The organism is Nostoc sp. ChiQUE01b (assembly GCF_034531255.1).
Taxonomy (GTDB): domain Bacteria; phylum Cyanobacteriota; class Cyanobacteriia; order Cyanobacteriales; family Nostocaceae; genus Nostoc.
This window is the reverse complement of sequence record NZ_JAVRBM010000008.1, coordinates 1-57671: the sequence shown is the minus strand read 5'-3', so window position 1 is coordinate 57671 and position 57671 is coordinate 1. Positions and strand designations below refer to the sequence as shown.

Here is a 57671-nt window from a genome sequence, read left to right as displayed (position 1 = left end):
AGGAAACAAACTGCACTCGCCAATTGATTCTTAACTAGTAAAATCAGAACAATACCGATAATTCCACCTAAAATAGTACCGATGACTCTTTGGACTGTTGTCTCGGACGTTCCGCCAAAGTTAGGTTTAAGTGCAACTAAAGCTGTGAGCGTTATCCAGTAGCCTCTAGGTAGTTGGAATAGCGAGGCAAGTAATTCCGCAAACGTTGTTATTAATGCCAGACGCAACGCATGACGAAAGAGGACTGAATCAAAAGTGAAATTATTTCGCAGCGTATCAATAATTGTAGAAGACTCTGGTTGGGCTGGGGGGGAAATATCTCGCTGGGCAATGCTGTTACGCAGTTTTCCTTGGCTTAAATCTGTAACAATCTCTGCATCAGTATGAATTTGCTCTGCCAGCTTTGTCAGACTGGCTGTAATCTTCCCAAGGTTAACTAGATCAGAATATTCATCTGTCTGAGCAGTGATGGTTTGATTGAGGACTTGAGAACGCAGAACTTGGCTTTGGTGTTCTAGTGCTTCAATACTTCGATCCAGATCCCCTAAGTGAGGTGAGTTTTTTCCTTTAGCGATGGCTTCTGATAACATTTGCAGAGCAATTGCCAACTGTTGCATAACTTGCTGAATTTCTGGCTGTAACCGAGAAAATAATTGATGTTCGGATGCGATCGCTAGCAGTTCGTTCAGTGCTACAACAGAATTGACAATTTGATTTATATCCTCAATTAATACGAGTAACTGATTTCCTCGTAGGTTAGCTCCTTTTTGCCTAGTCCAGATAGTTGTCCAGACGCTACGGGCAGATGTCAAGTTCTGAATAACTGTATCCTGAGCTTGCAAAAATTGCTGTTCCCACTCCTGACGATCTTTTGGATTTAATGCTCTCTGGCCTGCCAAGTCCACAAAATTGCTTAATGAGAAATAACAGTTAGCGACTATCTGCATTGCAGGTACATAAGGACGCACTACCCACAGTCCTAATGACAAGACAGTTGTCCATGTTCCACCAGCTAGACATAGCCCACAGTGTTGAATCAGAGTAGGCAAATTAGAAAATGCAGCGAATCTAGCCAGCGCAATCACAAACATAATCGAAGTAATCAAGCTGACAGATGCAGCCACGCTACCATAGAGATTTGCTAAACCTGTGATAAATATTACCAAGAACGTGGTCGGGACAGCTAACCAGAGATGACTGCTAACCAGACTTGCGATTAGGAACATCAAAGTTACCCCAATCGTAGCTGCGATCATCGCAATCGCTCGCTGACGGTAGGCTCCGTCAACATTTACCATGCCAACGAACCAAGCTGCCATAGTGGCGATCGCACTTTCAGCAGCATGACCTGTAATGATGCCAATTCCAATCGGGACACCCAGTATAAAAAGGCTACGCAATCCAGAGGCAATGGCGGGTTTACCTGGCTGGAGTTGAAACTGCTGCAACAACCAACCCAGAGGACGTTTATCTGTAAATGACATTATGAGACTGGCGACTATAACAAAGCGCGATCGCTTCTTACAGCATTTTAGCCATTCTTGAAATCATTATTTTTTCTGTAAGGGAGGCGATTAAACAATGGCACATTTACTAAGAATGGTTTCCAGCCGATTCTGTACCTGCTCAAGTTCTTGTACTAAGCTTCAACGGGTTGAGAAAAATTTGGGGACAGATCCTAATCTTAGACGACGGTGGTAAAAATTTGCTGTTTCAAAACCGATTTCAGACAACTGGGTCTGCATTACATATTTGAGCCAAAAACGTGGAATTAAAGATAACCTGATGTAATCATTTGTTAGTTTCAAAGCGTCACCCAGATAGACAAAGCAATTTAAGAGCCTGTTCGTCCAGTTTGAACCAACGTGTAACATTGGCAATTAGGTAATCGTTTTAACAACGTTAGCAGTACTATTAATTAAGTTAAGACAATCGAGTGAAACACCAAGGCGCAGTAATTAAGCAAGCAAGATGAAAAACAACCAAGCAAAACCACAAACTAGATTCTTATTGTGGACAAGAAAGCATACAAAGTGGTTTACCTGGATCATAATTTTCGTTGTTTTAATCGCCTTGCTACTGTCTTCAACTCAGTTTGCTGCATGGTTGAAAAAACAAGCATTTATTGAAGTACTTGATTCCCTTAGCAAATTAGGTATTTTGATTGCTGTAATCACTTTTCTATTTGAGATCCCTAAACGTGAAGAGCGAACAAGGCTTGAAGCCGAGAGCAGACAATTTGAATACTGGAAAGCAATTGATGCAGCTCGGTCAATGAGCCAAGGTGATGAAAGACTCTTTAGTAATGCTTTGAGAATGGCACTTCAAAATTTAGCGAAGGAGCGGGACGCATCAGGTCAACCACTCACAATACGTACTGGTGTATTTGATGGAGCAGTTTTACCTGAGATTGATTTAGCTAATTCCAATTTGTGGGTTTGCGGATTCGTGAATACTGATCTTACTAAATCCATCTTTCGTGGAGCCAATCTTTATCGTGTTAATTTTCGCGGAGCAAGACTATTCGGTGCTGATTTTCGTGAGGCAAACCTTGATGGTTGCACTTTTTTTGGCGCGATTTATGATTCAGAAACTTTGTTTCCAGAAAACTTTGTTCTTAACAAAGCAGGGGCACATAAAATTGCTCCTGGAGTCGTGCTAGAAGAAGTTACAGAAATATCTAGAATGTTATGGGATGCCAATCTTGAAAGTGCCAATTTACAAAAGGCTAACCTTGAAAGAGCGATCTTATCAGGAGCAAATCTCCAAAAAGCAAATTTGCAAGCTGCTAACCTCTACAAAGCCAAGGCTGGAGGTCTTGACCTTCGAGGCGCTAACCTATGTAATGCTAATTTTCAAGAAACTCAACTCCACTACGCCAAGTTTGAAAAAGCTAATCTTGAGGGGGCTGATTTGCGTGGTGCGAAACGCATTACCAAGGAGCAAATTCAAGCAGCTAAAAATTGGGAACATGCTACTTACGATGATGAATTTTGGGAAGAACTTGGAGTACTTCCAGACAAGACAGTGCGAGGGTAGAAATTTGAGGGATATTGATCTGCCTAGTAGAAAGACTAACCTTTCGTTAGAATGGATTACTTAATTTTACCCTTCTTCTGTCACTTTCCGGGAGGGCAATCGCGCTTAAGCCTTATGAGGCAATCAATACAAGCTATACTATTAGAAAAAAATTGGTCTTGTATTTGTTATTAGAAAAGAATCGCGCGATGCCTGCGGCGGGCTACGCCTACGCTTGCTATACAAAAGCTCTAGAATTCAGAAATGGTAAATGTTTTCGGAGAGTGACAAAAGAGGGATATTACTATAGACTCAAAAAAAACTCACGCGCTCACAGTGGGATTGTATATTAGAGGTCTAAACACATTGTTTGTCTATTTCTAACCTAGTTCCAAACTTGTCACAGCAAAGACGCGATTAATAGGTAAACTAGGAATTTCTTTAGTGTACATCCGAGCAGTTTGAGAGACTGGCTGTAATTGGTAACGTTGAACTAGGTTAATCGCTTGTACATTTGCATCCGGCACATCAACAAACACTAGAGCATGAGGATTTTCTGCAAGCAATGCTTGAAATAAGGCTTCAGCAATTTCTTCGTCATTAGCAAACAGTGGCCCAATCCGAAAACCTGTATAAGCAGACCGGATAACTCCGTAACCAACAAGATATCCATTTTTGAGAAACCCGAAAGCAGTACTTTCTGGCTGTTCAATCCAATGTCGCAGAAACACTGAACGCTGAGAAGGAAAAAGTTGGCAATCGTAAGCTACCAATTCTTCAAAAGGCACTGTTTTGAGTTCGACAATACTAGCAGGCACAACACCACCACCCACCCCTTGATAACGAATATGGTTATAAGCGATTTGGAAGCCAGACTTTTTGTAGTTATCTTGTTGAGCTACTGCACCATCCAAACCGATGTTACGGTCAGCACCTAGATAGTCAATTGCTGTCTTCCAAATTTTCATACCCAACCCCCGCCCACGAAATTGGGGTTTCACAACGTAAAAACCTATAATACTGAAGTGTTGATCGTAAGCAACAGCAGAAATGCACCCCACTGGCTCACCATTCAACTCGCCCAATAAAAAAGCGTTCTTGTCAGTTTGATAAAAAGATTCAGCATCATACCTTCCTGGATTCCAACCTTCGCTTGCTGCCCAAGTAATCGCCAAATCAATTTCCGACCTGTTCATTTTGCGAACGATGAAGTTGTCAAGGATCATAATATCTTCTTACTATCAGGCTATTAGCTATTTAACTTCGCTTTTGCAAACCCAGCGATAATTCTTAATATTTTTATACTCATATCTCGTACAATTACATTCGTTTGGATATAAAATCACTCGAATACTACTGTTCGATTGCCATATACCAATACACGATTTTGCAAGTGCGATCGCACCGCTCTTGCTAATACAACTCTCTCCAAATCTTTGCCTTTTCTCAGCAAATCATCAACTTCATCACGGTGACTGACTCGCACCACATCCTGTTCAATAATTGGGCCTGCATCTAAATCAGCAGTGGCATAATGAGCAGTTGCACCAATAATTTTTACCCCCCGTTCAAAAGCTCGGTGATAGGGGTTTGCTCCGATAAAAGCTGGTAGAAAGGAGTGATGAATATTAATAATTTGCGGAAATTGACTAATAAAATTTGCACTAACAATCTGCATATATTTCGCCAATACAACTAAATCTATTTTGTACTGACGTAGTAATTCTAGTTGTTGGGCTTCTTGTTCTGATTTATTGTCTTTATTAATAGGAATGTGCTGAAATTCAATATTAAATTGCTCTGCCACTACCTTTAAATTAGTATGGTTACTAATAATTAAAGGAATTTCAGCCACAAATTCTTTAGCACGTTGTCGCCAAATCAAGTCAAATAGACAATGGTCTTGCCGACTTACCCAAATAGCAATGCGTGGTACTGTATCAGAAAAACGTATTTCCCATTTAGCGTCTAAAGGTTGTGCGATCGCATTAAATGCAGGGGCAATAAATTCTCGCGGTAAATTGAACCCATCTAATTGCCATTCAATGCGGGTAAGGAATAATCCAGCAGCAAAATCTGTATGCTGATCTGCATGGATAATATTACCACCATTAGAATAAATGAAATTGGCAAATTTTGCCACTAATCCTCGTTGATCTGGGCAGGAAATCAGCAATGTTGCTGTCGGATTTGTCATAATAATATCGCCAGATTTTGAATTAATTATTTGCTGTTTGTCGGAATCGGCTTAGGAATAGTGAGCGGAGGTAGTTTCTGACTATTATCTACAGGTTGTTTCCACTCTGATAGTTCCCGATTCGCAGCATTTGCAAAATCTGTAGATACCAACAGCACATTTGTATTTCCATCGGGTTTTATAGCAGGGTTAGCTTGAGCATATAAAAAACGACCGTTAAAGTTAGATTTACCCAAAATCAACTGATGGCTTTGTCGGTTTTTTAGGGTGATATTGATGGTAGCTTGGGGTGGATCTAAGGCAAATTCTCCAAGCTGTTTTGCTGGAGTTGATAAAGTGCGTTCGCTATTACCTTTGACCAATAAATCCATTAAATAAGAAACAATAGCATCATTTGCTGGGCCCGATATGGGAGATTTGATTAACCACTTGGGCTTACTAGAAGATTCAGGGTTACGTTCCAGATTCAGGGTGAGTTTTTTTGTTTTGACTGCTAAAGACTGCACATCATCTTCTCCAAAAGAGAAAATTTTCTGCTTTTGCTCCTTGATTTCTTCGCGCACAGTTGCACCCCGAATTTCATGGAAGTAAACAAAACCACCTAAACCTAGCGCTAGCAGTATCAAAATTAAAGTTGTTCGCGGCAATTTCATTTTTTAGTCATTTGTCATTTGTCATTTGTCATTGGAATTGAGGAAGAATTCTTCACTTTACCGTCGTTTCCACCAAATAATAACTGCGATCGCAAACCCAATTAAGGGTAAAACTAACAGAGATGACAATATTAAAAGATTACCTTGTGTGGTTGTCAGGGTTATCCGCCGATTTTTCGGTTCTTTAGGACGAATGGAAAGGGGTTGCTCATCCTGTTGACTTAGCCAAGTAACTGAGTTGAGAAATACATCTCCATTTAATTGCTGTTGAAACAAACCATCGGTGGCAAAATCGGAATTTCCTAAAACTACTAACCGAGACTCAGTGGCTGTTTGAGATGAGGGAGTAGGGGAAGGAGTGGGAGCAGGGGAGGCAGAGGGGGCAGGGGAAGCAGGGGGAGTAGGGGAAGCCTTGCTTTGAGTGCTTGGCGATGGTAAAGGTAAGGCTTGCGGAGTCTTGGGGGAAGGGGAAGGAGTAGGGCTAGTCTTGGTTTGGCTGGTTGGTGATGGCAGGGGTGAAGGTGTCGGTGCAGCTTGGGGTGTGGAAGCAGATTTAGCTGGTTGTTTTCTTGTTAAGGCAACGCCCAAGGTTAGAGGCCCTTTCAGGTCTTTATCTGCATTAAATTCCAATTTTTCGCTTTGGAGGTCGCTTTCTGCCCAACTGTTGGGGTAGGGTTTGGTTCGTAGGAGTGGAGTAGCCTGAACACCAGGCACAGAGGTAATTTCCAGTGGTCGAGCAATCGGATAAAAAGAATTTCCGTTACCGAAATCTTTGGTAATCGGATGTTGACCGTATTCTGTTACTAAGGGCGCAGCAGGGCCAAGTCCTACAACGCTTCCGCCAGAGACATCGACTGCTAAACGATTATCTAGACGAACACCCCACTCTTGTAGCAAGCTGTTAAATTTGGGATCGGTATTAGGATCAATCATCAGCAGTAAGTTACCGCCGCGATTAAGATATTCTTGCAAAGCTTTGACTTCACCCTCAAACAGTCCTCGTTTGGGGCCAGCTACTATCACTACAGCCGCATCTTGAGGAACTTTGGAAGTTTCTCCTAAATTCAGCGGTGATGTTGTGAAATTTTTATCGCCTAATCCCTGAACTGCTTGTGATATTGCACCTTTACCAGCCGAAAGTTGGCGTTCGCCATGACCTTGGAGTAAGTAAACTTTAGCTGTGTTTGAATTTGTTAGTTGTTGCAGGCGACTAGTTAATCTAATTTCTGACAAGCGCTCATTTTCATTTATTGTTTGTACTAATTGCCGTTTATCGCCAGATTCTAAATAAACTTCTCCATAATCTTTGACGCCAAACTTTTCTGCAAGTCCTGGCCTACTTTGGGGGTCGATGTACTCATATTTAAATTTTGAGCTTTGTCGCTGATAATTTTCTAGCAGTTCTCTGTCCTGGGGATTTTGGTTAATATCAAACACCCACACCTTAACTGGCTGTGGTAAAACCCTTACTAATTCACGTGACTGCGGTGCAAGGGTAAATAATTGAGCCTCTGTTAAGTCTGCTCGTAAGTGGTAGCGAGTCCCCAAAAAGTTAATCAATCCCAAAATTGCTAGTACTGCTAAAGTCGCTACTAGGGCATTAGTCCCAGCTTGGGTAGAACGACGGTTCCACCAATTAGTTTCATAGCTTTGCCATATTATCCCCAACCCACTGATGACAATTCCTGTAATCAGAAATGCTAATGGAATTAATTCCCATTGTTCAGAGACTAATCCAACTGTTAAGCCGACAGTAATTAGGAATGGGCCCAACCAAAACAGATATTTCCACAGTTTCTTTTTTGCAACTATCTTCATAATTTGTCATTTGTCATTGGTCATTTGTCATTTGTCATTGGTCATTTGTCTAAAAATAGTGACAAGTAAAAATATATGGACGAAAATTGAGTAACTAAAAATAAGATAAGCAATATAACTGAATAAATGGCGACAAAGCGTTTCCAAGAATTACAGGTTTATCAATTATCAGAACAATTAGCTGATGACATTTGGAAAATTGTTGAAGGATGAAATTTTTTTGCAAAAGATACGATTGGTAAACAGATTGTACGTTCGGCAGATAGTATCGTTGCCAATATAGCAGAAGGTGTAGGAAGAGGTAGTTTTCAAGAAAATAGACGTTTTATAAAAATAGCAAGAGACTCTTTGAATGAAACTCAACATTGGTTAAGACGAGCTTACACTCGTAACTTATTAACTACCGAGCAGATAAATGCAATCAAAACAATCATTAACGAACTACCACCAAAATTAAACTCCTACCTAAACTCAATTGGCAATGTACCAGATGACTAAGGACAAATGACAAATGACCAATGACCAATGACCAATGACAAATGACTACTGTCTTTGAAAACGCAGGGCATCAATTGATTGAGCTGTAAGAAAGATTCCCAAAAAAATGTAACTGGCGAATAAAATTAAGGCGCTAGTATCAAAAATGCCTTGAATTAAGGTGTTGTAATGTTTCAGCAACGATAGATAACCTAAAGCTTCGCCTACGGGGCCAGGGATAATTCTGGCGATTAAATCAATCAATAACAATAATAAGATTACTGCAAAGGTAAAAACAGCTGATAGAATTGTGCTGTCTGTTAATGAAGAAATAAACATTCCTACAGATAAAATTGCTGCTGCTAGCAAGATTAATCCAAAATGACCCAGTAAGGGAATTGAGATTGCCATTGGTGGATTTGATCCACTAATGGCGATCGCTTCCAACACTAGCATGGGTACAACCATTGTGATAAAAAACGTTATCACACCTAATAATTTACCTACAGCTACCGCCCAATTGGTAATTGGTGACGTGGCTAACAGTTCTAAAGTGCCGCGCTTCCGTTCTTCGGCATAGAGTCCCATCGAGAGTATTGGCAGGATAAACAACAATAGCCACCCCATGCGATCTAAAAATGCCCGGATAAATTCGTAGGGGACATCTATCGGTGGTACTGGCACTCCGAGTTGTTGCCCTTGTGCATCTATTGCCGCGACTCCTACCAAAATGCCATCTGGGCCTAGCAAAATCATCACGAAGAATAATCCCGCGATGAACCAAAATATGCCTGCGATCGCATAAGCCAAAGGTGATACAAAATAACTCTGTAACTCTCGGCGATAAATGGCAATAATATTACTCAGCACTACACCCATTTACGCTGCTTCTCCTTCGTTGTCTGCTGCTAAGTCTACCTCAGTATCGAAATTTTTCTCTTCTGTGGTCAGTTGCAAGAATACATCTTCTAAGGTAGCGTTAACGCGTCGCAGTTCATGTAAACCGAATCCTGTCCGCACTAATGTTGTGGCAATATCCTTTCCTGGTTCTTTTCCCGGTTGCGATATCACCCGCAGGTAAGCACGATTTGCCTGGGGTTGATGACCTCCGGTTGTCAGAATTGATTCTACCAAACTCACACCCGCAACTTTTTGCAATACCTGTTTTGCTAGAGCAGCTTCTCCTTCTATTTCCAATTCATATCCTGAACCACCTGTCAACTGAGTCATTAAGTTTTCTGGTGTATTAGTTGCCACAACTTTACCGCGATTGATGATGGCGACGCGGCTACAAGTCATGCTCACTTCTGGCAGAATGTGTGTGGAAAGAATAATTGTGTGAGTACCAGCAAGGCTTTTAATTAAATTCCGCACCTCAATTATTTGTCGGGGATCGAGTCCAACGGTGGGTTCATCTAAAATGATCGCTGGTGGATCGTGGACGATCGCTTGAGCAATTCCTACTCTTTGACGGTATCCTTTAGAGAGTTTGCGAATAATCACCCGCCGCTTCTCTTCTAAGTTGCAGCGTTCGATGGCGGCTACTACCTTGTTAGGGCGATCGCCTGCTGATACTCCCTTAATTCGGGCGACAAAATGCAAAAATCCTTCCACCGTCATCTCTGGGTATAACGGCGGTGTTTCGGGTAAATAACCAATGCGTTGGCGTACAGCTAGGGAATTTTCATGGACATCATAACCAGCAATTCGGGCATTACCATTAGTTGCCGGTAAATAACCAGCCAGAATCCGCATGGTTGTAGTTTTACCAGCGCCATTGGGGCCCAACAACCCTAAAATTTCCCCAGGTTCGACGCTAAAGGTGACATCAGTAATCGCTGGAGTAGAGCCGTATATTTTACTCAGATGTTCAACTTCAATCATCTGTATAGTGGCGATCGCAAATTTATAGAATACCCAACAATCTTAGATCGCAATCTTAAATATGGGGCAATACTTCTCGGTTAGCGCAATTAGTCGTTTCAGATCCCCCCCAATCCCCCTTAAAAAGGCAGGGCTGTTTCATTCGCTCAGATTAGGATTTTGTCAAGAGTATCAACCAGAAATTTTAGAGAGTTAGCAATCGAAAAATTACTGTTTCAAGAACCTTCCCTTTGCCAAAACTGCCGTAAAATCTCTCCTGGCCTTCTATCCCAGGTGTCGATATGCTCGTATATCAAATTATCTTGATTGAGTTTATACGTTGAATAGCCATTAAAAAGCAACCCTGCTTTCCAGGGAACGCGCAACACTCCCCGCACTGTCCACTTTGCTAAAATCGTGTCTTCAGCTGACTGATAAACTTCATGCACATCAAAGTAAATCTGAGTAAAAAATAGCCGAGCGTGAAATCGTAAAGTCCAAAAAATAATCCGATAGTTAAATTTGTATTTGAATGTATTCACCGGGTCTTTAAAATAGATATCCTGTGTATAAATGTCATAAGAAATATCTTTTTGAAAAAGTGTCGGTAAATCTTCTTTTAAAGTATTAATTACCTTTTCCACTGGCAATTTATATTCCACGCGCCTTTTCCCTTAAAAAATCTTTTTTAACAAATTTTCCACTCCTGACCAAATAGAAGATGTTGTCTTGTAACTCACACCTCCTGCACTCAAATCTAACAGAGTGGGAAATGATGCAGACTTAGCATAAGGCCCATTTCGCAAAACTTTAGCAAGGGTATGGTTATTCTCGCGCAAACCTTCGTAAAAAAAGAATACCTCTCCTTGAATGCCAAGTTGACGATTGTATTCAATTGCCTGCACCAGATATTCTGGACTAATACAGTAAGAGCCAAGCTTCATCAGTATTCCTGGTACTAACTTGGGCAGTGTCGCATCTGTAAACTGCTGGTTTACCAGTTTATCAGCGATCGCAGCATAACTTCTAAAGTCACGGCGATAAATCTGCGGCTGAATCATATCAACTATTCCCCGCTTCAGCCATGCAGGCGAGTCTTGCAGATATTCCTGGAATGCCCAATCATGGATATTGGGTGCGATCGCTACTAATAAATTAGGATTTACCGCTTTCACCTTCCAGTAGAGACGCGCTAAAAACTCAGTGAGAATATCTGCACGCCACTGTAACCATTCCCTATCCTTGTGATTCTGTGGTGGATTGCGATCGAATTCCTGGCGATAGCGGCTGACAGTTCCCCGATCGTACCCACCTTCAGAGGGTAATGCTGGCAAGCGATCGTCTCCTTGAACACCATCCACATCATAATTCTTTACAACTTCCAGCACCAAGTTCAACAAGAATTCTTGCACTTGTGCATCGAGGGCATTCAACCACTCAAAGCCGTTTTTATTCAGTAAGTTACCGTTACAATCACGCGCAGCCCATTCCGGTTTTTTCTGTAAAAGTACACCACCATTCAAATTGTAGGAACTGGCAAAACCGTATTCAAACCAAGGAATAACTTTCAACCCAACTCGCCGCGCTTCAATCACAACTTCTTCTAAAGGGTCGCGGCCTACAAAGATTGGGTCAATTTCGATTCCAAAAGTCTGCTGCATTGTTTGACTGGGATACAAAGTTACTGCCTTATTCCAAACAATGGGAAACACCACATTAAATCCCGTCTCAGCCAGGAAATCCATCGCCTTAGCAATGCGTTCCTTCGTTCTGAGAACTTTACTATCAGTAGTGGTCAGCCAGATACCACGGGTTTCAATTATTGCCATTTCTATAAATTTAAATTCTCGGCACTGCACCATCTAAACATTGACTAGCCGACGATACCACGCCTGTATTTATTGTTGTGTAAATCTTATAAGTAATCAAACTTAGTGCCACAATGCCTAAAAGTTATCCTCGTCCCAATCATAGCGCTGGGCTTTATTTACCAAAGTGAAATTAGAGAACTCCAAAAAATAAATTATCCAATTTATTCCGGTTCTATTTTTCTTACTCTCCCTGCTCTCTGCCCCCTGCCTCCATGACGATGGGATATTTTTTTACTTGGAAGTCCCTTAGTGGAGTGTTGTGACTTAGGAGTTCATTCTTTAGATAGTCGTAAGTCAGTGGTAGAACTTGTTTAAATTAAAAAATATTAAAAATAGCCAACAGTTAGTAAATATAGTTAATGACTGTAATCAAGTTTCAAAATTTACCGAATGCACAGCAGTGTCAAAAAACTGTAATACCCAACTTAGGGCTAGTTTGCATTACCTCTGATAAACAAGTGCGCTTTCGGACAATCACACGCACACGATATTTAAAACTGGACTTTAGTGAACGTGAAAGCGCCCTGAGTGAACTGTATCGACATAACTTACAACGCTTGCATGACGCCCTATTATTTTGTCAGCAAAATAAAATTCAACTGTATCGGATGTCTTCTGCTTTATTTCCCCTAAGTGACTTAGAAGACGACATCGGGGCAAATATATTAAAGACAATGAGCGCTGATTTAGCAACAATCGGTCAACAAGCAAATGCATTGAACATAAGAATGGTGTTGCATCCAGATCAATTTGTAGTCCTGAGTTCTGATTCTCCCTCAGTGGTACAAGCAAGTATCAAGAACCTAGCAGCACATTCCCGTACACTTGATTTACTGGGCTTACCGCGATCGCCTTGGTCATTGATGAATATTCATGGTGGCAAATCTCAACGTCCTGAACAACTAATAAAAGTAATTTCCGAACTACCAGAAAATATCAAAAGCCGCTTAACTTTAGAAAATGACGAATATGCCTATAGTGCCAATGAAATTTTAGCAGTATGTCAGCAAACTGGCGTGCCAATGGTATTTGATGCCCATCACCATATTTGCCACGAAAATTTAGATAGCTACGATCATCCGAGTGTAGCATCCATGTTTTATGCAGCGCGAGAAACTTGGACAAATCCAGATTGGCAATTAGTCCATATTTCCAATGGTGAGCAAGCTTTCAATGACAGAAAACACAGCGACTTGATTACCGAGATGCCCAACGTCTACCATCAAGCACCGTGGATCGAAGTCGAAGCCAAACAAAAAGAAAAAGCGATCGCATATTTGCGCTCTTGGTGGCTGATCAAAACATAATATTGATATTTGATTAATTATGTCTCTCATAAAAAGTTCTTGGAAACACGATTATATAATTACTAATGGGGTGAAACTACACTACGTAACCCAAGGTGAAGGCCCTTTAATGTTGATGTTGCATGGGTTTCCTGAGTTTTGGTACTCTTGGCGGCATCAAATACCAGAATTTGCCCAAAATTTTCAAGTTGTCGCCCTTGACTTGCGTGGTTACAACGATAGTGATAAACCAAATGAGCAATCAGCTTATGTAATGAATGAGTTTATCAAAGATGTTGAGGGAGTAATTAAAGGATTAGGATACCAAAAATGTGTATTAGTTGGACATGATTGGGGAGGTGCGATCGCTTGGAATTTTGCATACACTTACCCTGAAATGTTAGAAAAATTAATTATTCTTAACCTACCTCATCCTGCCAAATTTGCTCAAGGCTTACGCACTCCCCAACAGTTGCTACGTAGCAACTATATATTTCTCTTTCAACTACCGTGGATACCAGAATTACTTTTACAATCTTCCGACTACCAAGCTATTGAAACAGCTTTTAAAGGTACAGCAGTTAACAAGAGTGCTTTTACTAAAGCGGATATTGACGCATATAAAGATGCTGCTGCAAAACGCGGTGCCCTCACAGCAATGTTGAACTATTACCGCAATATTTTTCAGCAGAGAATGCTAAATCCAAGTTGGGGCGTTCTGGAAGTGCCAACGCTGATGATATGGGGAGAAAACGACACTGCACTTGGCAAGGAACTAACCTACGATACCGCAGTTTATGTCAGGGATTTTCAAATCAAGTACATTCCTAATTGTGGCCATTGGGTGCAGCAAGAACAGCCGGAATTGGTTAATCAGTATATGCGAGAATATCTAAGGACTTAAGCTAAACTATTAATTAATAAGTATAAATACTTGTCTCATCAGCTATAGCAAGTAGCGCCAGTTTTTACTTTTAAAAAGATTTAATCGTGATTTAATACTGGCATTTTTGAGGAATTATTGGGTAAAAATCGCCAAAATTTCGGAATTAATGGCATTTGTGACATCACTTTTATTTGTGTTTAAGATCGCAATTAACTTGTCAGGAGATAGATTGTCACAAGATAGATTGACCTCACAAAGTTTAGTGAGATAATAGAGCTGTGAGGGACAGAACGGACGCAACTCGATTATTAAGGGGGAAAATTATGAAACTCCAGCTATTAGCGGCCATGGCCTTAGCAACACCCCTATTTTTCGCTAGCTCGGTTAGAGCCGAGAATCCACAGGATTTACAAAAGCTGCTTTCAACTGGGGAATGTGTTAAGTGCGAACTATCAGGAGCTAATCTTAGTGGTGCTCATTTAATTGGTGCTGACTTGAGAGGCTCGAAGCTCCAAGGAGCTAACCTTGTAGGAGCTAACCTCGAAGGTGCTGACTTAACTGGTGCAAACTTGGCAGGTGCTAACCTAACATCGGCTTATGTAAGTAATGTGAATTTGAAGCAAGTCAATCTCAACGGAGTAAATTTTACTCGTGCTACGATTCACGATTCTAATGTGTATCAAGCATCAATGAACGATCTAAATCTTACTGATGCGGAAATATTTAACACTGGAATCGGGATTGGTGGAGAAGACGCTGTAATTCCCGATTGGAAATAGGTTGAACTGAGTACATAGGTAAAAATCAATACAACACAGGTTTTGGTAGGTTTTAAATCAATAAACTAGTTTTTTGCCAGAATCTATCCTTAAAACCTGCCTCTACAAAAATATTAAGAAAAATGAAACCCCTCTGCGTTGTAATCACTTTACTATGACAAAAGCAGAGGGGGTTTCTTATGGCAATACCGTTCTGTAGAGACGTTGCACTGCAACGTCTCTACATTAGTTACGAAAATATAGCGGTTCTCAGTATCTTTGGCACGATTTTTATATAGCAATCCTATCTGATTTGTGAAAATTCTCGGTGTCCAGCCAGATCCCCGACTTCTTTGAGAAGTCGGGGATCTAACTTTTCACGAATGATTTAGGATTGCTATATAAGGTATTGTTACCTCTCCAAAGCTTACAAAATATCACTAAAGACTTATGCAAAAACAGCGAAGACCAAGTGATGCACTAAAATCCAATGACCAATGACCAATGACTACTTAGTCAAAATAATATAGCAAAATCATGATTGTTTTCAGGTACATCATCATTGGGCTGACTTATATAGGTTTGGGTTTAGGATATCTACCTGGTTTGCGGATGAACCGAGCCAGTATTGCTTTAGTTGGTGCATCTTTGCTGATGGCATTCGGGGTATTAGACCTCAAAGAAGCATGGCTTGCCATAGACTATAAAACGCTGATTTTCCTGTTTAGTATGATGGTAATCAGCACAAACTTAGCTTATGCTGGTTTTTTCCAATTAACCCTTGATACAGTTACACACTTTACTCGCAGCCCTCTGGGTTTGCTAATTGTTTTAACTTTTGGCAGTGGGATTCTCTCCGCTTTTTTTCTGAATGATACCATTGCTCTAATTTTGACTCCTTTAGTTCTTGGTTTAACCCAAACTTTGAACCTCAATCCTATTCCTTACTTACTTGCTTTGGCAGGAGCAACTAATCTAGGTTCAGTAGCTACCTTAAGTGGTAATCCGCAAAATATTCTAATTGGTTCGTTCTCTGGTATCAGCTATCTGGATTTTGCGAAAGCGTTGACTCCCATCGCATTAGTAAGTTTGTTGATCCAAATTGCTTTATTGTGGTGGCTTTATCCTGATGTTCGTTCTACTAAGTCTTGTCCGAGTGTAACCCCTGTGCGTTACCGTATATTTCAACCGTTACTTACTAAAAGCCTATTAATAACAGGAGGACTATTAATTGCATTTTTAATTGGAATACCCCCAGCCCAAGCAACACTTGTAGCTGCCAGTTTACTGTTCATTACTAGGCGAATCAAACCGCAACGAATTTTAAATAAAGTAGATTGGGATTTACTGGTGATGTTTTCTGGACTATTTATTGTTACCAGTGGAGTAGAAAAATTAGGAATATTGAATTTATTTAGCGGTTTAGTTTCTAATCCCCTGAGCATATTAGGAATTACTGCTCTGCTTTCAAATTTAGTTTCCAATGTTCCCGCAGTTTTGTTACTACAACATTTACTTCCCCATCCAGACACAAAAATCTGGTTACTATTAGCAGCAGGATCTACCTTAGCAGGTAATCTAACTTTGTTAGGTTCAGTTGCTAACTTAATTGTTGCTGAGGCTGTTGCAAAACTTGGTTATCAGTTGTCATTCTGGGAACATTTACGTTTTGGTCTACCACTAACTATCCTGACTCTCATCCTGGCTTATTTTTGGATTTAGTCATTAGTCATTGGTCATTTGTCATTTGTCATTTGTCAACAGTACGCTGAAGGAACATGGTTAGAGTATTTAGAATTCTGAATTCTGAATTCTGACTCCTGATACCATTTCACGAAAAACATGATACAGAATCAAACCCTGAAATACATGCTAGGTTTCACTTTCTTAATTTTGAATTTTGTTAGCGCACTGTTAGCGAGTCCGCGTTCGCTTTTAGCGTCTCGTAAAGAGCGTCATTTTGAATTTTGAATTGGTATGACTCCTGTTTTATCCCTCTTCTGTCACTTTCCGAAAACATTTGTCATTTCTGAATTCTAGAGCTTTTGTATAGCAAGCGTAGGCGAGCATTTACCGCAGGCATCGCGCGATTATTCTCTAATAACAAATGCAAGACCCATTTTTTTCTAATAGTATAGCTTGTATTGATTGCCTCATGAGGCTTAAGCGCGATCGCTCTCCTGGAGAGTGACAGAAGAGGGTTATAGCAATAGCCTTGGTGGTTAGGACATTAACAGATGATGAAACCTAGACACAAAGAGACTTTTCACCCAGTCCCCAGTCCCGAATCCCTTGCTATATTTTTCGATATTCAAGTGGTTATTAAAAAATAAAGGTATTGGTAACTTGTCAAGTTGCCAATACCCTCACATAGATAAACTAAGTTTTTACAGTAGCCTATAAGTCTAAGTTACTGCTTAAGCAACTGGTGCCGAAAGTGACTCATTTGCTGCTTGCTTCAACAATTCGGCTTTATCGGTCTGTTCCCAAGGCAAATCTAAATCACTCCGCCCAAAGTGACCGTAAGCCGCGACGTCCTGATAAAAACGTCCGCCTCGTTCACTTGGTAAGTTGCGTAAGTTGAAGGTATGGATAATCCCTGCTGGACGGAGTTCAAAGTGCTGGTTAATTAATTCCAGTAAGGTTTCTTCATCCACTTTGCCAGTGCCAAAGGTATCCACTAGGATACTTGTTGGTCGCGCTACACCAATAGCATAAGATAACTGGATTTCAACTTTTTCTGCTAACCCAGCGGCGACAATATTTTTCGCCACATAACGAGCCGCATAAGCAGCAGAACGGTCAACTTTCGTGGGGTCTTTGCCAGAAAAAGCGCCACCACCATGTCGTGAATAGCCACCGTAGGTATCAACGATTATTTTCCGTCCTGTTAGACCAGAGTCTCCTTGAGGGCCACCAACGACAAATTTGCCAGTGGGGTTGACTAAAAAACGTGTTTCCTGATTAGGCTTAACGTCAATGTCGCCAAAAACAGGTTCGACCACTGCTGACCAGAGGTCTTGTTTAATTTTGGCTTGTACCGCCGCGTCATCCGTAATTTCCCCAATACTGGCTGTATGTTGGGTTGAAATTAGAATCGTATCAATACCGACTGGACGTCCATCTTCGTAGACCACAGTTACTTGGGTTTTACCGTCAGGACGTAGGTATGACAATTCACCTGTTTTACGGACTGCTGCTAATCGGCGAGCAATGCGGTGAGCGAGACTGATGGGTAAGGGCATCAGTTCTGGTGTTTCGTTGCTGGCAAAACCAAACATTATACCTTGATCGCCCGCACCAATTTTATCGAATAGTTCATCACTATCTTGCTGGCGGGTTTCTTGGGCGGTGTTAACGCCTTGGGCAATATCGGGTGATTGTTCGTCTAAAGCCAGCAGAACGCTGGTACTGTTAGCAGAAAAGCCATTGTCAGCATTGGTATAACCAATTTCGGCAATTTTTTTCCGGGCGAGATTGACGAAATTTACATTAGCTTTGGTGGTTATTTCACCAGTGATTAGCACCAAACCAGTATTAACTACGACTTCAGCGGCGACACGACTGCTAGGGTCTTGTGTCAATAGGGCATCCAAAATAGTATCAGAAATCTGATCGCAGATTTTATCTGGATGACCTTCGGTGACTGACTCAGAGGTAAATAGATATCGACGAGACAAAGGAAATTCCTCCATCGAGAGTTTTTTCGTTGACTAAATGTAAGCATTTAGTTCAACTACTAATTTATGAAATCATAACAATATTTATACTTTAGTCGTTACTATCTTCTTGATATTGATAAAAACCACTAACTATAAGGTAAATATCCGTAAGTCAGATAAATGAATCTATGCTAATTATTTTTTAGTTAAAATGTATTTAATAACACAAAAAATGGGGACACCCGGAAGCGCCCCCACAAGCTTTGACACAAACACCGCTGCTTTAAACCTGAACTGCTAACTTTGCTTCCGTAGCTGTCAACCGCTCATAAGCAGCACGCATCTTCAAACCTGTAAGCACTTGGAAGAAACCAGTTCCATTATTGGAACCTGGATACTCGCGGTGCTGGAGTAACAAGTGAGTCAATTCACCCTGATATTTGGTGGATGTATTGCTGAGATGGGTTTCGATGTAAATCACTTCTTCCAAGTTGTCAAATTGACCATCCACCTCTAGTACTGAGACATAGCGGCCGTAGTAAACATCTGAACCGTAGTACAGTTGCATACCAGGGTAAGAACAGGTTAGCTTGCGTCCACAAGGAGTCCAATTGATTGTTGAACCTTCATCAAATAGGTAGGTTGGATTAAAGCCTTCCTTACCTTCCCGTTGGAGCATACGTACCCGTAAGACTCTACGTTCGGTGTCGTTTTTGATCAAGTTTGTGGGCAATACCTGGAGAACCACATCAGCAAATTCTCTTTGTGGTTCGATAAACTTTTCAAAGTCAGGTTTGCGAGAATTTATTTGCGCTAAAACATCTTCGTAGCGATGACCGCGTTCAGCCATATCTCGCTGGATTTTCCAGGCAATTTTGACTTCATCACTAATATCGAAATAAACGCTGAAGTCGATTAGCGATCGCACCCGTTCATCATATAAAGGATGCAGCCCCTCAACTACTATAATGTGATTTGGCTCCACCCGCTCTGGTGGATCGATCAAGCCGGTTTCGTGGTTATAAATCGGCTTATCAATCGCTTGACCACTTTTGAGCGCTTTAATTTGCTCATACATCAGGTCAAAGTTGTTTGCCCTGGGGTCTAGTGCTGTTATCCCTGTTTCTTTGCGCTGTTTGCGATCTAAGGAGTGATAGTCATCCAAGCAGATGACTGTCATTAAATCTTCACCAAACAAATCTATCAAACGACGCAAAAACGTAGATTTACCGCACCCAGAGTCTCCGGCTACTCCAATCAGTACCACGCGTTCTGGCTTTCTTGTCATAAATCTCCTCTAAAATACTAAAGTTGTGTCAATAATTTTTCACACAGCAGATTCTGAAGCCAGGAGTTTACCTCTTTGGTTTATCCTGCGTTCTTGCTACCTAGCACATCTATAAGACACCAAGCAAGTAGGCAACAAAGTAATCAGGAAGCAGGAGGCAGGAGTAACCCACGTTTTAAAGCGTGGGACTTAAGCTGTAGATGTCTTGAATCTCACGGCACTTTTCGCTCAATACAATTCTTATTTTTAAACTGGGCTTTTGACCCAGAAATAAAAAAATTTTCATTCATACTTCTTTCCTCCTGCCTTCTGACCGACGCTCGCGGACTCGCTTGCCGCCGGCGCTATCTCCCTCCTGCCTTCTCTTTATAAGTTGCTACTCGTCGGACTAGCCTGAATGTTGGTGCCGGTAAGTATTTAATCCTAGTGATATATTTGATTTTAACAGAAGGGGGTATCCCATACAAGATTACTGTCAAGAAGAATTAACTGGTTCATGAATCATTTTTTTTGTTAATTTAGTTGTTAATTTAAAAATGGGGATCAGCACCGCCCATCAGCGTTGCACCTTTATCAGTCTGGTACTTGTGACTTTATAGAATCAAGACTATAAGCTAGAATTTATTATTGCTGCAAATTTTATAATGTTCCTAAATTGTAATTCCTGCTCGACAATACTTAATATATTCAAAGCAAAAATCTATCCAACGAATGAGGAAACAACTTGCATTACTCAAATTATTGGCTGTAAATTTATGGATATGCTCATATAAAAGCGTTGACGTTATGGCAAAGTACTGATAAAAGGTTGACAGATTTTTCACATCAAGTGAAACTAATTATAGTTGCTTAGATTACGATTCTCTATCTTCGTTATATTTGTAGCTTGAGTTGTCTTAGTTATATAATTTTCCATAGACAGGTAATGAAGATAACTAACAACATTCCAGAAGAGTAGTAGATTTGGAGAAGTAAAACCAATCGCAAGAAAACCTTCCTCTCTTGGCATTCTCCGATTTAAACCTCTAGAGTAAGCAAGCACAAGGGCAGCTTTTGGAGGTAAACTGAGCGGTAGCTTCCACCGATCAAAGCAGCCCTCTGAAAATATCTGCTATTGTGAGTTGCTCATTGGCTACTAAGGTAAAAAGCTATCTCCCTGATGGGGGTGGTAGTTAACGAAAAAAAGATTAAATTGATTCATTATTAACATTCTCCACAAGACTTATCCTTTACGTTAGAAGGTGAACAGGTGTGTTTTTTGCTATGCCTGCATGTCTTTGGTGAGTGTACTTAGCAAGGCATTAATTTAATGATGCCGTTTTTCCTTCAAGGCCAGTTTTGTGAAACGAAAATCCGGTAAACTAAAGCTGGCAAGGTAGGGGAATAGTTTTTTTTGAAAAACGGTTAAGTAAATTATCGGAGTGGTAGAACGAATGTACAATCAAGGTGCTGTTGAGGGTGCTGCCAACACACAATTAGGTAGCCGCGTCTTCCTCTATGAAGTGGTAGGTCTGCGTCAGAGTGAAGAAACCGATCAAACGAACTACCCGATTCGTAAAAGTGGCAGTGTGTTCATCAGAGTGCCTTACAACCGCATGAATCAAGAAATGCGACGTATCACTCGTCTAGGCGGCACAATTGTTAGCATCCAGCCTGTAACTGCTCTAGAGCCAGTTAATGGGAAAGCCTCAGTTGGGAATGCTACAAGCGTTGTCAGCGAGTTAGCTACAACTGAGGAAACTGCTAACAGTGAAGGGAATGGTAAAGCCACACCTGTAAATGCTGATAGTGAAACCAAAGGTTTCGCTAAACCACCAGCACAAGAACAGCTCAAGAACAAGGACAAGAAAGGCAACACCATGACTCAAGCGAAAGCCAAAAAAGACCACGGTGACGTTCCTGTTAACACTTACCGTCCCAATGCTCCGTTTATTGGCAAGGTAATATCTAATGAGCCGTTAGTCAAAGAAGGCGGAATTGGTATTGTTCAGCACATCAAGTTTGACCTGTCTGGTAGTAATTTGAAGTACATAGAAGGTCAAAGTATTGGTATTATTCCACCAGGATTGGACAAAAACGGCAAGCCCGAAAAGCTCAGACTTTATTCCATTGCCTCAACTCGTCATGGCGATGATGTGGATGATAAGACGGTATCACTGTGTGTCCGCCAGTTGGAGTACAAGCACCCAGAAACTGGCGAAACAGTCTACGGTGTTTGCTCTACCCACTTGTGTTTTCTCAAACCTGGGGAAGATGTGAAAATTACAGGGCCAGTGGGTAAGGAAATGTTGTTACCCGACGATCCCGATGCCAATGTAATCATGATGGCAACCGGAACAGGGATTGCGCCGATGAGGGCTTATCTGTGGCGTCAGTTTAAAGATGCGGAAAGAGCAGCTAATCCAGAATACCAATTTAAGGGCTTTTCTTGGCTAATATTTGGCGTGCCAACAACTCCAAACCTCTTATATAAGGAAGAACTGGAAGAAATTCAACAAAAATATCCTGATAACTTCCGCCTCACTCCTGCCATCAGCCGCGAACAGAAAAATCCCCAAGGCGGTAGAATGTATATCCAAGACCGCGTAGCGGAACACGCAGATGAATTGTGGCAATTGATTAAAAATGAAAAAACCCACACATACATCTGCGGTTTGCGAGGTATGGAAGAAGGTATTGATGCAGCCTTAACTACTGCTGCTGCTAAGGAAGGCGTAACCTGGAGTGATTACCAGAAGCAACTTAAGAAAGCTCATCGCTGGCACGTAGAAACTTACTAAATTGGTCATTGGTCATTAGTCATTAGTCATTAGTTTTAAACGAAGGACGAAGGACAAATGACAAAGGAAGCAGGATAATCAGTAGGTAGGGCAAATGCTCTACCTACAATTGTTATTGGTGAAACTGGGTGCAAAATGGGTGTGAAACTAGGAATACTGGGATTAGGCACCGTGGGAACGGGAACAGTGCAGTTGTTGCAAGATAGCGCTGGACGTCACCCATTGTTGCAAGAGATAGAAATTTATCGCGTGGGAGTCCGATCGCTCGATAAACCCCGTGCAGTAAAATTGTCTACGGAAGTCTTAACAGCAGATTTAGAATCAATTGTCAACGATCCGGCGGTAGATATAGTTGTCGAGGTGATGGGTGGACTGGAGCCGACGCGATCGCTAATCCTCAAAGCTTTAAGTAATGGTAAGCATGTAGTCACAGCCAATAAAGCAGCGATCGCCCGCTTCGGAGCGGAAATTTTCACCACTGCCAATCAAGCTGGCGTATACGTCATGCTAGAAGCCGCTGTGGGTGGTGGTATTCCAGTGATTCAACCCCTAAAGCAATCTTTAAGTGTTAACCGAATTCACACTGTAATAGGCATCGTTAACGGTACAACAAACTACATCCTGACGCGGATGCAAACAGAAGGCAGCAACTTCAATGATGTCTTAGCTGATGCCCAGCGATTAGGTTATGCTGAGGCTGACCCCACTGCTGATGTCGATGGCTTAGACGCAGCAGATAAAATTGCCATCCTCGCATCATTAGGTTTTGGTGGACGCATCAACCTACAAGATGTTTATACTGAGGGGATTAGGCAAGTCAGCAAAACAGATATTGCCTACGCCGAAAAATTGGGATTTGTGATTAAATTGTTAGCGATCGCTAAACGTGATACTTCCTCATCCCCCCTCTCTATCAGAGTTCATCCTACTTTAGTGCCTCAAGCCCACCCTTTGGCTAGCATCAACGGCGTTTACAATGCCATTCTCGTTGAAGGAGAACCCATTGGACAGGTAATGTTTTTTGGCCCCGGTGCTGGTGCTGGTGCAACTGCCAGTGCTGTCACGTCAGATATTTTGAATTTAGTTGCTCTCCTCAAAACTAATACAGCAGTTACAAATCCATTATTAACTTGTGGGCATCAGGAATACTGCCAAATTGCGCCGATGGCAGAACTCATAACTCGGTTTTACGCCCGTTTCCTTACGAATGACCAACCTGGAGTTATCGGCAAATTGGGGACTTGCTTTGGTAACTATGGCGTTAGCTTGGAGTCAGTTGTCCAAACTGGCTTTCAAGGGGAACTAGCAGAGATTGTGGTTGTCACCCATGATGTGCCAGAAGGCAATTTTAGGCAAGCTTTGGCAGAAATTCGGGAGCTGTCAGCGATTGAAAGCATTCCCAGTTTACTGCGTGTACTTTGAGATTAGTTGAAAGTCAATACAGTCATTGACTGTTAGTCTACGGACATTAGATGTTGGGCATGGGCTGTGATCGTCTTGGCGGGCTTGGTTATGGTAGGGCATACAAAACATCTCAGTACTTTGAGGTGGTGCAATCGTCTTTGTGAGCGTGAGGTAGTAGAATGCAAACAAAAAAGTGGGAAAGGTGGTAAAAGTAGGATGTTTCTATGCAGGTATTGCACATCTAGTTGTTTTTTAGTAATAATCAGGTTGTAGGCATTTAAAAAGGGCTTATGAAACTAACAAATAAAACAGTCCATGACATCTTTCAAGCTCCAGAAATCGAAGAGCTCTCCGATGAGGAACTGTGTATGTGTACGGGTGGTGGTGCAAAGGTTGCAGCTATTGGAATAGACTTGGGTACTACGTATAGCGAGGTTGGCATATTTCAGTACGGTAAAGTAGAAATCTTGGCTACACCTCACAGCAGTTTTACTGCTGGTTAGCACGGCTCAACGGGAATCTTTGAACTAAATAAATTATACTTGCAATAAACTTGTTACTAACTATTATTTACCTGGTAACAGGTTTACTGCCAACTGGTAGAATATATTGATCTAAATTTCTTAAATACTCAGTTAGTGAATATTGCTTGCATTCTAAATATTTACCAGTAAAAATAATCTCGCTATCTGCATTTAAAACATGAAATATATCTAGGTTATTTATAACTAAGACAAAAGTCTGATTTTGTCACATCTTAAAGTTTAAGCTTCAAAATTTTAATTCAATGATTTGAGTTAAAATTCCCTTTTGTCAGATTTTAAGCGTTCAGTAGGTAAAGTGAGCGTGTCCGTTGGAATGCTAGCAGGGAAGAGGGTTTTTATTTAAATTAGTCAAAGCCTTATTGGTATTTATCCCCGAAAATAGGGGATTTCAGAGATTGGCACAAGATCCATTTAGGCAAGGGTAAATTCTGAAGAGCTGGAAGTAGTGGGTGACGAGGGATTTGAACCCGCAACCAATAGATTAAGAGTCTACTGCTCTACCGTTGAGCTAGTCACCCACACAAATAATCATTGTAGCATAACTTTTGACAATTTAGCTAGTGCCGCACCCAAAAAACTAATTAAAAGGGGAATTTGACGGTGAAGGTGGTTTGACCTGCTGCACTCTCTACATAAATTGAGCCGCCTAAATGTCTGACCATTTTCTGCACTAATGCCAATTCCAGCCCTGTACCGCTATGTTTCCAAGGATCGTGTTTGGAAAGGTGATAAAAAGGTTCAAAAATCCGTGAGAGTTCATTGCTGGTAAGCTCTATTCCCGAATTGGTAATATTAAGCTCGACTGTATCCCCGATCAACTGAGCAGAGACTGCGATCGCTTCCCCGGGTGGGGTGTATTTGCAGGCATGGTTGAGCAGTTCGGTGACAATCCGCTCCAAATCAGTGATATCTGTCTCCAAAGGCGGCAGCGCCCGATCGACACTCAGGTGTAACTGCTGTCGCTGGCAGATGGTGAGGTTTCGAAAAGACTCGATAATGGGGTGAAGCCAGCTTTGAAAGTCAATGGCAATCAAGGTTGGGGGATCGGGTTCGGCTTCGAGATATGTGAGTGTGAGTAGGTCATTAATTAACTTGCTTTCTCGCCCACACTCATTATGCAGAATCTGCAAGAGTTGCGGCACTATTTCTATCTCTGATATTTCTGCTGGTGTGAGGACACTTTCGAGAGTTTGGACTGCAAGGCTAATGCTAGTTATTGGTGTCCCCAGTTCTTGGGATAAAGTTCTGAGAAATTGGTTTTTGAGCCGATCGCATTTTTCTAGTTCTTTTACCTGTGCCTGGTTTTGTTTGTAAAGCTGGGCTTGACGAATGGCGATCGCACATTCATTTGCTACCTGGTGCATTAGCTCAATTTCAAATTCGTCAAAAGCCTCTTGTGATGGCCTTGTCAACCAAATATTTCCCAAAATTCCTTGAGGATCAAAAATTGGACAAGCCATCTGGGACATAACTAGCAACTTTGGTTCCCATCCCGGTACAATTTCCAAAAATTGCAATGGTTGTTTTTGCAACAGCGGCTGATAAACTTCAAGATGGTCTGCAATCTGTTTAGTTAATCCTTGACATTGGGGTAAGTTAATGCAGTACTCGTAAGTAATCGTAACTAGAGTTTGGCAGGTACTATAGAGTTCAATTTGGCAACGCTCAAGGTTTAGTAACTTTGCTAATTCCTGCGTAAGTATCTGCAACACCTGAGTTTGATCCAGATTGTCGCGGATTTGTTCTGTCATACGTCGCACCAAGGCTTCAAAGTTTCGCACCTGCTGCAACTGATTGATGTGCTTCTGCTTCTGTAACTCCATCTTGGCTTTGAGATCCTGGAGTTGCTGATGAAGTTCTGCCTGTTGGACTGCAATGCCGATTTGAGTTGCCAACTGCTTGAGCAAGTCAGTTTCTGTTTGCTGCCATTGACGCGATTGGTGGCAATGCTGGGCAATCAATAGCCCCCACATATCTTGCTTTTGGAAAATCGGCACGACGAGATTAGCTCTGATCTGCAAAGATGTCAGGAAGTCTATATGGCAAGGATGCAAGTCGGCTGCATAAATATCTTCGATAACTTGAATGCAACCTCGTCTGTAGTGTTCTAGATGTTTGCCACCCAAGCAGGGATCGGTGATGTTTTTTCCCAATAGGGGATCGCTGGCAGCTACAGTTGATTCGGCAATGATTACTCCACTGCCATCAGCCTTGAAACGATAAATTAACACGCGATCGCAATTCAAAAATTGTCGCAGTTCAATTGTAGTCTGATGCAGAATTGTCTCTAATTCTACAGATTGGTGAATCCGTCTGGCGATCGCTTCTAGCAGTTGCTCTCGTTCAGCCTGGAGTCCAACTGCTTGTTCTGCTTGCTTGGCAGGGGTAATATTGCTACTAGTACCAATCAGCCGATAAACCCTAGAGTTAACATCCTTTAGTGGGGTGAGAGTCGTACTCCACCAAGTAGGAACTCCCTGGAATTGCAAACATTGTTCGTAAGAAATAGTTGTGCCGAAGCGCACGCAGTCAGCATAATGTTGACGCACCTTGGCAGCATCAATAGCAGAGAGAATATCCTCTGGTTTTTTGCCCCGGAGATCGTCTGAGCAAATCCCTATCCACCGTTCATGAGTGGGATTGAGTGCCACATATCGAAAATCTCCATCCTCCAAAACATCAACTACAAATATTGATGCCTGTACAGAATCGTACATGCTTAATAGAAACTGCTCACTACTACTTTTTTCATCTACTTCTGTGCCGAAAAGAATTTGAGGTGGTGATAATTTTGTCAACTCCATAGTTGATTCTACTGGATTGATATTCATGCGAGAGTCCCACTCTTGTATTACTGACTCTTCTAGGCGCTCTCTTGTCGTTAAGCTTGTAGTAGATGCACTTTAGCGCCTATAGCAAAGTATTGTCAGCTGTTGCTCATCGAAATTTTGATTCTTTCTCTACTTCTTGTCAGAAATCTAGGAAAGCTAATAGGAGTCAGCTTAACAAAATCCTGCTTTTTGAAGGTGAAAATACATTTGCAGGTGAAAGCAAACTTACTGCAATTTATTTTTAACAGTTTTTTAAGATTATTGCATATATCAAAATGCAAATCTAAGTATATATCAATTAAATTTATAATTCTTAATAAGGGGAGTTACAATCGCAATTTGTGAGCATTGATTCCTGTGAGGATACCAACTAGTAGCCAAGTGATGCCTAATCCAATGACTTCACCTAAAAATAACTGGCTTAAGTAGCGCCAGATCGTCCCCACAGCAGAACCCACGGGGACGGCGACAGCCCAACTTGCCGTAGAGACAAATATCCATTGCCACGCTACAGGCTGGGGAATTGCTAACCATTGTGCCAATCCAATCCCTAAGCCGCCAAGGGCACCATAAACTGCCCCTGACAAAATTCTTAGGGGAAGAATCTGAGTGCTAGGTACTATCCAACCCACCGCACCAATACCGATCGCAGTGATGATACTCCAACCCAAAAGACTTGACAAAATCCACCTGATACAAAATATCGGTTCTTTGAGAAGACAACCTTGAGGAAGTGCGATCGCAAATCCGCCGATAGCCGCCTCTACCACCCCAACATCTGGCTTTTCGCCGACTTCAATTAAGAGTAAACTCAATAAAAATCCGCCAAAAGTAGCTAAAGTCCACAGCAATGTAAAGCCAAATCTAGTATTTTTAGGCGCGAATGGCATCAAAGTTTCTTTGTTTGTAATAGTTTGACAGTTTTTGCATTAAACATCTCAAAAAAACCTTTACGTCGTTGTTGAGGTGATTCTGGTACAATGTAACCCCATAGACTCTCCCAGTAAAAAAAGGAAATACCATCAAAATTGCGATCGCGTACTACCTGAACCTGTTCTCTAACTTGTGCCATTTTCACCGGATTACCTACCGTTCCCGTTGATATCCCAATACCTACAGGAATTAGACTTTGAGCCAATTTTATAGATGGAAGTTCTAGTTGAGCGATAAAAGACTTTTTATCGTTTCGATATACCTGCAAAATCAACTCATTAACTAAACCTTTTTTTACCCAATTTTCCCAATCTTGCAAATAGTATTTGTAGGCGAAAGCTTGATAGTTAGGAGACAGAGATATTTTGATTTTGGGCTTAACTGCCTTGACAGCTTGATAGATTTCTGCCATGAAATCAGTAATTTTATCTGCCCGCCACCGCATCCATTCTGAGTTAAAAGGATCGGTAGGGGGACTTTTGCCTTGATGTTCTTGTTGGTAGAGTTCAATAGTGAAGCGATCGTAGCCAAACTGTACAGGCATTCCAAAATGGTCGTCAAGCTGAATACCATCCACATCGTAATCCCTGACTACTTCTAAAATTAGCCCTTGGATGAACTCTTGTACTTGCGGATGTAAAGGATTCAACCAGGCCAGCTTAGTTACTAAAATATTGTCGATTTCTTCTGGCGGGGCATCTTGAATAGAGTTTATACCTTCTTGTCCAGTTGTCAACCAGTCAGGATAACGCCTTGCTAATTGTGAATAATGCGGCGTCATGAATCCGTATTCAAACCAGGGAAGAACTTTCAAATCTTTATTTTTGGCAAGTGTCACTATCTTTGCTAAAACATCCTGTCCACCGTGCATGAAGTTAAGCAAAGGTTGAGTTTCTGAACCTGTAGTAATTTTGGCTACGGCACTCTTGTAAAAAGTATGTCCTCGGTTCCAAACTACAGGATAAATTGTATTAAAGTTGAGAGTCGATAATTGATTTATAGCACGGTTAATACCCCAAGGGACAAATAGTACACCACTAGCAACATTAGTCAGCCAAACGCCGCGAATTTCTGTAGTTAAATGACTTGTTTTTTGGGAATAAACTGGCAGTGAAGAGGGTAAAAAAACTGTTAAAGCGACTACTAATCCTAAACACAGCAAGTAAGAAACACAACAGCGAACAACCCGATTCATTTGTAAGCTTGACCTAGTGCGATCGGAATATATATAATTACAAAATAAAGTTGTAATCCTCCGGATGATGTAAAGAAATGATTATTCAGAATTCAGAATTCAGAATCCAGAAATCAGGAGTCAGAATATTTCAAATAATACGAAGCCAGTTTTGGTAATGATTATACTTAACGATACCAAAACTTAATAAATTCTGACTCCAAACTCCCAACTCCTAACTCCTAACTCCTTTCTTCTTAAAATCTTTCCACACCTTCAAATTGCTTGAGTGCTGATGCATTTGCTGCTTCTCCACAAGTTCGTGGTGTAGGGAATATCTTTTCGGGATTTGCTAACCCTTTAGGATTAAAAACTTGCCGTACCCATTGCATAGTTTCTAAATCAACTGGGCTAAACATCTGTGGCATATAGCACTTTTTCTCTGCACCAATGCCATGTTCGCCAGAAATACTACCACCAACTTGGACACAAAGCTTGAGGATTTTTCCGCCCATTTCTTCTACTTGTTCCAATGCTCCAGACACAGAATTATCATAAAGAATTAGCGGGTGAAGATTGCCATCGCCAGCATGAAATACATTAGCAACAGGATAACCGTATTGTTCACTTAATGTCTTAATCTCGTGCAAAACATAAGGTAACTGAGTCCGAGGAATTACACCATCTTGTACATAATAATCTGGGCTTAAATGCCCAGCCGCAGCAAAAGCTGCTTTGCGTCCTTTCCATAATTTTAACCTTGTTTCTGGGTCAGTAGCAGAAGTAACATTTCGTGCCCCATTCTTTTTACAAATTTCAATAACTCGCTGCTTATTTCCTGCAACTTCTACTTCTAAACCGTCAATTTCTATTAGCAAAATGGCAGTAGCATCGCGGGGATAACAATTAGTTGCGACAACATCTTCAACAGCATTAATGCTGAAGTTGTCCATCATTTCCATACCACCAGGAATAATTCCGGCGCTGATGATGTCAGAAACAGTTGCCCCAGCAGCTTCAATGCTAGTAAAATCTGCCAAAAGTACGCAAATTGATTCTGCACTTTTGAGAATTCGTAAAGTAATTTCTGTGGCAATTCCTAAAGTGCCTTCAGAACCAACAAAAATACCTGTTAAATCATAACCAGGCATTTCTGGGATTTGTCCGCCTAAATCGATAATTTCTCCTGACGGTGTGACAATTTTTAATCCTAAAACGTGGTTAGTCGTAACACCGTATTTAAGACAATGTACGCCACCAGAATTTTCGGCAATATTGCCCCCAATAGAGCAAATAATTTGACTAGAAGGGTCAGGAGCGTAGTAAAATCCAGCACCACTGACTGCTTGTGTTACCCAACTATTAATCACCCCTGGTTGTACAACTATTCGTTGATTTTCCAAATCAATGCTGAGGATTTGCCGCATTAATGAGGTAACAATTAAAACAGAATCTTCTACTGGTAAAGCGCCGCCAGATAGACCAGTGCCAGAACCGCGTGCTATGAAGGGGATAGAGTATTGGTTGCATATTTTCACAATTTGGGCAACTTGTTCTGTAGTTCTGGGTAACACTACTATAGCCGGACGTTGGCGATAGCCAGTTAAACCATCGCATTCATAGGTAATGAGTTCTTCGCGGCGTTGCACCACACCATTTTTGCCAAGGACAGCCTCGAATGCTTTGAGAATGGGTTTCCAGTTGCGTTGTTTTTTATCTTGGGTAAGCATAGTTTTTTAAAGTTCAAGGTAGATGTTGCAGGCTGGTTAGTATAGCTGTAATTACTATTGTTGCAAGAATAGCAGCTAAGAGTGAATGAAAGCGATCGCATAATTTGAGTACCGAAGGTGCGATGTCTCTTAACGAGTGCGTTGCATGATGGTAGAATTCAGATATTCTGTTAATTGTAGGGCTACAGTAACATAGAGTCAGACATTTAACAGCAGAGGGTGAAATGACTTACCAAGTTTTAGATTCCACCTCAAAATTAATTGCAAAGCTGCAAACCCTAGCACCCGAACAGCAACAAGAAGTGCTAGATTTTGTTGAATTTTTAGCACAAAAATATGCTCAACCCCAACAACCACCCCAGAAACGGGTACTAGGTTTAAACCAAGGTAAAATTTGGATAAGTGATGATTTTAATGAACCTTTACCTGATGAATTGTGGTTAGGTGAAAGTGAGGGATGAAACTGTTATTAGATACTCACGTAATTATTTGGTCAGCAGGAAACCCAGAAAAGCTATCCCAGAAAGTTAGAAAATTATTAATTGATACTAACAATTTTTGGCTACTTAGCATGGCTAGTGTTTGGGAATTACAAATAAAATCTCAGCTTGGTAAGCTAAATTTAAGCTCGTCGCTTCCTAATTTCATCGAAACTCAACAGCGAGTGAATAATCTACAAATATTACCTATTGAATTGACTCATATCTATGCTTTAGAAGCTTTGCCAAGTCATCACCGCGATCCTTTTGATCGAATTTTAATCGCTCAGGCAATAGTTGAAAAGATGCCTCTGTTAAGTATAGATGCTGTCTTTGATGTATATCCAGTTCAAAGAATGTGGAAGTAAAAACATAAATTTGATAAGCAAAGATAGTGATCGCACTCATTTTCAATAAAATATTGAGTCAATACACTCTGCAATCCCCAATCAATTAACTTAGAAATAACGTTCTCAAATACTGGATAAAATCATGGTTCAGCAACTTCTAATCAATGATGATGATTACTATGTGCCAGATGCCAACCAGTTAGTCACTGAAGATGATACACCTGTGGATAATTTTGCATCTGCCAAACAACAACGCCTTTTAGTGAGTTCTCTTTACAGTTCTTTAGAAAGCCAGACTTTTTTAGCTGAAGCTAATGTGGGCATTTACTACACAGACCTTCAGCCCCCCATTGTACCTGATGTTTTTCTCAGCTTGGATGTGCAAGTGCCTGAAAATTGGTGGGAAAAACAAAATCGTTGTTATATGGTTTGGCGTTTTGGCAAACCTCCAGAGGTTGTCCTTGAAATTGTCTCTAATAAAGAAGGTGATGAACTAGGCAAAAAGCTGCAAATTTATGAACATATGCGTGCTAGTTACTACATCGTATATGACCCAAACCAGCAATTAGGAGAAAAAGTCCTGCGCGTTTATGAGCTTAGAGGAAGGCGCTATTTTGAAACTTCAGAAAATTGGTTAGAACAGGTTGGTTTAGGCGTGACTTTGTGGGAAGGTAAATTTGAAGATAGACAAGATACTTGGTTACGCTGGTGCTACCAAGACGGTAATGTTTTATCGACTGGAGATGAACGCGCTTCCCAAGCTGAACAACGCGCTTCCCAAGCTGAACAACGCGCCCAAATTCTAGCAGAAAGGCTACGAGCTATGGGCATTGATCCCGAAACTATCTAAGACACTCATGTAAAGACTCAATTCAAAATTCAAAATTCAAAATTCAAAATTTAAACATTTTAGACATTTTCAGACGGGGATTTAAACCCTGACTGAAACTGACTGGAGGCGGAGTGGCTCCGACTTTGCGCTACGTGTTTTGGTTGGGGTCTTAAACCCCTTGATTTACGATAAAACTTTGCGTCTTTGCGACGCCAGTTGCTTCTCCCTTAGCGCTAGCCTCTCCCAAAGGGAGAAGGGGAGACGTTTCGCAAACAAGTCGAAAAACCGCAAGGGCGCACTGGCTCGGCTTTGCGCCAGCCAAAAAAATCTCACGAATTCGTGCAATTTATAAACTGATTTATTCGCTGCCAAACCTTCTCTAATAAATCAGGATCATCTGAATCAAACCATTCAATTTGTGGATATGCTCGAAACCAAGTACGTTGTCGCTTGGCAAATTGTCGGGTATGCAAAATTGTTAATTCTTTCGCTTCGTCTAAGGAAATATCCCCAGCCAAATATTGCTTAATTTCTTGATAGCCCAAAGTATTTAACAAAGACAAATCAGCGCCATATTTTTGACAAAGATACTCCACTTCAGCGACCAAACCATTTGCTATCATTTGCTCAGTACGCTGTTGAATACGAGCAAGTAACTTTTCAACATTGCAATCTAAACCAATTTGCAAAATCGGATAATTTGGTGGATTCTCCCCTTGCTGTTCTGAAATTGGATATCCAGTTACATAAAATACCTCTAATGCTCGTAAAGTCCTTACGGAATCGTTGCCATGAATCTTTTGTGCTGCAACCGGGTCAACTTGTTGTAAAATTGCGTAGAGTTGAGCTTGGCCAAGAGATTCAAGCTGCGATCGCAATTCCATCTGTGGTGCAACTCTCGGAATTTTCATCCCTTGGACAATGGAACGGATATATAAACCAGTACCACCAACCATGAAGAGTGGGGGAGATGAGGGAGATGAGGGAGAATTAATCAAGGCTTGTGTTTGTTCCTGATAGTCTGCTACTGTCATCATGTCTGTTGGATCGCAGATATCTATTAAATAGTGCGGCACCAATTTTTGTTCAGCTACAGTTGGTTTTGCCGTCCCAATATCAAACTCACGGTAAACTTGACGAGAATCAGCACTGAGAATTACAGAACCCAACCGCATCGCCAAAGCCAAAGCCAAACCAGATTTACCCGTTGCTGTCGCCCCACAAATTACAATTAATTTAGTCATTTGTCATTTGTCATTTGTCATTTGTCATTTGTTATGGGGCATTGGGCATTGGTTATTAATTCTTGTCCCTCACTCCCTCTGCTCCCCCTGCTCCCCCTGCCTCCCCTGCCCCTCTTGCACGGTACTGCAACCCCAGTATAAACTTCTCTTGAAAATGCCCTAGAGACGCCAGCAAGGCTTTTGTGTTACAATTTTGGAGTGTTTTTACTTTTATTTGCCTTTCGGCGATTTCAACCCCACGCATCAGGAGAGTTTACATGACGAGCAGTTACAGTGCCGATCAGATTCAAGTTCTGGAAGGTCTGGAAGCCGTCCGCAAACGACCAGGAATGTACATCGGTACTACAGGGCCGCGAGGACTCCACCATTTAGTTTACGAGGTGGTGGACAATTCAATCGATGAGGCTTTGGCGGGTCATTGCACTCATATAGAGGTGGATATCAACGCTGATGGTTCTGTGACTGTAACAGATGACGGTCGCGGTATTCCCGTCGATACTCACTCGCGTACCGGGAAATCGGCTTTGGAAACCGTGATGACGGTACTGCACGCTGGTGGTAAGTTTGGCGGCGGTGGCTACAAAGTTTCTGGAGGATTACACGGGGTTGGTATTTCTGTTGTTAACGCTCTGTCTGAGGTTGTAGAAGTTACAGTTTGGCGAGATAAAAAGGTTCATCTCCAACGCTATGAACGCGGTATCCCAGTTAGCGATCTGCAAGTCAAGCCTTACAAAGAAGCTAGAACCGGAACTTCTGTTACTTTTAAGCCAGATACCCAAATATTTACTACTAGCATTGAGTTTGATTACATCACTTTATCAGGTCGCCTACGGGAATTGGCGTATCTAAATGCAGGTGTCAAAATTACTTTTACTGACCACCGTTTAGAACTACTAAAAAGCGATACACCCAAAGTAGAAACTTACGAGTACAAGGGTGGGATCAAAGAGTACATTGCTTACATGAACCGTGAAAAGCAACCCCTGCATGAAGAAATTATCTATGTGCAGGGAGAACGGAACAATGTACAAGTAGAAGTTTCTTTGCAGTGGTGTACTGATGCTTACACGGATAATGTACTGGGTTTTGCTAACAATATTCGTACAGTGGATGGTGGTACGCACTTAGAAGGCTTGAAGGCGGTTCTAACCCGGACATTAAATGCGATCGCTCGCAAGCGCAATAAAATTAAAGAGAATGAACCTAACCTCAGTGGCGAACACGTCCGCGAAGGTCTGACAGCCGTAATTTCCGTTAAAGTCCCCGATCCAGAATTTGAAGGACAAACCAAAACCAAACTCGGTAACACCGAAGTTCGGGGGATTGTTGATTCTTTGGTAGGAGAAGTCCTCACCGAGTACCTAGAATTTCATCCTGCCATAGCAGACTCAATTTTAGATAAAGCCATCCAAGCTTTCAAAGCTGCAGAAGCAGCCCGTCATGCACGGGAATTAGTTCGACGCAAATCCGTACTGGAATCTTCGCCATTACCTGGTAAATTGGCAGATTGCAGTTCTCGCGATCCCAGCGAATCGGAAATCTTTATCGTGGAAGGGGACTCAGCCGGTGGGAGTGCAAAACAAGGACGCGATCGCCGCACTCAAGCTATCTTGCCTCTACGTGGTAAAATTCTTAACATTGAAAAAACCGACGACGCTAAAATTTATAAAAATAACGAAGTTCAATCGTTAATTACAGCCCTCGGTTTAGGTGTTAAAGGTGATGAATTTGATTCCACCCAACTGCGTTATCACCGCATAGTCATTATGACGGATGCCGACGTAGATGGAGCGCACATCCGTACTTTGTTGTTAACATTCTTCTATCGATATCAGCGATCGCTCATTGAACAAGGCTTTATTTATATTGCTTGTCCCCCATTGTTTAAAGTGGAACGGGGACGTAATCATGAATATTGCTATAGCGATCGCGAAAAAGATCAAACAATCGCCAAATTTCCGGCTAACGCCAACTATACCATCCAACGCTTCAAAGGTTTGGGTGAAATGATGCCACAACAACTCTGGGACACCACCATGAACCCAGAAACTCGTAAGATGAAGCAAGTTGAAATTGAAGATGCCGCCGAAGCCGATCGCATCTTTACAATTTTAATGGGCGATCGCGTTGCACCCAGACGAGAATTCATCGAAACCTATGGTTCTAAACTCAACTTCACCGATCTAGATATCTAATACCAGCAGTCCTAAATCATTCGTAAAAAACAAGATCCCCGATTTTTTTAAGAAATCGGGGATCTTTAGCTTTCAAGTATTGCTTGACATTCCTACAACAGATTTTGGTAAAGACTTTAATTTTTATAAAAACTACCTCTTTTGGCTGATGACAAACTATGTAATTTATAAAATTTTTGGATTAATATTTTTTTACTACAAACTATGTCGTTAGATGAGTGACTATATCCATAAATTCATAAACTATTGTTAATAATTCCCTATTTAACTGGATTCTACACAAAGCTATGAAAGCGAGCAAAGGCATACTACGAAAAGCATTGTTCAATATTATTGGCATAGGTAGCTTAGTTGCTCTGTCTGCCTGCACTCAACCTGTCGCAGAAGTTCCTACAGCAACTGTCCCGCCCGTCACGCCAACTCCTACTGCCACTATAGCCACCCAAAATTTAGCAGAATTGGCAAAGTCAGCAGCTAGTCAAGGACAATTTAAAACTCTCATCCAAGCAGTGCAAGCTGCTGGCTTAACTGAAAAATTGGCTGCACCAGGCCCTTACACAGTATTTGCACCTACTGACGCCGCGTTCTCTGCTTTACCAAAAGCTACTCTAGACCAACTCTTACAGCCAGCAAACAAACAACAATTAGTCAAGCTTCTGTCCTACCACGTCATACCTGGAGGAATTACCTCCCAGCAATTGACATCTGGAGAAGTTAAAACAATTGAGGGTAGTCCCGTTAAAATTACAGTTGATCGTGCCAGCAACTCAATCACAGTCAACAACGCTAAGGTGACTCAGCCAGATATCCCAGCTAGCAATGGCATCGTTCATGTAGTTGACCAGGTACTTCTGCCACCTAATTTTCCTGCAAGTCTAAACACCACCCCAACACCACGGTAGTTCAGCAAAGTTCATAGTCCCCAGTTTTAATTAGGGATAGCTTTGAAAGCCTCCCTGACTTTGAACTAGTCGCGAACAATCAATTAAAAATTTAGGTTGACTTGTTACAAGAGCAAATATTTGATAATACAAAAACTACAAATATTCCAAACTTAGCGGTTGTAAAAACCATATAATTCGCTTATTGTCAATACTTTCCAAACAATCAATGCTCGATTGTTAACATAACTACTAACTTTATTGGAAATTTAGTCCAGATAATACTCTTTGCTCTGACTCGCTGATTAATTTGAACCACCAGCGAGAAATACATTTGTTATGCTTGAAGAAAATAACTAAATATCATCTATCCAACAGCAATTAATAAGTATTTTGAGGATTTCTGATCATCAGATGACAAAAATTTACTGAAATAAAAGTATTGAAATTTACAATTGATTTACGCAAAAAATCTTTGTAACTAAATCATCAGCTAATCTGCTGGGTTCTCTGTGGTCGAGGTAATAGCTGTTGGAAGTACACACCATAAGGCTGAAAACTTGTTAATATCTTCATGTAGTGCTGTGGCGATCGCTATTGCATCGGATGTATCTAATGTACTTTTGCCTAAGATTCAGACGATATTGGCAAGTTCGCAGGACAAATTGTTTTTGAATTGATTAAAATATCCTTGTATACAATAAAAAAAGTTTGTCAAGTTTCATAGGGCTGAAATCACCACAGTGCGCTAACCTGTGAATAAGACCAAATTAGTAAACCTAAATTGATCTGCGATCAGATCGATTCTGCCACCGCCTCAACTCCTCAGTTAAGGTAGTTAGTACGCAGAAGGTTAACTGCTTTCAGGCAACCACCACCACCGTTGTTGTATTTACCCAAGGACAATACCCGTTTTAGTCTAAGGGATGCTTAATTTATGAAGGAAATGTAAAAATGGGTAGGTTAAGACGAATAGTCTGAGTTAACATATAATGCACTCTTTCTCAGTAATTAATGTTGTGTAAAATACATGAGATTCGGCAACAGCAAGCGTACTTACTTCGTAATGTAATAAGAGCGTCACTGCAATTCCGAAAAGTGGAGAAAAAATTCCGGGTCTAAATCCCGTTTTCAATGTCTTTTTGGTGAAAATAGCTAACAGTTGCTTAACGAATTCATGATTAATACACAAAAAGAGTGCAATTTCTGTGAAACAGGCTACAATCGGAAGAGTCTTTATACGAAAATCTGCCAACAGTATGAACTCATTTGTATAGAGTGGCGAATTTTTCGATAAAGGCGAGTATTTTTTTTGACCAGTTAGTTGAAAGCAATATGTGATAGCAACACATATAACATTTACTAAAGTGATCAAGTCACCTTTAGTAGTTGCTTAAACTAAAGTAAAAACCCTCCTAACGGAGGTCTAAAAGGCCCGAAAATATCTCTGGCAAATCTGCCAAAAAGCTTATTTTCGGTTGGCAATTGGCTCGTCTAAAAGAGCGCTAAACACATCTTGAGTAATTGATTCTGCAAGGAGCATGAGGAACGCGGCATGAACCAGGCTAACAACGTACTCGAAAGCATATATCAGCCTGACCTAGAAATAATGAATCAGCCTGAGCTCGAGTTAGAAGAACTCTTAATTGATGATGAAGAGGACTTGCTGATCGTAGATGAAGGTGAAGATGAGTTTTTAGAGCCTCAGTCTGATGAGGACGACGCAAAGTCTGGAAAAGCCGCTAAATCGCGTCGTCGGACACAAAGCAAGAAAAAGCACTATACCGAAGATTCAATTCGGCTTTACTTGCAAGAAATTGGTAGAATTCGTCTGTTGCGGGCAGACGAAGAAATTGAATTGGCGCGGAAAATAGCCGATTTGCTGGAATTAGAGAGGGTACGCGAAAGACTCTGTGAGCAATTAGATCGCGATCCTCGAGATAGTGAATGGGCAGAAGCAGTACAACTGCCACTACCAGCCTTTCGTTATCGCCTCCATGTTGGTCGTCGGGCGAAAGACAAGATGGTGCAATCTAACCTCCGTCTTGTAGTTTCAATTGCCAAGAAATACATGAATCGTGGTTTGTCGTTCCAGGACTTAATTCAGGAAGGCAGTCTCGGTTTGATTCGTGCCGCTGAAAAGTTTGACCACGAAAAAGGTTATAAGTTCTCCACTTATGCTACATGGTGGATTCGTCAAGCAATTACCCGCGCGATTGCCGATCAATCCCGCACAATTCGCCTTCCAGTTCACCTTTACGAAACCATTTCTCGGATTAAGAAAACTACCAAGTTACTATCTCAAGAAATGGGTCGCAAACCCACCGAAGAAGAAATCGCCACTCGCATGGAAATGACCATTGAGAAGTTGCGGTTTATTGCTAAATCTGCCCAGTTACCCATTTCATTAGAAACACCCATTGGTAAAGAAGAAGATTCTCGATTGGGCGATTTTATTGAATCCGATGGTGAGACACCAGAAGACCAAGTTTCCAAAAATCTTCTGCGCGAAGACCTTGAAAAAGTCCTCGATAGTCTCAGCCCACGCGAACGCGATGTTCTCAGACTGCGTTACGGTTTGGATGATGGTCGGATGAAGACCCTTGAGGAAATCGGACAGATTTTCAACGTTACCCGCGAACGCATTCGTCAAATTGAGGCGAAAGCACTTCGCAAGTTACGCCATCCAAATCGTAACAGCGTTCTTAAAGAGTATATTCGGTAGTAATTAGTCAATAGTCATTGGTCATTAGTGAATAAACAAATGACAAATGACAAAACAAATAAAAAACCTGGCAGTGAATTAGCACTCCAGGTTTTTTTATTTATAGGTCATCTTAAATATTAAAACTTATAGGATGCCCCAAAAATGTAGGAAGCCTTGACCAGAGAAAACTTCAACCAAAATGGCTGCTGAAAAGCCAATCATTGCCAAGCGACCATTCCAAACTTCTGCTTGTGGGGTAAAGCCCCAACGCCAAGCGTTGCGATCTTCAATTACGGGAGTAGTGACTTTTGTTGTGGTTGCATTTGTCATTGTTAGGACTCCAAACTTAATTCTTAAGGTTTATTGCCTTATGTAAACTAATATAACAAATATTTTCATAAAGGCAACATTTTTTATATTTTTGTTTCCATAGCTTGACATTAAAAATAGAAATTAATATGAGCTAAAACATCTATCTTTGGATACAACTATAGGACTTACATAAAAACCTCTTAAACTCTTATTCCTCCGTGTCCTTTGCTGTTCAATTTTTCTTTGCTTGTGCATAAGTCCTGAACTACTCAACACTTTTGGCTTGACAGAGTAAATTTATTGAAAATAATTTGCAATTATTTTACCATATAAGTAGTTTTTCCTGCCTACACTCGTTGAATAACAAGAATTTAAATTACAGATAGATGTGTATTAATTATGGGTTAATTAGTATTTTTTAGCATTAATTTAGGAATCTAGAGTACAAAATGCTTACAGTTGAACGTTGACAGTACCTTGTTTACCAGTCTTGTGGGTGAAGAGTTAGGTGATTAAGACTGTTTTATGTCTACGCACTCACTAAAATTATTAATTTAGCTTTGTCATCCAGATAGTTAAGTTAGAGTTATTACCAATAAAACTAATTTATAATTTGAGGCAATTTTCATTTGATAAATTGATATTTAAACTGTTTGATAGTAGTTGGAAAAAACTTATGAACAAACAGCAAACTAATGACTTTGACAAAATTATCCTTACTGCCTTCATGGTTAGTCTAGCTAGACAGTTCACAGATATTCCTTATGCTAAGGAGTTGGCGCAATTAATAGAGATGCAAGGGTTGGTAAAGCTATCTCAACCACAAAATCAAGACAAAAGTGTTTTGCTTACCGCACGTGTGGAAGCTCGTTATAAAGCTATCAACCAGGTGATAGCTCAATATCAAATAACACAAGTTCTAGAACTAGCATCTGGTTTGTTGCCCCGTGGGCTTTTTATGTCTAGCAATCCGAATATCGTCTTTATTGAAAGTGACTTGCCTAAGATGATCAGTTGTAAACAGCAACTAATTCAGCAACTTGTCGAGGAACGTCCTAACCTGCATTTTATAGAAATTGATGCTACTAGGCGTCCCAGTGAGTTTTGGAAGAGTACTCCTCTACTCAAAGCTGGACAACCAGTGATGATTTTGTGTGAAGGATTGCTGACACATCTGACTTTGCTAGAAAAACAACTTGTGTGTGCCAATATCCGCGAGATTCTTCACTGTTATGGTGGTGTTTGGATTACTCCTGATTTCATTGACACAGGTAGTTTAGTGCGATCGCAACAAGATGACTCAGGTTTAGAAAAGCTATTACAAACAGGTACTAACCTTACAGGCAGGTCTTTAGTAAATAATAATTTTGGCACACTCGATCAAGCACGGCAGTTCGTTTATGAACAAGGTTTTCGTGTAACAGAACATAGTATGTTGAACGTAATAGACGAGTTAAGCTGCTTAGAAATTTTGGGTATTGATCCAGAAGTGGTAAGGAGAATGCTTGCTGCTCAATCTGTCTTTGCGCTTACTCTCGATGTTGCTTGATTTTTCCTTAGTGCCAAAAAATTTCCATTTCTTTTGAAGTCGAGACAAAACCAAGCTTCTCGTAGATACGTTTACCATCCTCAGTGGCATGAAGCCAGAGGCGTTTTGCCTCAGTTGTTCTGACAAAGCTGATAATTTCCTTTAACAATGCTGTAGCAATTCCCTGGCCTCGCCACATCGGAATTGTATAGACGTTCATAACGTAGGCTTCTAAGCCTGAAAGATTACCGTTGTAGGGGGGTCGTTGAAAAAATACCAAGCCGCTAGTGGCAACAATTTGACTATCCACTTCAGCTACCCAAGCTAAAAACTCACCCGACGGCATTTTTTCGCCAACATACTTTCGAGTTGCTTCTGCTAGGTTCGCGGTGTCAGAGTCAGCTTTAATATTGCCAGTCTCACGCAGGAGTTCGAGACGCAGTTGGATTAGCGCCTCTAACTCCTGCAAGTTGGCTTGTCGCAAGTTGAACATCACCCTAATTTACGATCGCACTTCGGCCACGGTGATGACTTTTTCATCGCGGTTGAGTTGGAGGATGCTTTCACCTTTGACATCTTTACCTAAGAGCGGCACTGTTTCCACAGGTATCCGCACTACCCGCTCCTTATTCGTTACTAAAGCTATCTCGCCAGAGGCGTTGGCGTAGCCCGCCGTTCGCGTAGCGTCTCGTAGAGAAGGCATCGCTATAACCATACCAGCTAAGTTGTCAGTTTTGCTAGCAAATTTCAGCGCTTGCGTGCCTAAATCACCCCGATTAGCCGCTCTTAACTGACTCGCAGCCATCCGCTTGGCATATCCTTCTTGAGTAACTAGCAGCAGTTGGTCATCTTTACCGACAGTGACACAACCAACCATTTCCTGATTTCTCAACAGCCGAAATGCTTGTAAACCCATCGCTGTGCGTCCCATAATTGGTAATTGTTCATCACTGACTGCAAAGCGCAATAGTCGCCCACCTGAACTAGCTAAAATCAGATGATCCCCTGGTTTGGTGAACTGGGTAAATGACAATTCATCATCGTCTTTAAGCTTCAAAATCGTGATTCCGCGGCGAGTCAAGTTAGTGAATTCTCCCAGAGACAGCCGCTTAATTCTTCCCTGCTTTGTTAGGAGAATCATCTGCCTAGTTTCGAGATTTTCCGGCAGCAAAAAGCGGCTGACCACAGCTTCTTGAGCGCTTTGAGCAGTACTACTGAGCATAGTAATCAAAGGTTTGCCCCGTGGAGAACGTCCAGTGGTTAGGGGAATTTCTCCCACATTCACCGGATACACTTTGCCGCCACCAGTTAGTATTAGCAAGTCTTTCTCTGTGTCAGTCAACACAGTTTGGATAATGAAGTCATTATCGTGTAGACCATTTTCAGCTTTTGACTTTTTCCCAGATGGCTGGGTGCGGCGGACATAACCCCGTTGGGTAAATTCTAAAATCGCTTCCTCTACTGGCTGTTCTAATTTTGGATTTTGGATTTTGGATTTTGGATTGTCTTCATCATCTTCTGATCCTCTGTTCTTCTGCTCCTCTGCTTTAGACTTTTGCTCCTCTGCAATTTTCGTCCGCCGGGGATCGCTGTACTTGCGCTTGAGCGATCGCAAATCTTTTTTCAGCGCCTTCAATAATTCGCGGCGATCGCTCAGTAATAGCTCTAACAATCTAATTTGTTCACTTATCTGCTCAAATTCCTGCTGCAAATTTTGCTGTTCTAAACTGGTGAGGCGACGCAACGGCATAGCCAAAATTGCATCTCCTTGTGCCTCACTCAAATCCAATTGGCTACAAAGATTAATTTTTGCCGTACTGCCATCGGGAGCTTGGCGCAAAATTTGAATGACCTCATCCAAATTAGATAGTGCTTTCAGCAAACCTTCCACCAAATGCACGCGACTTTGGGCCTTCTCCAACTCGTAATTGTAGCGACGGTTCAGCGTCTCTTCTCGGAAACTCAAAAACTCCTGCAACAGTTGACGCAAACTTAACTGGCGGGGTTGTCCATCGACTATTGCCAGGAGAATCGCCCCAAAAGTCATTTGTAAAGCAGTTTGGTGATATAAATTCTGGAGAACTTCTTGGGGATTGGTATCGCGTTTGAGTTCAATTACCACCCGCATCCCTTCGCGATCGCTTTCATCTCGAAGATCGGAAATTCCTTGCAAGCGTCCTTGATTTACTAAGTCCGCTACCTTCTCAATCCAGGCAGCCTTATTCACTTGATAAGGCAATTCTGTAATAATAATTGCCGTCCGGCGCTTGCTTCCCCTAGCGGCTGGAATCTCCTCTAGAGTTGCGACTCCCCGCAGCAGAATTCCACCTTTACCTGTGGTATATGCTTCCCGAATTCCCGTTTCACCAACTATCTCCCCACCAGTGGGAAAATCTGGCCCTGGAATTAACTCAAATAATTTTTCATCTGGCAAATCTGGATTGTCAATTAAAGCAATTAACCCATCGACAACTTCTCCCAAATTGTGGGGTGGTACATTTGTCGCCATTCCTACGGCAATACCAGAACAGCCATTAAGTAACAGAAACGGCAACTGAGCAGGTAACACCGTTGGTTCTTGCTGGGAATTATCGAAATTCCCAACAAATTCCACAGTTTCTTCACCAATTTCTGTCAGCATTCCCTCATGGCTGATGGGTGCGAGGCGCGTTTCTGTGTAGCGCATCGCTGCTGGCGGGTCATTATCGACGCTGCCAAAGTTACCATGTCCTGCCAGCAAGGGATAGCGGCTAGAAAAATCCTGCACCAGCCTGACTAAAGCATCGTAAACTGATTGATCGCCGTGGGGATGGTATTTACCCAACACATCACCCACTACACGGGCACATTTTCGATAAGGTCTATCTGGTACTAAACCAAGTTCGTGCATTGCATACAAAATGCGGCGATGCACTGGTTTTAAGCCATCACGCACGTCTGGTAGCGCTCGCCCGACAATCACGCTCATGGCATATTCTAGATAAGACCGTTGCATCTCGGTGTGCAGGGCTGTTGTAATTACCTGTCCCGTTGAGAGAAGGTTTAACTGTTTTGCCATGAGTTTTTTCCCTGAAGTTTAACTACACAAAAGCCGATGGAACTCAACACTGCGGCAACCACAGCATAACGGATGAAATGAGATTCATCACAAAATCTTGATAGTCACAGAAGAAAAAGCAGTAGTATCATCCTTGATGACGAAGATGCACATTGACTATTAAAAAGGATGCACACGAGTATAATCTACATAAACTTAGTAGCCATGATACTTACCGAAGAAGAATTCAGAATTCAGGAGACAGAAGCCAGAATGGATTTTGTGGGACTGGATAGAGAATTGAGGTTTAGAGCAAGCTATTTTAATCGCGCGTGAAGAAAAAATTCTTTCCGTGATTATTACTCCTGACTTGACTGCTGGGTTATTCTGAATTCTGAATTCTGTTTTCTGACTCCTTTTCATCATGATTGCATTTCTTAATTTTGTATTCTGGAATTCTTGAATCTCCTCACCTCTATAACTAAAATTCTCATGAAAACTGTTTTAATTGTCGAAGACGATCTAATTAATGCTCGTGTTTTTTCCAAAATTTTGTCCAAGCGTGGTGGCTTGGGTGTGAAACACACTGAAAATGTCGAAGAAGTCATCAAAATTGCCCAATCAGGAGAAGCCGACCTGATTTTGATGGATGTTTCTCTCTCCAGAAGTGTTTACCAAGGCAAGTCTGTTGATGGAATCAAGATTACACAAATGTTAAAATCCGATCCAAAAACAGCAAACTTACCTGTGATTCTGGTGACAGCACATGCTATGGAAGGCGATCGCGAAAACTTTCTCAAGCAAAGCGGTGCTGATGGCTACATTTCTAAGCCAGTTGTTGACCATCAACAGTTCGTTGACCAAATCATCGCACTTCTACCCACAGACTAACACTGAGAATTAACGACTTAATTTCAGGAATACTTGCCCGCCAATGTTTTTGGGCAACTAATTCCTGTCTTTATTTAGTATAGATGTACTACGAAAAGGTACTGTTAGGCAAGTGGTAATAGGAGAAGGGAGTAGTGAGTGGGGAGTGGGGAGTGGGGAATGGGGAATTGGAAATCGGGGATTGGCATTGGGCATTAATCAATAATTTTTCTTCCCCTGCTCCCCCTGCCCCCCCTGCTTCCCCTGCCCCTTCATCCCCACTCCCCACTCCCTACTCCCCACTCCTATTGAGTCGGCTGTTTTCTAGGCGTAGGTGCTGATGATGAGTTTTCTCGTTGCTGTATGGCTGCTTGAATACGGGGTAATTCTAGGAATTTTTTCGTATCAGACAGTAGACGATCGCCCCAGAGATTTTCTTTGAGGAAATTCAAATTAGCATAGCGCGAATCGATACGGAGTGCAGTTTCTCCCAAGGTTAGTCCTTGTTGGCGTAAGCGTAGCTCGCCGGAGGCATCGCCTTTAGTATACAGTGCCACGGCTAAAGCCAATAAAGGTTCTGCCGCTTGTTTCTCAAGGGTTATAGCAGATTGCCATCGCTTAATTGCTTCAGGGATATTACCCTGTTCGTAGTTGATTAAGCCAATGTTGTTGAGGGCTGGCCAGAATTTTTTATCTTGGGAGACAGCTTTATCGTACTGTGCGATCGCATCTGGCAATTTACCCAGCAAATAATAAGCATTACCCAAATTAAATAATCCCTCTGGATCGTTGGGTTTTAATTTCAAACCATCTTGATAATTGACAACAGCAGCCTGGTAATTTTTCTGCTGAAAATTCGCTGAACCCAAAGCAAACAAAATATCACCATTTTTCGGGTTGAGAGATTGCGCTTTTTTCAGACTAGCGATCGCCCCATCAAATTCTTTGGATTGCAGTTGCAATCCACCTAGCAGCAACCACACTTTATCATTCCCAGGAGCCAGTTGACTAGCCAGCCGCGCTCGTGGCAAAGCTAATTCAACCTGTTGAAACTGAGCTAGTTGAGCCGCCTCTTGTGCCAAGCTCAACCCTTGCTTTTCTAACTTTGTTGCATCTAGTTGCAGTGTATGGGGTATTAATGCCTGCGCGTTAGCGGCTTTCGGCATACTCCATAAACTACAGACCATTAAAAGAGAAATCAAACGAACATGTTTAGGCACACTACCGCCTTTAAGCCACTAATCAAAGAATCTTTCAGCTAGCTTAAACGATCTGCGCTGTTGGCGGTAGCAAAATCTTACCAATCTTGGGGAAAGGGATGAGGGAGATGAGGGAGATGAAAAGCAGGGGAGCAGGGGAGCAGGGGAGGCAGGGGGAGCAGGGGAGGCAGGGGGAGCAGGGGGAGAATAACTCTTAACTCCTAACTCAGCACTTAGCACTCAGCACTGTTTTGCCCAATGCCCCATACCCATTAAACAATTGATGACTTTGGTCATACATCAGTCTGAAATTACTAGTGACTTTGGTCATACATCAGTTTAGATGTTTTGAACGATAATTATTATGTATGAATTTATACGATGAGGTAAATATTAAACACTTTGATATCAAAAAAAGTAACTGTCTAAGATTGCTTAATTCATACCTCAGCAGAATAGAACTTTAATGTAAATAAGGACTTAATTCCATGTTGAAACCAAACCGTATATCGATGGTATTAGCTGCTGCTGCCCTGATTATTGTTCCCACTCTTTTGACTGCCCCTGCAAGTGCCCAGACGAAAGTCTACGTTGTTGGCGATCGCGCTCAAAATTGGGATCGCGACGGCAGATCCAATTCTAGAGAAGTCAGAAACTCTAGAGACAGAGATAATTGGAACCGCGACGGTAGATCCAATTCTAGAGAAGTCAGAAACTCTAGAGACAGGGATAATTGGAACCGCGATCGCAGACCCTATCCTGTAGAAGTCAGAAATCCTAGAGATCGGGATAATTGGAATCGTGACAACCAATTTAATAACAGAGTAGTCAGGCTTGGCAATGGTGATATCAGATATCCCAATGGGCAAATTATTCCTGCTAGATCCGTAGTCAGACTGCGCGATCAAGGTTACTTCAGACTCCCTAACGGAGATATTCTTCTTCCCAATCAGGAAATTGTTCCTGCTGGGAGATTAGTGAGAGTGCATGATGATTACTTCAGACTTCCTAGTGGATTAGTACTGCAAATCAACCTTTAAACACTAAAAACTCAAAATCATTGTCAGTATTAGGCTACCAGGCTATAGTTTTAGCCGTGAATAAATAGCTCGGTAGCCGTTCCTTATAGACAAAATGGTTATGAAAATTGATACACAAAATACCGTAGATTCATCAGTTTTAGTTCCAGAGATAAAGAAAAAAAAAGGCAGACGTAATTGGCTCTCTTGGCTAATTGCTCTTTGCCTTTTGGGTGGAATTGGCTATGCCGTTTATTACCAAGTAACGGTTGCTCCTCGTCAAGAAGCCAGACGCAGAGTGCTGACAAGACCTGTAGAAAAGCAGAGTTTAACAATCACAGTTTCCGCGAATGGAACAGTGAAACCTGAGCGGTCAATCAACCTTAGCCCAAAAAATTCCGGCATCTTGAAAAGCCTGCTGGTGAAGGAAGGAGATATTGTCAAACAAGGACAGATTGTCGCTTACATGGATGATTCCAACCTCCGGGGGCAACTTACCTCCGCTCAAGGACAATTGGCACAAGCCGAGGCGAATTTGCAAAAAGCGATCGCAGGTAATCGTCCTCAAGATATTGCCCAATCACAGGGAGCATTAGACGAAGCCGAAGCGAATCTGCAAAAAGCGATCGCAGGTAATCGCTCTCAAGATATTGCCCAAGCACAAGCACGCTTGCAAAGCGCTCAAGCCGCCCTTCGGCAAGCAGAAGATGATTTTGCTCGTAATCAACAGCTTTACAATGCAGGCGGTATTTCCCTTCAGACTCTCAACCAAAACCGCTCCAATCGTGACAGTGCCCAAGCTAATGTAAATGAAGCACAGCAAGCACTGGGGTTGCAAAAAGCCGGGTCACGTCCAGAAGACATCGAGCAAGCACGAGCTGTGGTGAAGCAGAGACAGCAAGCTTTGGCACTTTTGAAAGCCGGAACGCGCCAAGAAGATATTAATGCAGCCCGTGCCCAGGTAACATCGGCTCGTGGCTCGCTACAAAACATCCAAGCCGAAATCAACGACACGATCATTCGCGCACCCTTTGATGGTGTGGTGACAAAGAAATATGCCGATCCAGGTGCTTTCGTGACACCTACAACTGCCAGTAGTGAAGTAGCTTCTTCTTCTTCTTCTTCAATCTTGTCTCTCGCTTCCACAAATGAAGTTGTCGCCAATTTAGCGGAAACAAATATTTCTAAAATCAGCCTTGGTCAAAAAGTCTCGATTAAAGCGGATGCCTATCCAGGAAAAACCTTTGAAGGTAAAGTCAGCCAAATTGCAGCCCAAGCAATAGTAGAGCAAAACGTCACCAGTTTTGAAGTGAGAGTATCGCTTTTAGACCCTCAAAGACTACTGCGGTCTGGGATGAATGCGGAAGTAGATTTTCAAGTCGGTCAAGTTCAAAATGTTTTAGTAGTGCCAACAGCTTCAGTGGTTCGCCAAGAAAATGCCACAGGCGTATTTGTGGCAGGAAAAAATAACAGACCTGTGTTTACTCCTATTGAAACTGGTGTCAGCGCGAATAACTTTACTGAAGTTAAGTCTGGATTGACAGGAGATGAAAGGGTATTGCTCAGTTTCCCACCAGGGTCACGTCCGCAATCAACACCAAGAGGAGGAGTTTTCCCTGGTCTAGGTGGTGGTGGAGGTGGAGGAAGAGGAGCCGGTGGCGGCGGAGGTCGTTCAGGCGGTGGTTCTGCTGGTGGTTCCCCTTAAAGTGAGTTTTAACAATAAAGAATTCAGGAGTCAGGAGTCAGAATTCAGTATGAATTAAAGTTTGACTGGCGGGTAAATATATGGGTTTAATTCCTCCACTAATTGATTCTGAATTCTGGATTCTGAATTCTGCATTCTTCTTTAAATAAAACTTTATGTTTAAGATATTTAAGGGCTTTTACAAAACTAAGAATACTCGCACAGTGCCGTTGCTGGAAATCTTGACAATGGCGGCAGAGACTCTGTGGAGTAACAAATTACGCACAGGTCTAACTATGTTGGGCGTGATTATTGGGATTTCTTCAGTTATTGCCATTACTTCTGTAGGTCAGGGAGTACAAAAAGGAGTTGAGCAACAGATACAAGCATTGGGTACTGATGTGATCCAAATTTTGGCGGGTGCGGCCAGAAGCGGGAATGTCCGTCAAGGAGTAGGTTCTAGCAGCACCTTGACTTGGGAAGATGCCAAAGCGATCGCTAAAGAAGCGCCATCAGCACAGATGGTTTCTGCTTATCTCCAACGGACTGCTCAAGTTGTCTATGCAGGACAGAACACTTCAACAACTATTTATGGCACTGATTTGAATTACCCAGAAGTCAGAAATACTCACCCCCAACAAGGGAGATATTTTACCCAAGAAGAACTAGATACTGCCGCACAGCTTGCCATTCTTGGCCCTACAGTTCAAAAAACACTCTTTGGACAGGGTGTAAATCCGATCGGTGAGAAAATTCGGATTCAGGGAGAGGCTTATGAAGTAATTGGGGTGATGGAACCTAAAGGCGCTCAGGGGCCGATGGATCGAGATGACCAGATTTTTATTCCTCTAACTAGTATGTCGAAGAGACTAGTTGGGAACAATGCCCTGGTAGGGGTTTCTGTAAGTGGAATTTTAGTCAAAGGCGCGAATCAGGAACAGTTAGAAGCCGCTCAGTTTCAAGTCACCAATCTTTTACGGCTACGTCATAACATTTATCCGCCACAAGCTGATGATTTTCGGCTGACAAATCAAGCTGATATTGTTAGTACCTTTACTAGTATTGTGGGTTTATTTACAGTCATGGTGGTAGCGATCGCTGGAATTTCTCTAGTAGTTGGTGGCATTGGTATTGCTAACATTATGCTAGTTTCTGTAGTCGAGCGGACGCGGGAAATCGGGATTCGCAAAGCCGTAGGAGCCACTAATTCAGCCATTCTCAATCAATTTTTAGCCGAAGCGATCGTGATTTCCATTGTCGGCGGAGGTATTGGTATGGCAACTGGCGTTTTATTAGCCTTTGTGGCTGCAAATATTTTCAAGTTTCCGTTTGTAATTTCCTTTTTGTCGATCATTGCTGGCTTTGCACTCTCGTTAACTGTTGGCTTAATCGCTGGGGTAATTCCAGCACGGAATGCCGCAAAATTAGATCCAATCACCGCTTTACGTAGTGACTAAATAATTAAAACTTGAAAATTTAAAAATTAAAAGCTTTTCTAAAAACAGGTGAATATATGCAACTTGAACTAGACCATATCTTTGTCTGTGTTGAACCAGAAGCACCACCAGCAGATTTGCTAACTGCTTTTGGATTCACAGCAGGTAGTCGTAGAATTCATCGAGGTCAAGGAACTGCAAACGTTTGTTTCTTCTTTGATAATGCTTATCTTGAGTTACTTTGGCTTTTTGACACTAACGAAATCCAGTCTCCTGTTGTTCGCCCTACAGGTTTGTGGGAACGCTGCCGTTGGCAAGAAACACAGGCTTGCCCTTTTGGCATTTCATTCCGACCAAAAGCATCAGATTTACGAGAAATACCATTTCCTACTTGGGATTACCATGCAGCATATCTGCCACTAAAAGCTTCTATTCCGATCGCAACCAATAGTGACAATTTATCAGAACCCTTGATTTTCATTTCACCCGCAACTAAAAACCCTAGAAATTTACCCTTAGAACGGCGACCTCCTTTAGTTCATCAAGTTGGATTTAAAGAAATTACAGCATTACAAGTCACCTTACCCGATGTTCAAAACTTTTCTGCTGAAGTTAGAACGCTAATTGATCTGGGATTAGTGCAATTTTCACAGGGCAATTTTTACCAACTAGAAATAGAGTTTGATAACGCCAAAGAAGGTAATTCACAATATTTTGACTCGCAACTACCAATTGTAATTAGATGGTGATTATGGTATTTGATTACAGTAACTACATTTTACAGCGTATTTCAGGTAAATGAAGTACACGGGTAGGGGCACAACCATGTTCCCTACGATTATCTGTACCTCACCAAGTTGCAATCTGCTGTATCTATTGATAATTTATATATATTAATATTGCTGCTTATTTGCAAATAACCTAAAAACTAAATAAATTTTAATTATTCGCAGGTTATAAAATCAATGTAATTTCTGAAAAATTAACAAACAACAGCTAACAATTTATCAAGCAAAAATCAATATGCCAACAATGATTTGGATGGAATCTATTACCAAAACCTATCACTTGGGAGAAGTTAGTGTTCCCATACTCATTCGTAATTCGTAATTTTAAACTCCTAACTCCTAACTCCTAACTCCTAACTCTTATGCCAACAATGATTTGGATGGAATCTATTACCAAAACCTATCATTTGGGAGAAATTAGTGTTCCCATACTCAAGGGAATTGAACTCTCCATTGAAGAAGGGGAATATGTCTCAATTATGGGTGCGTCAGGTTCGGGTAAATCTACGCTGATGAATATTTTGGGATGTCTGGATCGTCCCACAACTGGAGACTATATTTTTGAAGGCAGAAACCTGACGACTTTTGATGATGATGAATTAGCGTATATCCGCAACCAAAGGATAGGTTTTGTGTTCCAACAATTTAACCTATTGGCGCGGGCGACAGCGTTAGAAAACGTGATGTTGCCAATGGTTTACGCCAATTTGCCCAAGCCAAAACGCCGGGAAAGAGCATTAGAAGCCTTGGAAAAGGTAGGATTAGGGGGACGTATAGCTAACCGTCCTAGTCAACTCTCTGGCGGACAACAACAACGAGTAGCGATCGCTCGTGCTTTGGTCAACCGACCTGCATTAGTTTTGGCAGATGAGCCGACAGGAGCTTTAGATACTGAAACTTCCCATGAGGTAATGAGTTTACTGACTGAACTTAATGACCAAGGGATTACGATTGTGATTGTCACTCATGAACCAGATATCGCTGCTCAAACCAGAAGGATTATTCGAGTTCAGGATGGTTTGATTGTCGGCTAATTTGTTAAGATTAACCTTCTAAGGAGGAATTTAAGATTTAAACCATTGTCAGGTCAATCAGGATGAAAACTTTTGATTATATCTTCAAAAAACCTAATTAATGACTACATCTAGATTATGAATTTAAGTTTATTATTCGTGCATTCTACCTGGGTTCCTGTCGCATTGGCGATTCTTTTTCCAACTTTAGCAAGTGCAGCAACTGAGCCAAAACTACAGAATTCGTCAAGCCCTGTACGAGTTCCCGATCGCCTCAATCCCAATCCCAATCCTCTGCAATTTCCCACTAAACCGGAGGAAGTAAAGATTCAGGGAACTGTGCCAATCAGTTTGGCACAAGCTTTGGAACTCGCAAAACGCAACAATCGAGATTTACAGGTAGCTATATTACAGCTAGAACGCAGTCGCTCGGCGCTCCGCGAGTCTCAAGCTGCCTTGTTTCCTACTCTTGGTATTAATAGTAGCGTGACTAATAGTGGTAATGGTTTTAGTAACAATTCATCTCAAGCCAGCACCTCTTTTAATGGTTCAGCCGAACTGAATTACAATCTCTATACTTCTGGGAACCGACAAGCGACTATCCGAGCCGCAGAAGAACAGCTACGGGTAGATCAATTAAATGTTGAAAGTCAGTCTTTGACAATTAGCTTGAATGCCACGACTCAATACTACGATTTGCAACAAGCAGATCAACAAGTCAGAATTAATCAGTCTGCTGTGACAAATGCTCAGGCTAGTTTGCGGGATACTCAAGCTAGAGAACAGGCTGGAGTAGGTACGCGGTTCGATGTGCTGCAAGCTCAGGTGAATTTAGCAAATGCCCAACAAGAACTGACTAATGCGATCTCACAGCAGCAAATTGCCCGTCGTCAGCTTGCCACATTGTTAAGTTTATCGCAGTCAGTTGATATCAGTGCCTCAGATCCCGTACAATTAGCAGGTCTTTGGCCGCAGACGGTAGAACAAAGTATTGTCCAAGCGTTTCAAAATCGTCCAGAGTTGCAACAGTATTTAGGACAACGTAATATTTCCGAGCAACAGCGACGACAGGCACTTTCACAGCTAGGGCCGCAAGTTAGTTTGACAGGAAACTACAATCTGCTGGATCGGTATAACGATGGTGTTAGCATTACCGATGGCTATTCAGTGGGACTTCAAGGAAATCTAACATTGTTTGATGCGGGAGCAGCAAAAGCGCGTGCAGATCAGTCGAGAGCTAATATTGCGATCGCAGAGACTCAATTTGCTACCCAGCGCGACCAAATTCGTTTTGATGTAGAACAGTACTATGCTCAATTGCAATCCAATTTAAATAATGTGCAGACTTCTAGTGTGGCTTTAAATCAAGCTAGGGAAGCTTTGAATTTAGCAAGGTTGAGGTTCCAAGCTGGTGTGGGCACTCAAACAGAGGTGATTGATGCTGAAAATGACCTGACAAGAGCAGAAGGTAATCGAGTCGCAGCTATTTTGGATTACAATCGCGCTCTAGCTAATTTACAAAGATCGGTAACATCCAGGGCTTCGCGCTAGCGCCATATTGTCGTAGATTCTCAAGGGTTGTTGATTGGTGTTTTATTGACACTCCCCGAATTAGAAATTCGGGGATTCAAGATCCACGGGGATTCCAATGAATTTACCCTCGGCAAGCATCTTGACCGTCTGCCCGACGGCTGTACACCCTCTATTAAGGACGACTTGAGCAGCTGCAACATCCCTATCAGTTGTATAGCCACAATTTGAACAAACATGAGTACGTTCCTCGAGTTCCTTTTTACCTGTTTCGGTTTCACAACTTGGACAGACTTGACTGGTCTTGCGACTATCTACTTTTTAGAAATAGACATCACGTTTAAAGCAGGTCTGTTCAAGGATATTGAATAATTGTCCAAATCTTGCATCTAGACAATGCTTGCCCAGTATTCCACGGGACAAACCAACTAGATTTAAGTCCTCAATAAACCAATACGGTTCAGTTAAGGCTAAAAAGCTGATTAGTGATGTGAAATATCGGAGCATACCTCAATGCAATGGACAAGCGATCGCACTCGCTCTGACACTAGAATATTAGTCACAATCTTGTAGAGATTATGAGTTGAGCAATTTACTCATGAACTAGTGCTGATTTCTACAATTGCTTCTCCTTGTCGCAGTCGTTCTATTGCATCAGGTAAAGCGATCGCAAAGAGTCGCCGCAAATTATGATAATTCTGCGATCGCTATTATTCTCAACTAAAACCTCAGTACAGAGAAAAGGCGATAAAATATTAGTCGCAGTCTTGTAGAGATGATTGGCAATGAAAATTAAAGCAGTTATCTGGCAAAAAGATGGTGTATGGTGTGGTTCTGTACCAGCCCTACCAGGATGTCACACTTGGGGAGACAGCTACGAACATCTATTAGAGATGCTGCAACATGCAATTCAAGGTTGGTTGGAAGTTGCTAGCGAACGAGAAGAACTTGATCCTGAGAAAGAGTTGGTTGAAATATCGCTATGAAAGCGGTTTCAGGGAAAGCACTTTGTAAAACTTTAGAACGGCAAGGTTGGGAATTGAAATTAAGGCAGCGAAAATTACAAAAGTTGGTGAATCTATAACAAACTTTCTGGATCAACACCTAGCGCATTCAACCTTTCAATTAACATTTTCACTTTTTGTTCTGCTTCCACCCGTCGCTGTTCTTCAAAAGCTGTGCGTTCTTCCGCTTCCCTAATGCGTTCTTCTGGTGTCAGCAATCTTTGCCCTTCTTTGTCATACCAGTACAGCCACTCCCGCACTATACCTTGATAAATTCCCCGTTCTCGCCCAATTCCTAAACCAATTTCTGGTAGCCAAACAGGATTTCCTGACATTAAGATATATTCCCCATCAACTAACCGATACACTTCCAAAGGTGTCTTTTTACGCCGAAGGGGACTATATACAACGTAGTACAAAATTCCTAATTCTTTGGCATAAAATTCTTTCTTGGTGCTGTATTCTTCTCGATATATTTGGGAAACAACTTCCAATGCTAAAATTGGCAGCTTATTTTCTTCCCACAGCACATAACTTAGGCGTAAATCCTCATCGATGAAGCGTTTCACTCCTAAGCTGAGAAACCCATCAGGGACAATAGCTGGTTTATCTGGGTGATAATAAATACCCATATCAACACCAAAAAACCAATCCCAATGATCGCACCAAACCAAAGCTAGTATCGTTTTTAGCAAACCGGGAATTAAATTTTGGAGTTCATTATCCACAGCGGTATCATCTGAGTCGGGTAATTCTTCGGAAGATGGCAAACAATGCAGTGGATTGTAGTTTAACATGAGCGGTTTTGCCAAATCTGATTCTAAATAGATTGTAGGTAATCTATTGATGTGCGATCGCATGGCAAGAATGAAAAGCCATTTTTAGCGTAGATATCGCCTTGTGTCTCTCTTCTCAGTAATTAAATATTTAATCCTAGTTCATGTTGGGTTTCACTGTCGTTCTCCCTAGCACCGTAACAAAATTCATCTACCCAAGAAGCTATACTACGGGCATTTGTGGTTGGTAAATTTACTTTAGTTTTAACCTCTTGTGGTTGAATATTCGGTTGTTTATTGTTGCTTTTAACCTCAGTAGTAATTGCTAGCGATCGCACTGGTTTGCCATTACTGTTAATCTCAGTGGTAATTGCCAGCAATGCGCCTACAGGGATTCGGTTAGATGGCGCGTTGCTTTTAACCTCAGCAGCTAACGCCGCAGATGGCATGGTTTTGGCTTTGGTATTAACCTCAGCAGTCATTATCAGCGAGGTTCCTGAAGGGAGGCGTTTAAGAGGCGATTGTAGTGGTTGATATTCTGGCGTTTTTGCTGGAGTATTTGGAGCAGTTTTAGTAGCAAATGCAACTACCAACTCAGGTTTGCGTGTACGAATTACCTCAGTGGTAGCTGTAAATGATGGCACAAGTCGAGCGGCGCGTGGCAAGTTGGAGTTTAGAGTTTTGGTAAGAGAATTAGGCGCAATCTTGCTAAGATGTTTATTCTTAGAATACTTCTCATCTAGCGGCTGGTTTTCAGCTTGGGTAGTAGCTATAGAATTGTCTGATTTGATTAAACGTAACTCTTCATCAGGATTGAAGTTAAGACCTAAAGCAGCGACTATTTTATCTGGATCGTTGTTCAGATCCAGCATAAAAGAAAGTATTTCATCAAACTGGGGTTCCAAAACAGACAGTGTTGCCAAAATAAAACCGGACAAAGGACGGCGCAGACCATCGTAAGTGGCCCAAATTCGCATTTTGACCAGCCAGGAAATATTTTGCTTATAGTAAATAAGCCACTTTTGTTTTAAGGATTGACGCAGCTGCTGGATATTCATTGGATGCCTCACTTCAGTCAAAAAGATTGCAGATATTGATGAAAATTTAGCTTTATTTCTGGGGATGAAACCGATAATAGAGCATCTGTTTGACTCTTTGACCACCTAGCAAATGATTTTCTATCAGTAGAGATACTTCATCAGGGTGAACGCCGCTATACCAGACCATATCAGGTAATATCAGCACCATCGGCCCATTGCCACATTGTCCTAAACAGCTGCTAGCCGTTACAGTTACACCAGGGATTGGCAAAGCTGTAAAAGCTGCTAAAACCTTGACTGCACCTTGCTTTTTACAAGTACGATTTTGACAAACCCGCACACATTTAGGAGAAGAGTCTCGATCTATTTTTGGGAAGTCTGATGGTTGAGTGATGTTGGTCATTTGTTATTTGTCATTTGTCCTTTGTCATTTGTCTTTTGTCTTTTGTCAAAAGTCGGAAGCTAATGACCAATACAACTCTTGGAGAGACTGCGCCAACGACTACGCTCAGTACAAGTGACCAATGACCAATGACCAATGACCAATGACCAATGACCAATGACCAATGACCA

46 protein-coding genes, 1 tRNA gene and 2 pseudogenes (1 of these 49 running past the window's edge) are annotated in these 57671 nt (G+C 41.7%); 24 read left to right on the top strand and 25 right to left on the bottom strand.

The features are described 5' to 3' along the window. On the bottom strand, positions 1-1484 hold the 5' portion of the coding sequence (locus tag RMY63_RS07835; protein ID WP_322728166.1) for an FUSC family protein. It extends 805 nt beyond the left edge of the window; 1484 of the gene's 2289 nt are visible here — the first part of the coding sequence; its start codon is at positions 1482-1484; its stop codon lies off the left edge, out of view. A gap of 487 nt (positions 1485-1971) precedes the next feature. On the opposite strand from RMY63_RS07835, the gene RMY63_RS07830 reads away from it, so the two are divergent. Further along, positions 1972-3039: a pentapeptide repeat-containing protein gene (locus RMY63_RS07830; protein WP_322728165.1), complete on the top strand. Its 1068-nt coding sequence runs from the start codon at positions 1972-1974 to the stop codon at positions 3037-3039. Between the two features lie 359 nt (positions 3040-3398). Here RMY63_RS07830 and RMY63_RS07825 read toward each other — a convergent pair whose 3' ends face one another. The 4 genes from RMY63_RS07825 to RMY63_RS07810 all read right to left on the bottom strand — a co-directional run bounded on the left by RMY63_RS07825 (position 3399) and on the right by RMY63_RS07810 (position 7686). Next, positions 3399-4214 (bottom strand): GNAT family N-acetyltransferase, encoded by an 816-nt coding sequence (locus tag RMY63_RS07825; RefSeq protein ID WP_322728164.1) that lies wholly within the window; start codon positions 4212-4214, stop codon positions 3399-3401. Between the two features lie 146 nt (positions 4215-4360). Continuing rightward, positions 4361-5215, bottom strand: coding sequence for a formyltetrahydrofolate deformylase (gene purU / locus RMY63_RS07820; RefSeq protein WP_322728163.1), 855 nt, complete (start codon positions 5213-5215; stop codon positions 4361-4363). Between the two features lie 26 nt (positions 5216-5241). Further along, complete coding sequence (locus RMY63_RS07815) at positions 5242-5868, bottom strand: DUF4340 domain-containing protein (RefSeq protein ID WP_322728162.1); 627 nt, start codon at positions 5866-5868, stop codon at positions 5242-5244. A 57-nt stretch (positions 5869-5925) separates the two neighbouring features. Continuing rightward, entirely contained in the window at positions 5926-7686 is a 1761-nt protein-coding gene (locus RMY63_RS07810) for a GldG family protein (protein ID WP_322728161.1), read from the bottom strand. A 126-nt stretch (positions 7687-7812) separates the two neighbouring features. On the opposite strand from RMY63_RS07810, the pseudogene RMY63_RS07805 reads away from it, so the two are divergent. Further along, a pseudogene (locus RMY63_RS07805) lies at positions 7813-8184 on the top strand (four helix bundle protein). Positions 8185-8229: 45 nt separating this feature from the next. Here RMY63_RS07805 and RMY63_RS07800 read toward each other — a convergent pair. From RMY63_RS07800 to RMY63_RS07785, 4 genes are all read right to left on the bottom strand, one after another. Continuing rightward, positions 8230-9042, bottom strand: a complete 813-nt coding sequence (locus RMY63_RS07800) for an ABC transporter permease (protein WP_322728160.1) — start codon at positions 9040-9042, stop codon at positions 8230-8232. Continuing rightward, on the bottom strand, positions 9043-10047 hold the full coding sequence (locus RMY63_RS07795) for an ABC transporter ATP-binding protein (RefSeq protein WP_322728159.1): 1005 nt from the start codon (positions 10045-10047) through the stop codon (positions 9043-9045). It lies immediately after the preceding gene. A gap of 215 nt (positions 10048-10262) precedes the next feature. Continuing rightward, a complete protein-coding gene (locus RMY63_RS07790; RefSeq protein WP_322728158.1) occupies positions 10263-10688 on the bottom strand; it encodes a DUF2358 domain-containing protein in 426 nt (141 codons plus the stop codon). Between the two features lie 12 nt (positions 10689-10700). Beyond that, a complete protein-coding gene (locus RMY63_RS07785) occupies positions 10701-11855 on the bottom strand; it encodes a glycoside hydrolase family 10 protein (protein WP_322728157.1) in 1155 nt (384 codons plus the stop codon). Positions 11856-12256: 401 nt separating this feature from the next. On the opposite strand from RMY63_RS07785, the gene uvsE reads away from it, so the two are divergent. From uvsE to RMY63_RS07765, 4 genes are all read left to right on the top strand, one after another. Further along, positions 12257-13204, top strand: a complete 948-nt coding sequence (gene uvsE, locus RMY63_RS07780) for a UV DNA damage repair endonuclease UvsE (RefSeq protein WP_322728156.1) — start codon at positions 12257-12259, stop codon at positions 13202-13204. Positions 13205-13223: 19 nt separating this feature from the next. Continuing rightward, complete coding sequence (locus RMY63_RS07775) at positions 13224-14087, top strand: alpha/beta hydrolase (RefSeq protein ID WP_322728155.1); 864 nt, start codon at positions 13224-13226, stop codon at positions 14085-14087. A gap of 305 nt (positions 14088-14392) precedes the next feature. Beyond that, positions 14393-14848 carry a pentapeptide repeat-containing protein gene (locus RMY63_RS07770; protein WP_322728154.1) on the top strand — a complete coding sequence of 152 codons (456 nt, stop codon included), beginning with the start codon at positions 14393-14395 and terminating at the stop codon, positions 14846-14848. 516 nt (positions 14849-15364) lie between these two features. Continuing rightward, positions 15365-16549: an anion transporter gene (locus RMY63_RS07765; RefSeq protein ID WP_322728153.1), complete on the top strand. Its 1185-nt coding sequence runs from the start codon at positions 15365-15367 to the stop codon at positions 16547-16549. A 695-nt stretch (positions 16550-17244) separates the two neighbouring features. On the opposite strand, the gene metK is transcribed toward RMY63_RS07765, so the two are convergent. Together metK and RMY63_RS07755 are read right to left on the bottom strand one after the other, a co-directional pair. Further along, positions 17245-18507: a methionine adenosyltransferase gene (gene metK / locus RMY63_RS07760; protein WP_322728152.1), complete on the bottom strand. Its 1263-nt coding sequence runs from the start codon at positions 18505-18507 to the stop codon at positions 17245-17247. 265 nt (positions 18508-18772) lie between these two features. Next, a complete protein-coding gene (locus tag RMY63_RS07755) occupies positions 18773-19777 on the bottom strand; it encodes a phosphoribulokinase (protein ID WP_322728151.1) in 1005 nt (334 codons plus the stop codon). A 1433-nt stretch (positions 19778-21210) separates the two neighbouring features. Between RMY63_RS07755 and petH the strand changes: the two genes are divergently transcribed. The 3 genes from petH (at position 21211) to RMY63_RS07740 (ending at position 24464) form a co-directional block, all read left to right on the top strand. Further along, a complete protein-coding gene (gene petH / locus RMY63_RS07750; protein ID WP_322728269.1) occupies positions 21211-22557 on the top strand; it encodes a ferredoxin--NADP reductase in 1347 nt (448 codons plus the stop codon). Positions 22558-22692: 135 nt separating this feature from the next. Next, positions 22693-23979, top strand: a complete 1287-nt coding sequence (locus RMY63_RS07745) for a homoserine dehydrogenase (RefSeq protein ID WP_322728150.1) — start codon at positions 22693-22695, stop codon at positions 23977-23979. 272 nt (positions 23980-24251) lie between these two features. Further along, entirely contained in the window at positions 24252-24464 is a 213-nt protein-coding gene (locus RMY63_RS07740) for a hypothetical protein (RefSeq protein ID WP_322728149.1), read from the top strand. A 488-nt stretch (positions 24465-24952) separates the two neighbouring features. On the opposite strand, the gene RMY63_RS07735 is transcribed toward RMY63_RS07740, so the two are convergent. From RMY63_RS07735 to glcD, 5 genes are all read right to left on the bottom strand, one after another. After that, positions 24953-25024, bottom strand: a tRNA-Lys gene (locus tag RMY63_RS07735). 63 nt (positions 25025-25087) lie between these two features. After that, positions 25088-27337: a GAF domain-containing protein gene (locus RMY63_RS07730; RefSeq protein WP_322728148.1), complete on the bottom strand. Its 2250-nt coding sequence runs from the start codon at positions 27335-27337 to the stop codon at positions 25088-25090. Positions 27338-27663: 326 nt separating this feature from the next. Beyond that, positions 27664-28227 carry a hypothetical protein gene (locus tag RMY63_RS07725; protein ID WP_322728147.1) on the bottom strand — a complete coding sequence of 188 codons (564 nt, stop codon included), beginning with the start codon at positions 28225-28227 and terminating at the stop codon, positions 27664-27666. Further along, the gene (locus tag RMY63_RS07720) at positions 28227-29465 is read right to left on the bottom strand and encodes a glycoside hydrolase family 10 protein (RefSeq protein ID WP_322728146.1); all 1239 of its coding nucleotides are present in this window, start codon (positions 29463-29465) and stop codon (positions 28227-28229) included. The genes RMY63_RS07725 and RMY63_RS07720 overlap by 1 nt, the downstream gene beginning before the upstream one ends. 236 nt (positions 29466-29701) lie before the next feature. Continuing rightward, complete coding sequence (gene glcD, locus RMY63_RS07715; protein ID WP_322728145.1) at positions 29702-31174, bottom strand: glycolate oxidase subunit GlcD; 1473 nt, start codon at positions 31172-31174, stop codon at positions 29702-29704. Between the two features lie 224 nt (positions 31175-31398). Here glcD and RMY63_RS07710 point away from each other — a divergent pair, with 224 nt between their 5' ends. The 3 genes from RMY63_RS07710 to RMY63_RS07700 all read left to right on the top strand — a co-directional run bounded on the left by RMY63_RS07710 (position 31399) and on the right by RMY63_RS07700 (position 32853). After that, complete coding sequence (locus RMY63_RS07710) at positions 31399-31635, top strand: DUF2281 domain-containing protein (RefSeq protein ID WP_322728144.1); 237 nt, start codon at positions 31399-31401, stop codon at positions 31633-31635. After that, the gene (locus RMY63_RS07705) at positions 31632-32021 is read left to right on the top strand and encodes a type II toxin-antitoxin system VapC family toxin (RefSeq protein WP_322728143.1); all 390 of its coding nucleotides are present in this window, start codon (positions 31632-31634) and stop codon (positions 32019-32021) included. Before RMY63_RS07710 ends, RMY63_RS07705 begins: the two co-directional genes overlap by 4 nt. A gap of 124 nt (positions 32022-32145) precedes the next feature. Next, positions 32146-32853 carry a Uma2 family endonuclease gene (locus RMY63_RS07700; protein WP_322728142.1) on the top strand — a complete coding sequence of 236 codons (708 nt, stop codon included), beginning with the start codon at positions 32146-32148 and terminating at the stop codon, positions 32851-32853. A 311-nt stretch (positions 32854-33164) separates the two neighbouring features. Here RMY63_RS07700 and miaA read toward each other — a convergent pair whose 3' ends face one another. Beyond that, positions 33165-34079: a tRNA (adenosine(37)-N6)-dimethylallyltransferase MiaA gene (miaA, locus tag RMY63_RS07695; protein ID WP_322728141.1), complete on the bottom strand. Its 915-nt coding sequence runs from the start codon at positions 34077-34079 to the stop codon at positions 33165-33167. Between the two features lie 257 nt (positions 34080-34336). On the opposite strand from miaA, the gene gyrB reads away from it, so the two are divergent. The 3 genes from gyrB to rpoD all read left to right on the top strand — a co-directional run bounded on the left by gyrB (position 34337) and on the right by rpoD (position 39880). Then, complete coding sequence (gyrB, locus tag RMY63_RS07690) at positions 34337-36274, top strand: DNA topoisomerase (ATP-hydrolyzing) subunit B (protein ID WP_322728140.1); 1938 nt, start codon at positions 34337-34339, stop codon at positions 36272-36274. A 287-nt stretch (positions 36275-36561) separates the two neighbouring features. After that, complete coding sequence (locus RMY63_RS07685) at positions 36562-37176, top strand: fasciclin domain-containing protein (protein ID WP_322728139.1); 615 nt, start codon at positions 36562-36564, stop codon at positions 37174-37176. A 1534-nt stretch (positions 37177-38710) separates the two neighbouring features. Next, positions 38711-39880: an RNA polymerase sigma factor RpoD gene (gene rpoD, locus RMY63_RS07680; RefSeq protein ID WP_322728138.1), complete on the top strand. Its 1170-nt coding sequence runs from the start codon at positions 38711-38713 to the stop codon at positions 39878-39880. 126 nt (positions 39881-40006) lie between these two features. Here rpoD and RMY63_RS07675 read toward each other — a convergent pair whose 3' ends face one another. Further along, the gene (locus tag RMY63_RS07675) at positions 40007-40192 is read right to left on the bottom strand and encodes a chlorophyll a/b-binding protein (protein WP_322728137.1); all 186 of its coding nucleotides are present in this window, start codon (positions 40190-40192) and stop codon (positions 40007-40009) included. A gap of 658 nt (positions 40193-40850) precedes the next feature. Here RMY63_RS07675 and RMY63_RS07670 point away from each other — a divergent pair. Continuing rightward, positions 40851-41723: a class I SAM-dependent methyltransferase gene (locus RMY63_RS07670; RefSeq protein ID WP_322728136.1), complete on the top strand. Its 873-nt coding sequence runs from the start codon at positions 40851-40853 to the stop codon at positions 41721-41723. 7 nt (positions 41724-41730) lie between these two features. Here the strand turns inward: RMY63_RS07670 and RMY63_RS07665 are convergent, their stop codons facing one another. After that, entirely contained in the window at positions 41731-42195 is a 465-nt protein-coding gene (locus RMY63_RS07665) for a GNAT family N-acetyltransferase (protein ID WP_322728135.1), read from the bottom strand. Between the two features lie 9 nt (positions 42196-42204). Beyond that, positions 42205-44760 carry a DNA gyrase subunit A gene (gene gyrA, locus RMY63_RS07660; RefSeq protein WP_322728134.1) on the bottom strand — a complete coding sequence of 852 codons (2556 nt, stop codon included), beginning with the start codon at positions 44758-44760 and terminating at the stop codon, positions 42205-42207. Positions 44761-45231: 471 nt separating this feature from the next. Between gyrA and RMY63_RS07655 the strand changes: the two genes are divergently transcribed. Then, on the top strand, positions 45232-45630 hold the full coding sequence (locus tag RMY63_RS07655; RefSeq protein WP_069073372.1) for a response regulator: 399 nt from the start codon (positions 45232-45234) through the stop codon (positions 45628-45630). 284 nt (positions 45631-45914) lie between these two features. Here RMY63_RS07655 and RMY63_RS07650 read toward each other — a convergent pair whose 3' ends face one another. Further along, on the bottom strand, positions 45915-46829 hold the full coding sequence (locus RMY63_RS07650; protein WP_322728133.1) for a tetratricopeptide repeat protein: 915 nt from the start codon (positions 46827-46829) through the stop codon (positions 45915-45917). 467 nt (positions 46830-47296) lie between these two features. Here RMY63_RS07650 and RMY63_RS07645 point away from each other — a divergent pair, with 467 nt between their 5' ends. The 6 genes from RMY63_RS07645 to RMY63_RS07615 all read left to right on the top strand — a co-directional run bounded on the left by RMY63_RS07645 (position 47297) and on the right by RMY63_RS07615 (position 54299). Beyond that, a complete protein-coding gene (locus RMY63_RS07645; protein WP_322728132.1) occupies positions 47297-47848 on the top strand; it encodes a hypothetical protein in 552 nt (183 codons plus the stop codon). Between the two features lie 100 nt (positions 47849-47948). Beyond that, positions 47949-49532: an efflux RND transporter periplasmic adaptor subunit gene (locus RMY63_RS07640; protein WP_322728131.1), complete on the top strand. Its 1584-nt coding sequence runs from the start codon at positions 47949-47951 to the stop codon at positions 49530-49532. Between the two features lie 155 nt (positions 49533-49687). Further along, complete coding sequence (locus RMY63_RS07635) at positions 49688-50968, top strand: ABC transporter permease (protein WP_416212493.1); 1281 nt, start codon at positions 49688-49690, stop codon at positions 50966-50968. A gap of 56 nt (positions 50969-51024) precedes the next feature. Next, complete coding sequence (locus tag RMY63_RS07630) at positions 51025-51696, top strand: VOC family protein (protein ID WP_322728130.1); 672 nt, start codon at positions 51025-51027, stop codon at positions 51694-51696. A gap of 401 nt (positions 51697-52097) precedes the next feature. Beyond that, a complete protein-coding gene (locus tag RMY63_RS07620) occupies positions 52098-52769 on the top strand; it encodes an ABC transporter ATP-binding protein (protein WP_322728129.1) in 672 nt (223 codons plus the stop codon). A 117-nt stretch (positions 52770-52886) separates the two neighbouring features. Next, positions 52887-54299, top strand: coding sequence for a TolC family protein (locus RMY63_RS07615; protein WP_322728128.1), 1413 nt, complete (start codon positions 52887-52889; stop codon positions 54297-54299). 60 nt (positions 54300-54359) lie between these two features. Here RMY63_RS07615 and RMY63_RS07610 read toward each other — a convergent pair. Beyond that, a pseudogene (locus tag RMY63_RS07610) lies at positions 54360-54587 on the bottom strand (zinc ribbon domain-containing protein); the annotation flags it as partial. Between the two features lie 476 nt (positions 54588-55063). On the opposite strand from RMY63_RS07610, the gene RMY63_RS07605 reads away from it, so the two are divergent. Next, positions 55064-55264 (top strand): type II toxin-antitoxin system HicB family antitoxin, encoded by a 201-nt coding sequence (locus RMY63_RS07605; protein ID WP_322728127.1) that lies wholly within the window; start codon positions 55064-55066, stop codon positions 55262-55264. 92 nt (positions 55265-55356) lie between these two features. Here the strand turns inward: RMY63_RS07605 and RMY63_RS07600 are convergent, their stop codons facing one another. The 3 genes from RMY63_RS07600 to RMY63_RS07590 form a co-directional block, all read right to left on the bottom strand. After that, positions 55357-56079, bottom strand: a complete 723-nt coding sequence (locus tag RMY63_RS07600) for a Uma2 family endonuclease (protein WP_322728126.1) — start codon at positions 56077-56079, stop codon at positions 55357-55359. Between the two features lie 122 nt (positions 56080-56201). Further along, positions 56202-57116, bottom strand: coding sequence for a DUF5331 domain-containing protein (locus RMY63_RS07595; RefSeq protein ID WP_322728125.1), 915 nt, complete (start codon positions 57114-57116; stop codon positions 56202-56204). Between the two features lie 52 nt (positions 57117-57168). Beyond that, complete coding sequence (locus tag RMY63_RS07590; protein WP_322728124.1) at positions 57169-57501, bottom strand: (2Fe-2S) ferredoxin domain-containing protein; 333 nt, start codon at positions 57499-57501, stop codon at positions 57169-57171. Between the last annotated feature and the right edge of the window lie 170 nt (positions 57502-57671).

Coding starts and splice junctions, on each gene's coding strand:
- RMY63_RS07615 (WP_322728128.1), top strand. CDS start 52,887: ATGAATTTAAGTTTATTATTCGTGCATTCTACCTGGGTTCCTGTCGCA.
- glcD (WP_322728145.1), bottom strand. CDS start 31,174: ATGCTTACCCAAGATAAAAAACAACGCAACTGGAAACCCATTCTCAAA.
- RMY63_RS07705 (WP_322728143.1), top strand. CDS start 31,632: ATGAAACTGTTATTAGATACTCACGTAATTATTTGGTCAGCAGGAAAC.
- RMY63_RS07700 (WP_322728142.1), top strand. CDS start 32,146: ATGGTTCAGCAACTTCTAATCAATGATGATGATTACTATGTGCCAGAT.
- rpoD (WP_322728138.1), top strand. CDS start 38,711: ATGAACCAGGCTAACAACGTACTCGAAAGCATATATCAGCCTGACCTA.
- RMY63_RS07720 (WP_322728146.1), bottom strand. CDS start 29,465: ATGAATCGGGTTGTTCGCTGTTGTGTTTCTTACTTGCTGTGTTTAGGA.
- RMY63_RS07745 (WP_322728150.1), top strand. CDS start 22,693: ATGGGTGTGAAACTAGGAATACTGGGATTAGGCACCGTGGGAACGGGA.
- RMY63_RS07600 (WP_322728126.1), bottom strand. CDS start 56,079: ATGTTAAACTACAATCCACTGCATTGTTTGCCATCTTCCGAAGAATTA.
- RMY63_RS07605 (WP_322728127.1), top strand. CDS start 55,064: ATGAAAATTAAAGCAGTTATCTGGCAAAAAGATGGTGTATGGTGTGGT.
- RMY63_RS07645 (WP_322728132.1), top strand. CDS start 47,297: ATGTTGAAACCAAACCGTATATCGATGGTATTAGCTGCTGCTGCCCTG.
- purU (WP_322728163.1), bottom strand. CDS start 5,215: ATGACAAATCCGACAGCAACATTGCTGATTTCCTGCCCAGATCAACGA.
- RMY63_RS07830 (WP_322728165.1), top strand. CDS start 1,972: ATGAAAAACAACCAAGCAAAACCACAAACTAGATTCTTATTGTGGACA.
- petH (WP_322728269.1), top strand. CDS start 21,211: ATGTACAATCAAGGTGCTGTTGAGGGTGCTGCCAACACACAATTAGGT.
- RMY63_RS07620 (WP_322728129.1), top strand. CDS start 52,098: ATGCCAACAATGATTTGGATGGAATCTATTACCAAAACCTATCATTTG.
- RMY63_RS07590 (WP_322728124.1), bottom strand. CDS start 57,501: ATGACCAACATCACTCAACCATCAGACTTCCCAAAAATAGATCGAGAC.
- RMY63_RS07800 (WP_322728160.1), bottom strand. CDS start 9,042: ATGGGTGTAGTGCTGAGTAATATTATTGCCATTTATCGCCGAGAGTTA.
- RMY63_RS07795 (WP_322728159.1), bottom strand. CDS start 10,047: ATGATTGAAGTTGAACATCTGAGTAAAATATACGGCTCTACTCCAGCG.
- RMY63_RS07595 (WP_322728125.1), bottom strand. CDS start 57,116: ATGAATATCCAGCAGCTGCGTCAATCCTTAAAACAAAAGTGGCTTATT.
- RMY63_RS07775 (WP_322728155.1), top strand. CDS start 13,224: ATGTCTCTCATAAAAAGTTCTTGGAAACACGATTATATAATTACTAAT.
- RMY63_RS07815 (WP_322728162.1), bottom strand. CDS start 5,868: ATGAAATTGCCGCGAACAACTTTAATTTTGATACTGCTAGCGCTAGGT.
- RMY63_RS07630 (WP_322728130.1), top strand. CDS start 51,025: ATGCAACTTGAACTAGACCATATCTTTGTCTGTGTTGAACCAGAAGCA.
- miaA (WP_322728141.1), bottom strand. CDS start 34,079: ATGACTAAATTAATTGTAATTTGTGGGGCGACAGCAACGGGTAAATCT.
- RMY63_RS07770 (WP_322728154.1), top strand. CDS start 14,393: ATGAAACTCCAGCTATTAGCGGCCATGGCCTTAGCAACACCCCTATTT.
- RMY63_RS07755 (WP_322728151.1), bottom strand. CDS start 19,777: ATGACAAGAAAGCCAGAACGCGTGGTACTGATTGGAGTAGCCGGAGAC.
- RMY63_RS07670 (WP_322728136.1), top strand. CDS start 40,851: ATGAACAAACAGCAAACTAATGACTTTGACAAAATTATCCTTACTGCC.
- uvsE (WP_322728156.1), top strand. CDS start 12,257: ATGACTGTAATCAAGTTTCAAAATTTACCGAATGCACAGCAGTGTCAA.
- RMY63_RS07655 (WP_069073372.1), top strand. CDS start 45,232: ATGAAAACTGTTTTAATTGTCGAAGACGATCTAATTAATGCTCGTGTT.
- RMY63_RS07640 (WP_322728131.1), top strand. CDS start 47,949: ATGAAAATTGATACACAAAATACCGTAGATTCATCAGTTTTAGTTCCA.
- RMY63_RS07635 (WP_416212493.1), top strand. CDS start 49,688: ATGTTTAAGATATTTAAGGGCTTTTACAAAACTAAGAATACTCGCACA.
- RMY63_RS07710 (WP_322728144.1), top strand. CDS start 31,399: ATGACTTACCAAGTTTTAGATTCCACCTCAAAATTAATTGCAAAGCTG.
- RMY63_RS07665 (WP_322728135.1), bottom strand. CDS start 42,195: ATGTTCAACTTGCGACAAGCCAACTTGCAGGAGTTAGAGGCGCTAATC.
- RMY63_RS07725 (WP_322728147.1), bottom strand. CDS start 28,227: ATGCCATTCGCGCCTAAAAATACTAGATTTGGCTTTACATTGCTGTGG.
- gyrA (WP_322728134.1), bottom strand. CDS start 44,760: ATGGCAAAACAGTTAAACCTTCTCTCAACGGGACAGGTAATTACAACA.
- RMY63_RS07675 (WP_322728137.1), bottom strand. CDS start 40,192: ATGACAAATGCAACCACAACAAAAGTCACTACTCCCGTAATTGAAGAT.
- RMY63_RS07825 (WP_322728164.1), bottom strand. CDS start 4,214: ATGAACAGGTCGGAAATTGATTTGGCGATTACTTGGGCAGCAAGCGAA.
- RMY63_RS07685 (WP_322728139.1), top strand. CDS start 36,562: ATGAAAGCGAGCAAAGGCATACTACGAAAAGCATTGTTCAATATTATT.
- gyrB (WP_322728140.1), top strand. CDS start 34,337: ATGACGAGCAGTTACAGTGCCGATCAGATTCAAGTTCTGGAAGGTCTG.
- RMY63_RS07765 (WP_322728153.1), top strand. CDS start 15,365: ATGATTGTTTTCAGGTACATCATCATTGGGCTGACTTATATAGGTTTG.
- RMY63_RS07740 (WP_322728149.1), top strand. CDS start 24,252: ATGAAACTAACAAATAAAACAGTCCATGACATCTTTCAAGCTCCAGAA.
- RMY63_RS07730 (WP_322728148.1), bottom strand. CDS start 27,337: ATGAATATCAATCCAGTAGAATCAACTATGGAGTTGACAAAATTATCA.
- RMY63_RS07810 (WP_322728161.1), bottom strand. CDS start 7,686: ATGAAGATAGTTGCAAAAAAGAAACTGTGGAAATATCTGTTTTGGTTG.
- RMY63_RS07785 (WP_322728157.1), bottom strand. CDS start 11,855: ATGGCAATAATTGAAACCCGTGGTATCTGGCTGACCACTACTGATAGT.